Source organism: Chitinophaga sp. W3I9 (genome assembly GCF_050434025.1).
Lineage (GTDB): Bacteria > Bacteroidota > Bacteroidia > Chitinophagales > Chitinophagaceae > Chitinophaga.
This window is the reverse complement of the sequence record NZ_JBNPWC010000001.1, coordinates 3,540,084-3,597,754: the sequence shown is the minus strand read 5'-3', so window position 1 is coordinate 3,597,754 and position 57,671 is coordinate 3,540,084. Positions and strand designations below refer to the sequence as shown.

Genomic DNA, 57,671 nt, shown 5'->3' with positions numbered 1-57,671 from the left:
GTGATTATTTATTTCCCGGAACCTTTCACTTTCAACAGGCTGGCATTAATGGCTACCACCACGGTGCTTACTGTCATCAACACCGCTCCTGCAGCGGGGCTCAGCATAATTCCCTCTTTATAAAGCACGCCGGCGGCCAATGGCAGCGCCACAATATTATAACCCGTTGCCCAGGCGAGGTTCTGGATCATTTTCCCGAAAGTGGCCTTACCAAATAAAATCAGGTTTACTACGTCTTGCGGGTTGCTGTTCACCAGTACGATGCCGGCCGTTTCTGCCGCCACATCGCTTCCGCTGCCGATGGCAATACCCACGTTGGCCTGCGCCAGCGCGGGGGCGTCGTTGATACCGTCGCCGGTCATGGCTACAAACTCGCCCTGTTGCTGCAATGCTTTAATCTTATCCAGTTTCTGGTGCGGCAGCACTTCAGCAATATAGCTGTCCATACCAAGCGTCTTACTTACGCTTTCTGCTACCACTTTGTTATCGCCGGTGAGCAGCACCGTTTTGATCCGGTTTTCCTTCAGCGTGGCAATGGCGCCTGCCGATTCCGGCCGGATCTGGTCCGCCAGCGCAATAAAGCCCGCTACCTTGTTGTCCTTTATCACATATACCAGGGTTTCTCCCGGCTCAATGTTGGCGGTAGCGGCATCCCTGAACTCTTCGGCCACATAACCCGGACTCACCACCTGCACTTCTTTCCCGGCAATATTGCCGGTGATACCTTTCCCGGTGATGGCCGTTACATTTTCCGCCGCCGGCGGGGTAAGCTGCATTTCTTTTGCTTTACTTGTAATCCCCGTAGCAATGGGATGTTCGGAACTGCCTTCCAGCGCAGCCGCCATTTCCAGGATCTCTTCTTTGGAAATACCCTGCTGCAATGAATCAAACCTCACCACTTCAAAACGGCCTACGGTGAGGGTACCTGTCTTATCAAAAACAATAGTGGTAATCTTCCTCGAATTCTCAAAGTCGGTGCGGTTTTTTATGAGCAACCCATGCCTTGCGGATAAAGCGGTGGATTTCGCAATTACCAGCGGCACCGCCAGGCCCAGCGCATGCGGGCAACAGATCACGATCACCGTTACCATGCGCTCTATGGCAAACGACAACTCCCGGCCGCTCAACCACCAGTATAAGAAAGTGGCAATACCGGATAAAATGGCAATTACTGTAAGCCAGCGCGCGGCTTTGTCGGCCAGCAGCTGGGTTTTCGAACGGGATTGCTGCGCATCCTGCACCAGCTTCACTACCTGCGAAAGATAGGAGTCGGCCACACCATGCGTAACAGTGACCCTGATAGCGCCATTGCCGTTGATAGAACCGGCAATTACTTTATCGTTCGCCTGCTTTTCCACCGGTTTGGATTCGCCGGTAAGCATACTTTCATTCAACGACGTGTTGCCTTCCAGGATGGCACCATCTGCAGCCACTTTCTCCCCGGGCTTTACCAGGATAACATCTCCCGCTTTCAGTTCCGCGGTTTTTACATCCATCACATGATTGCCATGTACCAGGTGCGCTTCATCCGGCATCAGCTGCACCAGCAGCTCCAGCTCCCGCGAGGCGCCCATCACCGATTTCATTTCAATCCAGTGTCCCAGCAGCATGATTAGGATCAGGGTGGTAAGCTCCCAGAAAAAATCCATGCCGGGCAAACCGAATACGGTAGCCACGCTGTACACGTAGGCTACCGTAATGGCAAAGCCGATGAGCGTCATCATGCCCGGTTCCCGGCTTTTCATTTCCTCCCACCACCCCTTCAGGAAAGGCCATCCGCCATAAAGAAACACAACAGAAGATAATACCAGCAAAACATATCCATCTCCCGGAAATGTAAAAGAAATGCCCAGCCAGTGCTGAATCATTTCCGATAGTAACATTACCGGTACCGTCAGCACCAGCACTACATAAAAACGTTTCCTGAAATCGGCGATCATCATGGCATGATGATCGTGATGTGCACCGTGATTCATGGATGCATGCGCATGCTCCATTTTCATGGTGTTGTGCTGATGCTGATGTTCCATTGCTGCTTGTTTTAATAGCTTAATGTAATACCTGCGCCGAGTCCCATGTCACTGTCGTAGTGCGTGGAAAATGCAAAGTTCTTTGTAACAATGTACCGGAACCCCGCCATGTATTCTTTATCGGTGTTCACCATAAAACCAAAACGTAACCTTCTTGTAAGTGGCACATCCTCTCTTGTTAACTGCACCCTTATTTTACCATCTGTGTCTACAGAAGCATCTGCCACGATCAGCATGGGTAAAGTGTATTCCACGCCCACATGAAATACCTGCCTGAAATCCTTTGTATTTTTCTGGCCGAAGAGATTTTTCTCCGGTTCATCCATTTTGTGGTAACGCACGTCCCAACCGATGTAAGGGAACAGCCATTGGTTCTTACCGAGATATCTTCCGAAATGGCTTTCACTTTCATAACCATCCCGGTCGTTTAACCCTACACGCCATTCGGTAGACAAACGGTAACGGCTATTCGCAACTACGATTTCACCATCACTACCGGTGCTTTCCAGCCCTACGCGCGCCATCGGGTACAACATGCGGTCGTCTTTCTTCAACATACGGTATGCCCTGGCAGGGTCCGGCACTTCCGGGTTTGGTGGTGAATTTTCGTAACTAAACACCCGTCCCATGCCACTCATCATGTGATACAAAATGTGACAGTGGAAGAACCAGTCACCGCTTTCGGTAGCGGCAAACTCAATCGTATCCACTTCCATTGGCATAATGTCCAGTACGGTTTTCAGCGGCGAGTATTCGCCCTGTCCGTTCAGCACCCGGAAGAAATGCCCGTGCAGGTGCATGGGATGCCGCATCATGGTGTTGTTGTACAACACGATCCGTACAATTTCGCCTTTTTTTATTAAGATCTTGTCTGTTTCAGATACTACTTTGTTGTTGATACTCCATACATAACGGTTCATGTTCCCCGTTAGTTCAAAATGCAGGAGTTTAACGGGGCCGGGCGGCAGCGTTGTTTTTTCCGGCGCCCGCAGCATACCGTAGTTCAGGGTTACGATATCTCCGGCAGTGCTATCCATTTGCATGTTTTGCATATCATGACCTGCGTGTTTCACCCGCTTATCATCACCGGTGATTTCAGGATACATGACCGTGTTCATATCCATTACCTGGTTACTCATTTGCATACCAGTGCTGGTATCGAGGTTGCCATCCATTTTCATCATATCATTCATCATCTTCATGCCTTCGAAATACTTCAGGCGGGGTAAGGGCTTTGCCGGCATCTTCATGCCCTGGCCCAGCCACAGCGAAGTGGAGCGGGTACGGTCTTCCGCAGTGGCAAGGAACTGATACTGCATATTATCCGGGATGGTCACTATTACGTCGTAGGTTTCAGATACGCCCACGAGGAGCCTGTCTACTTCCACGGGTTCCACATCGGCGCCGTCATTGGCCACTACGGTGAGTTTCCCGCCGGCATAGTTCAGCCAGAAATAAGTGGAGGAGCTGCCGTTTATGATGCGTAACCTTACTTTATCACCGGCTTTAAATTGCGGCTGTTCATCTGTTTCTTTACCGTTCGACAGGAAGCGTTCGTAATATACATCGCTCACATCCATTGCATTCATGCGTTTCCATTCATTGGTCACTTTTGTTTTGAAATGCTTATGCTGTATGGCTTCGGCGTAGCTCTGCACCGATCCTTTTTTGATGGCGAACCAGTCGTTGGCGTTGTGCAGGTACCGGTTTACGGTATGCGGATGCATATCGGTCCAGTCGCTCAGCAATAACGTATATTCTTTAGCGGTAGTTTCTTTCCGTTCATGGAAAACAATTGCGCCATACATACCGCTTTGTTCCTGGAACATCGTATGGCTATGGTACCAATAGGTGCCGTGTTGTACCACGGGAAAGCGGTAGAGGTGTGTTTCACCGGCTTTAACAGGCCGCGTGGTCAGATAGGAAACGCCGTCGTACTGATTGGGTAAGATGAGCCCATGCCAGTGTATAGACGTTTCTTCTTTCAATGTGTTGTGTACATAAATCTCTGCAGTGTCTCCTTCTGTAAAGTGCAGGACGGGTCCGGGGATGGTGCCGTTGATAGTAAGTGCATGGCTCATTTTACCGGAGTAGTGTACCATGCTGTCGCCTACGTATAAATCGTAGCGGACTACCTTTGGCGCAGTGTTTAAAGAAGCCTGTGCAGCAACCATACTACACAGGCTCATCAATGTTATATACAGGAATACTGCTTTCATACGAATGATTAAAGACTATTTAATGGTATCGCTTACCTTACCACAGGTAAGCATCTGGTTGCCGTAGTAAGGATTTTTAACAGCATTGCTGCTGCTTAACCAGTAAGCCTTTTTCATAGGGCAGTATTCCTGGTATACCGGCTGTGCGGAAAGCGGTGTAGCTTTTGCGAGCTGATAGAAATTATCAGAGAATGTTTTGAAATGTTCGCGTTGTTTACTGATATCTTTTGCTTCAGCTATTGCTTTTGCATCCGCCGTGAGCTTTGCTGCCAGCGGCATGTAGGCATTGTGAACAGCAGGCGGCATGGATGACATATCAACCTGGGCGGCGGCTTTTACAAACTCATCTGCTTTGGCGGCTGCCACTTCCGCATTGCTGCTCACGAGTGCATCTTTAATATTGTAGTATAAAGAAAGTAAGGGAGATAACTGTGTGGAAACAGTTTTATCCTGTGCCATACCCTGTTGCATAAATGCAGCCACCAATACGATGCCTGCCATTAATATTTTTTTCATGTCTGTTAGTTTTTACTTGTGGATAATATACTCCATGCTGCCTGTTATTACGATAAGGCGTCTGCCTTATAACCGGCTTTTTCTATCGCCACCCTGATTTCGCTTTTATCCAGGTTTTCTTTTGTAACGGTGAGTATTTTGTCGGGGCTGGCCAGGTCTACTTCCCAGTTATCTGCGCCCACCAGTTTATTTAATACAGGCGTTACCGTTGCAATACATCCGGAGCATTTGATGTTGGTTTTGAATTGTGTTGCGTTCATGTTGATTCTTTTATCTGGTGATGAATAATTAATTTGATGATGTAAAATTACGATGCCCGGGAGGCGGGACTGTTATACAATTCATGCTATCTTTTACATAATTCTTATGGCCGTGGCTGGGCCTCTTTTTAGGGGTACATGCGTCATTTTTACCGGCTTCTCCTGAAAAATTATAAAATAATGCCTGTCTTCCTTACATTTATACGCACATGATTCAACAGGGGCGTACCCCACAATACAGACAATACCACAATTATGAAAAAAAACGTTTTATTACTGGCGGCAACCATGATAAGTTCCCTCAGTTTTGCCGATGTCCGTTTACCCAACGTTTTCGGCGACAACATGGTGTTACAGCGCGACAAGCCAATCCCGGTATGGGGCTGGGCCGATAAAAATGAAAAGGTCACTATCCGGTTCAATCAACAGGAAAAAACGGTAAAGGCCGATAAGAACGGTAAATGGAAGGTATTCCTGCAGCCGGAAAAAGCAGGCGGCCCCTATACCCTGTCCGTAAAAGGCAAAAATGATATCAGTTTTCACGACATCCTGATGGGCGACGTATGGATCTGCAGCGGGCAATCGAACATGGAATTCCATGTAAACGGCGTAACCAATGCCAATAAGGAAATTGCCCAATCCGCCAACCCTGCCATCCGGCATTTTTACCTGCCCAAAGCGATGTCGGTGACGCCGCTGGATGATGTGAATAAAAGCGCCTGGTTACCGGCCTCACCGGAAAACACGGCCGATTTCACGGCAGTAGGCTACTTCTTTGCCAAAGCATTGAATGAACAAACACACGTACCTATCGGGTTAATACATACTTCCTGGGGCGGCACCATCGTGGAAACCTGGATCAGCAAAGAGGGGCTGACCAGCAGCGACGAGTTCGGCGACATGATGCAACGCATTCCCACGCTGAACATGGACTCCTCTGCCATCGCCGCCAAAAACAGGCAGCAACAGCTTATCCAGAATTTACAGGGCGGCCTGCCCAATGCCGCCACCGTGGCCACCTGGTCTGCCGCTAATACGGATGACCAGTCCTGGAAAAAAATGAAAGTCCCCGGCCTCTGGGAAGAGCAGCTGCTCCCCGACTTCGACGGTATCGTATGGTTCCGTAAAAGCTTCCAGGTATCTGCAGCAGATGCCGGCAAACCAGCGGAACTCAGCCTGGGCACCATCGACGACAACGATATTACGTACATCAACGGTACACAGGTAGGCAGCACCAAAGGCTATGATGCCGCCCGTACCTACCACATCCCGGCCGGTGTTTTAAAAGCCGGTACTAATGTAATTGCAGTAAGCATAGAAGATAATACCGGCGGAGGTGGTTTTTATGGAGATGCAGAGAATATTTTTCTGCAAACAGCCGGCCAGAAGCAATCCCTTACGGGCGACTGGTCCTTCCGCATCCAAAAGGCGCTGAACCCCGGCACCGCCGTTGGCCCCAACAGCTACCCATCGTTGCTGTTTAACGCCATGATTAACCCGGTACTGCCTTTTGCCATTAAAGGCGCCATCTGGTACCAGGGCGAAAGCAATGCCGACCGCGCCTACCAGTACCGCAAAGCCTTCCCGCTGATGATCAGCGACTGGCGCCGGCTGTGGCACCAGGGCGACTTTCCCTTTTACTTTGTACAGCTGGCCAGCTTCAACTCCAGCAACGGCACCAGCCAGAAAGGCAGCAAGTGGGCGGAGCTGAGAGAAGCCCAAACCCTCACCCTGCAGGTACCTAATACCGGCATGGCCGTTACTACCGACATCGGCGAATCCAAAGATATCCATCCAAAAAACAAACAGGATGTAGGCAAAAGGCTGGCAGCCGTAGCATTACATGACACCTACGGACAAAACAACGTTTTCAGCGGCCCCATATACCAGTCCATACAGGTAAACGGCAACAAGGCAACCCTCAGCTTTACCAGCACCGGCAGCGGCCTTATGGTGAAAGATAAATATGGCTATATCCGCGGATTTGAAGTAGCCGGCGCCGACAAGCAATTCCACTACGCCAAAGCATTCGTTGACGACGATAAAGTAGTAGTGTATGCAGACGAAGTAAGCACGCCGGTAGCAGTACGTTACGGCTGGGCAGATGATAACCTGGAAGACAACCTCTTTAATAAAGAAGGCTTCCCGGCAGCACCTTTCCGCACTGACACCTGGAAAGGCGTGACCGAAGAAGTGAAGTACAGCGTGAAATAATGCAGCGTAGGTTGTCTTACTCAGGATTAAACTTATTTCACTGATTACGCTGATTTGATCACTTTTTGATTTTAATGGATTTTGGGAGATATAAGCGGATATTTTCGCTTATATCTCCCAAAATCTTTTAAAAGATATAATCAGTAAAATCAGCGTAATCAGTGAGAAAGACAAAATCCGCGTTTCCGCTTCTATCTCCCCGAATCTTTTAAAATCAAAAAGTGATCAAATCAGCGTAATCAGTGAAATAAGTTTAATCCTGAGTAAGACAACCTACGCGCCGAACGTGATTCAGAGCAGCGACGGCGCCGGCAGCAGGTCTGTTGCTTTGCCGGTTGCCACATCGGCCAGGGTTTGGATCAGTTTTCGTACCTGCATTTCCGTGGGTAGGTCGGTGATCACGCCCTGGCCGTTGATTTTTGTTCTTACCGAGGAGATAACGAGTTGCGCTGCCTCAGCGATCTTTGACTCGATGATCAGTAAGGTGCCGAGCAGCGACTGGTGCGCTTTATGGCCGGAAGTGCCGGCGGTGATCAGGGCGACGGGCTTTTTGGAGAAGTGCATGGAGGAGACGGTCCAGTCGATGGCATTTTTAAGTGTTCCCGGCACACCAATAGCATATTCCGGGGTGCATATCAGCACGGCATCGGCGGCGGCGAGTTGTGCCCGGAAATGTTGCACTTCCTCCGGTGCGCTGTTGACGTCCATGTCCTGGTCGGGATTAAAATGCGGGATGGTGGTGAGACTTTCCACCAGTTGTACCGTAAAGGTGTCCCTGCCCAGTTCCGTGATCGCTTTTATAAGATGGTGATTGGAAGAAGATTGCCGGGTGCTTCCACAGATAGCCAGCAGTTTTATCGGTTGTGTCATATAAGTATTGTTCATTGGCTTGCAAATTAAGCGGATTCTCCTGATATCGCCTTCGGCGATATTAAATTGTCTTGGAGCAGGATTACACTGATTTTACTGATTACGTTGATTTTACTTTTTGGATTTTATAAATGATTTTGGGAGGTATAAGCGGATATTTTCGCTGATATCTCCCAAAATCATTTATAAAATCCAAATGATCAAATCCGAAAAATCAGCATAATCAGTGTAATCCTGCTCCAAGACAATTTAAAGTCGCCGAAGGCGACGCGGCCATCTCCCCGAGATTTTAAGAATTATTCTCCGGAAAAAAAATATATTTGTCGAACCACGTTCCGGATATCAACTAAGAGAAGAATTCCATGTATAATGAAACTGAATTACTGACCAACATCGCGGCAGGAGATGAAGCTGCCTTCAAACAACTTTTCGAACACCATAGAAAGAAGCTCTATCACTATGTGCTGGCTGTTACCAAATCAAGGGAGGTAGCGGAGGAAATTGTGATTGACGTATTCCTGAAGTTGTGGACGGGCAGGGAGCTGATCACCCATATCCAAAATATGGACGCGTTCCTGTTCAAGGTGGCTTACAATAAAGCGATGGACTTCTTCAAGCTGGCCGCTAAAAATGCCAGGCTGCAGAAACTGGTGAGCGAACAAATGGAGGCCCACCAGGAACAAAGCGCCGACTACAGCCTGTTGAACAACGAATGCCGGGAGATATTGAACAACGCCTATAAACAATTGTCGCCCCAGCGCCGCCTCATGATCACCCTGAGCCGGGAAAAGGGCATGACGCATGAAGAAATAGCCACAGAACTGAATTTATCCCGTAACACCGTTAAAAATACCATCACCGACAGCCTGAAGATCATTAAGCAATACCTGCTGAATAACCATATTACCCCTTTTGTGTACCTCCTGCTGCTGTCAGATTTATTTTCTGACTGATTAGTACTACCCCCTCCTTTTTGTCGTCATTGCAGTTATATAACTGGCATATGTCGTCTAATCCGTTAAGATTAAAACTATTACTGCAAAAATACCTGTCCGGCGACTGTAGTCCGCAGGAGCTGGAAGAGTTCTGGGCATTGATGGCGGAGCTGTCGGAAAACGACCTTGTTTCGCAGGAGCTGGCAGCGCTCTGGGAGCGTACGCCCCGGCCGGCGCAGGAGCCTGCGTGGGAACAATTGTATACAAAGCTGCAGGGAAAGATCCGGGAGGGGGAGGTTGATATGCTCAAGGTAATGACGGTAAGGCGCAATCCCTTCTACAAAAGGATGGCCGTTGCCGCCGCTGTACTACTGGCGGTGCTCAGCGCCTGGTGGCTGCTGCCGGTTACAAAGCCCGTTCCTACACTAACCGCGGCACTTCCCAAAACGCAGCAGTCGTCCAATAAAATAATTACCCTCCCTGATGGCAGCGTGGTGACGCTCAATGAAAACAGCCAGCTGGATTATCCTGCCGCCTTTGATGGAGGTAGCAGGGAAGTATACCTGAGAGGAGAAGCTTTTTTTGAAGTAGCGCACGATAAAAACAAACCGTTCCTGGTGCATACCGGCGCCATAGTGACGCGGGTGCTGGGAACCTCCTTTAATATCAGGGCTGCGGGGGATGCCTCGCCAATAGCCGTTACCGTTACTACCGGCAAAGTACAGGTGCAAAAAGCTAATAACGCCGTGGTAGCAGAACTGCTGCCCGGTGATCAGTTAATACTGGACAAGGCCGCCATTGCCCCTTTGGTGACCAAAGCCAATATGAAAGAAGTGCTGGTCTGGAAAAAAGACGAGCCGGTATTTGAAGATATTTCCTTTGAAGCAGCGATTCCACTTATCAACAAATATTATGGTATTGATATCCGGTTCAGGGATGAATCCCTGCGCGTTAAAAAATTCACCGGTAATTTTATCAACGATCCCATGAAACAGGCGCTGGATGTGATTTGCGAGCTAACACACGCTCAATGGGAAAAAGGACAAGACAGTATAATCTGGCTGGATAAACGATTTTAAAAAAAGGCTATACTAAGGACTAGTTAGTATAGCCGGTTGTCTTAAACATTTCGGTAAACATTTAAAAACTACCCAAAGGTATGAAATTTCTTATCAGGGGAAGGCTACGCCTTTTCCCAAAGCGAACGTTTGCGTATTATATGAAACTAAGTTGCTTACTCGCCTCTGCTTTTCTTTTCGGCATCAATATGCTGATTGCTGCTCCCGGCAAAGCGCAGCGATTGGAAGAAGTAGACGTTACCGTAAACCTGAAACGGCAATCCCTGAAGGAAGGTATTAAGCAAATCCAGCAGCAAAGCGCCTTTAAGTTTGCTTATGTTGCCGCACAGCTCTCTCCCTATGATGATATTACTTTGCCCGCGGAACGAAGATCCGTGCTGCAAACACTCAACCTGCTGCTGGAAAACACCGCCCTTACCTGGTCGCTGAATGCCAATACCATTGTGATCACCGAGAAGCGGGTGGCAGATCCTACGCTATCCTCTGCGCGCGTGATCACCGTTAGTGGAAAAGTGACCGATGAAAAAGGCAGCGGGCTTCCCAATGTTACCATCACCATCAAAAACGGTGGTGGCGGGGCTATTACCGATGTTAACGGGCATTTTACCGTCCGGGTACCGGATGAAAAAACCGTTCTTGTTTTTAGTATGATCGGGTATACTTCCGTGGAAATTGCCGCCGGCAGCGCTACCCCGCTGAACATCATCCTGAAGGAAGAAACCCGCTCGCTCAATAATGTGGTGGTAGTGGGATACGGCACCCAAAAGAAACGGAATGTTACCGCCGCCATCGCCTCCGTGCCTATGGCCGAAATGCGTGACATGCCTATTTCCAATGTGGCCACCGGTATGCAGGGAAAAATTCCCGGCGTGATCGTGCAGCAAACAGGCGGCGCCCCGGGTGCTACCCCCGCCATAAAAGTACGTGGCTTCGGCTCTATCAGCGCAGGTACCAACCCGCTGATTGTAGTGGATGGCAATATTGTGGACGCCAGTGTGTTCAGCAATTTCAACAGCAACGATGTGCAAAGCATTGATGTGCTGAAAGATGCGTCCTCCACTGCGATCTATGGCTCCAAAGGCTCCAACGGTGTGCTGATCGTAACCACCAAACGCGGTAAATCCGGCAAAACAAGGTTTAACGCCGACGTATATACGGGATTCCAGGAGCTCTCTAAAAAGATAGATGTGCTCAACTCGCAGCAGTTTGCAGAGTTCTCCAAAGAAGCCTCCAATAATGCTTACCTCGATAACGTACCCGGCGCCAATATATCAGACCCCAACAGTGCGCGCCCGTCTTCGTATTTGCGTTACCGTTATCCACGCGGCGATCTGTTTGAGTGGTTCAACTTCGACGATCCGCAGAAGGTAGCCGCCATGCCTACGTATGATTACCAGGATATGATTTTTCGCAAGGGAATGATCAACAACTACCAGGTAACCGCCAGCGGCGGCAATGATAACGCGCAATACCTGGTAACCGGTGCCTACCTGAAACAGGATGGCATCATTGAAAAATCCACACTCGACCGGTACTCCATCCGTGCGAACGTAGATATCAACGTGACCGACCGTTTCAAGCTGGGCGCCAATATCAACCCGGTATATAAAATCCAGAACGATGTAAACAGTGATGGTCACTGGGCTAACAACGGTATTATCAATGCGGCCTTATCTGCAGTACCAATGACACCTGTCTGGAACGCCGACCATAGCGCTTACACCTCGCAAACCGCACTGGCCGTGCCTTATGGCTGGCCTGGCATCACCAACGCCGTAGCCAATATCACGGAAAATCCGAATGAGCTGATCACCACCAATTTGCTTACCAACGTGTATGCATCGTACCAGTTCCTGAAAGATTTCAGTTACCGCGCTACCGGTAACTTCAACGTAGGCTCCACCAGGAGAAATGCCTATAAAACATCCCGCATGCCGCTGAACCAGATCTTGCCGCCTACACAGGCCGTGGGTGAAGCGTCTTCTGATCAAACCACCAGTTGGCTGTTTAACCAAACCGTAAACTATACTAAAGCCACCGGCCCGCATAAGATCGATGTGTTGCTGGGTATGGAGGCCTATAAATACCAGTACCAGAAAAGCCAGGCGATTGGTACCTCTTACGCCAACGACGTAGTGCCTACACTGAATGCTGCAGGGTTGCCGAGTACCGTCACTTCTTTCAGAACTGCCAATACTTCCACCTCCTACTTTGGCCGTGCTACCTATAATTACAAAGAAAAGTACATCGCCAATGTATCCCTGCGTGCAGATGGATCTTCCATCTTCGGCAGCCAAAACAGGTGGGGCGTATTCCCCGCGGGTTCCGTGGGATGGGTGTTGACAGAAGAACCATTTATGAAAAACATCCCGGTGATCTCCAACGCCAAACTGCGTGTGAGTTACGGGCTGGCAGGTAATAACCAGTTCTCCGGTGACTATCCTTACCTCGCTACACTGGAAGCAGATAACTACAGTTTCAACAACTCGCTCGTAAATGGTTTGGGCGCAGCCTCGCTTGGCAATCCTGAACTGGGCTGGGAAAAAAGCAAACAGTTCGACGCCGGCATTGACCTCGGCTTCTTCCATGAAAGGATCGGTATTGGCATCGACTACTATAAACGAAATACCAACGACCTGCTGCTGGCAGTAAATGTGCCTACCATCACGGGCTTCAGCACCGCTGTTAAAAATATTGGCGCTATTGAGAATAAAGGCTGGGAGTTTTCCCTCGCCACCCGGAATCTTACCGGCGCCTTTACCTGGAATACCAACGCAACGCTTTCCTTTAACCGCAATACCGTGGTGGCACTGGGTCCTACGGGAGATCCCATCCGCAGTAATTCCGGTGTAAATGAAACCAATATCACGATAATCGGCAAACCGATCGGTAATATTTATGGATACAAACAGATAGGCATCTTCCAGAACCAGGCCGACCTCGACAAATTTCCACACGACATCACTTCCAGACCTGGTGATGTTAAGTATGAAGATGTAAATAAAGATGGAAAGATCACAGCTGACGACCGCACCATCATTGGTAACAGTCAGCCTGATTTTATTTACGGCCTCACCAACACCTTCCGGTATAAAAACTTCGACCTGATGGTGGCCATACAAGGCCAGCAAGGCGGAGAAATCCTGAACCTCAGCCGCCGCTTCTTTGAAAACGTGGAAGGCAGCGCTAACCAGCTCACCACGGTGTTGAACCGTTGGCAGTCGGCCGACAAACCAGGCAACGGCATCATTCCCCGCGCCAATCAGCGCACCACCGGCAACAACAACGCCATCTCCAGCCGCTGGGTGGAAGATGCTACCTACCTGCGTATCCAAAACGTGAGTATCGGTTACCAGCTGCCGGAAAAAATATTACAGCACATCCGCCTGCAACAGGCCAGGATCTATCTCTCGGCTCAAAACCTCTACACGTTTACCGACTACCTGAACTATAACCCGGAAGTAAGTAATTACGAAGGCGCTTTAACCAGCGGCGTAGACTATGGCCGGTATCCGCTGGCCAGAACATTTGTAGTTGGGGTAAATATTGGATTCTGATCTTGCTAAAAAATTAAAGAACATGCGCACAAATTATATATACATATTCCTCGCAGCAGCTGTTTCATTTACGGCCTGCAAAAAGAGCTTCCTGGAGCAGGTCCCGCCCTCCACGGCCACTACGGAAAACTTCTACAAAACAGCAGACGATTTTAAAAATGCACTCAATGCCAACTATGGCTCCTTGCAGTCGGGCGGCGTATTTGGCAACGCTTATATTTATGGTGATATCCCATCCGACAATAACTTCCCGGTGCCTTCCGGCTCTGTAACAGACCAGGATGAATTTGACCGCTTCTATATCAAAACTACCAATCCTTTTGTGGCCGCCCGCTGGAACGACAGCTACAAAGCCATTTCCCGCAGCAACACCATCCTGTCGAGGATTGCGCCGATAGCCATGAGTGATTCATTGAAGAAGCGCTTCTCCGCAGAAGCGCAGTTTCTCCGTGCGCTAGTGTACTTCAACCTGGTGCGTTCCTTTGGTGATGTGCCTTTGGTGGTAACAGAAATCACCAATGCCGACCAGGCATATGAATATACCCGTGATCCAGCAGCCAGCATATACGCACAAATTGAAGCCGACCTGAAAGCCGCTGAAGCCGCATTGCCGGTGAGTTATACCGGCGCCGATATAGGCAGGGCTACCCGTGGCGCGGCTAAAGCCTTGCTGGGAAAGGTATTGCTCACGCAACATAAATACCCCGATGCTGCTGCAAAGCTGAAAGAAGTGATCAACTCCGGCACTTACGCCATATTGGATAAATATGCCGACGTTTTTGATGTAAGCAAGAAAAATAACAAGGAATCTGTTTTTGACGTACAATATAAATCAGGTGGCGTAAAAGAAGGCAATCCGCTGCCTAACTCTTTTGCTCCTGAAAACTCCGGTGATGCGGTAGTGAAGTTTGGCGGCGATGGCAATAACCAGGTTACTCCTGATATGGAAAGCGCCTACGAAACCGGCGACACCAGGAAAGGCTTTTCTATGGCTACTTCTTATGTAAATGCCAGCGGAGCTACCGTAAATTATTATTTTGTAAAGAAGTACTTTGATGTACCTGCCACCAAGAACGATAATGGTAATAACTTCCCGGTGATTCGTTATGCAGATGTATTATTGATGTATGCGGAAGCCCTTAATGAAATAGGCTACCAGGGCGGTGGTGAAGCATTCACTTACCTGAACATGATCCGCAAAAGAGCAGGACTCGCAGAAAAAACGGCCGCCAACGTGCCTGACCAGGCATCGTTCCGGCTGGCAATAGAAAATGAAAGACGGGTGGAATTCGCGTTTGAAGGTCACCGTTGGTACGACCTGGTGCGCACCGGCAGGGCGATTCCGGTACTCAACAGTAAAAAAGCACAGATCAGGTTAGTAGCGGACCTTACCAGCGACAACCTCGTAATACCAGTACCACAAAGCCAGATAGATATTAACAAGGATAAGATCAAACAAAATAAAGGATATTGATGGTACGTAAAACCGTTTGTACTTTTTTATGGTTAACAGCTGGTATGGCAAGTGCTTTGGCACAAACCAGCCAGCTGTTGGCTTATGTAGACCCGTTCACCGGCACTTCCAAAAGCACCACCCTCACCGCCCTGGCGCATGGCGCCGGCACCGAGCAGCTGGCCAATACGATTCCCGCGGTGGGCACACCTTTTGGCATGACGCAGTGGACCCCGCAAACCAGGCTCACCGAACAGAAATGTGTGGCGCCGTATTATTACACGGACTCTCTTTTCAGTGGCTTCCGCGGCACACACTGGCTCAGCGGTTCCTGTACACAGGACTACGGCAGTATGACCGTTATGCCCGTTTGCGGCGAACTCAAAACCACACCTGACGGTTACGCCTCAACGTTTTCAAACACCGGTGAAACAGCCTCGCCCGCCTGCTACAGCACATTACTGGGCAAAGACAAGATACACGCAGCCATCACTGCCACCGCGCGTTGCAGCATGATGCAGTTCAGCTTCACCAAAGAGGACGACTGCTATATAGTGATCAGGCCCAACAGCGACCGGGGCAAAGGCGCCGTGTATATCGACCGCCGGCGGCAGGAGATCTCCGGCTATAACCCCGCGTTCCGCATTTACCAGGGACAGGGACAGCCAGCAGGATTCAGCGGCTACTTCGTGGTGCAGTTTGAAGAAGTATTTAGTGATGCAAAAGTATTCCGCGACAACACCGTTCTGGCGGAAGACAGTATCAAAGACTATGCAGGTATCGGCGCTGCTGTAAAATTCAATGTGCATAAAGGCAGCGTGATAAGGTTACGTGTAGGCACTTCCTTTACCAGTATTGACGCGGCCAGGGAAAATCTTGCATCAGAAATCAGTCACTGGGATTTTACCGCACAAACAAAAACTGGCGCCGATATATGGAATAAAGCGCTGGGGAAAATTGAAGTAACCGGTTCTTCCGAAAAAGATAAAACAATCTTTTATACGGCATTGTATCATACCATGCAGCACCCGCGCCTCTTCAATGATGTAAAAGGCACCTACCCTGCTTTTGCGCAATCTTACCAGGTGAAACAACTGGCTTCCGGCAATTACTACGACGACTTTTCCATGTGGGATATATACCGTGCGCAACTCCCGCTGTATGAAATACTGGACACCACATTGATTAACGACCTGGTACGATCGCTGATCCTGAAAGGGCAACAGGGTGGCTGGCTGCCAATCTTCCCCTGCTGGAATAATTACACTGCCGCTATGGTGGGTGATCATGCCATTCCATTTATTGCATCTGCCTATAACAAAGGCATCCGTAATTATGATGTGGAAGAAGCGTATCGCCTCATGCGGCAAAATGCTTTTGACACCGCTGCCATAGCTGATTATAAAGAAGGCAAGGGCCGCAGGGCTTTATCTTCTTACCTGAAATACGGATATGTACCTTTGGAAGATAACGTGCCGTATGCTTTTCACAGCCGTGAGCAGGTATCGCGCACACTTGAATATGCGTTTGATGACTACGCGCTATCTACCATCGCGAAGGCACTGCATAAGCAAAAAGATTATGCTGCCTTAACAAAAAGGGCCGGCAATTATGCCAATGTATTTGATCCGCAGCTGGGAGATGTAAACGGCCGGTACGCCTCCGGCAAATGGTATGAGCATCCCGACCGGGACAAGAAAATGTTTTTTATTACCGAGGGAACGCCACGGCAGTATGGGTTTTATGTACCGCATGATATTCCCGGTCTTATTAAATTAACCGGTGGAAATAAAAAATTTGAACAGGCGCTGGATAGTCTTTTTTTAAACCAGCAATACTGGCATGGCAATGAACCCGGTCACCAGATCCCTTTCCTGTATAACTACGTAAACGCGCAAACGAAAACCATTGCGCATACCCGTGAAATCAGGGCCATGGAATACGGCGTAGGTCCGGGAGGGTTATGCGGCAATGACGATGCCGGCCAGATCAGTGCCTGGTATGTATTTGCCGCGATGGGATTTTACCCGGTGAACCCCGTGGCGCCGGAATATGCCGTCACCATTCCCACTTTTGAGCGTATTGTCATTCATACCGGTGCGCATACCACTACCACCATCCGTGTGGAGGCTAAAGGCACGCCTGTATCCATTGGCGCCATAAAAAAGGATGGAAAGCCATACAGTACCACGCGCCTGTTGCACACCGACCTGATGAAAGGCGGCGTATTTGATATTTACTCAATCCCCGGCGGGCAATAATCCTTACTCGCAGCGGAAACTACTCCATAGCCCGTCCATCTGCTTCCAGATCGCATGGGACGCCTGCTGCGGGGAAATTTCAAAGAAGAGGGCGGTACGCTGTTGCGATTCGCAATTGCTTACATGTATGGTACAGTGCAGCACAATGGGGCGCTGTACCATATAGTTTAACATCCGGATAGTGCCGCCGTAGGTTTCCACATCTCCTTCCAATGTTTTTACTTTTTTGATATCGACGACCGTAGGAACCTGTTTTTCCGCGGATATCCGGCGGCCGATAACGTTACGTTTTACCAGGCCATTGTAATAAGCGGTGAGATAGGTATTCAGCGTAGCCGCGTTTACCACGGGCTTATCTTTCAGCCACCAGAGGAAAGCATACGACCAGTGTTCCGCGCTGGTGCTGTCGCCCCATCCTGGTGCAAAGCGGATATCTTCCACACCTTTATAGCGGATCTCCGGGGCAAAGTCCACCGGCACCTGGAAATGTTCTGTTCCCCAGCCCTTCGGCTTGTTCAGCTTATAAGGTGGTTTCCAGTTTACCGGGTCAAAAATATCCAGTGTACGTTTGATCCATTGGATACATTCCGTTTCATCTACAATAGAAAATGCCTCTGCGTAACGGGCGCCGTTGATGCGTTTACCGGGTTGCGGTGAAGCGATGAACTCCGCTTCTCCGTTGCCGGCCAGCAGTAGCCTGCTTATCAGTTCGGTGGCATCGGGAATATAGGTATCATACAAGCTGTTGCGGCGTTCCTTCAGCAGCCACGCGATGTCCGTATCATAATACACGCGCACGGGTACACGTTGCAGGTATTGCTCATTGCCGGCAGCCGTGTCTTCCCGGTTGAACGGTGAAAGGGCGCGGTAGCGTTCCGGGCGCGCCGTTGGCGTACCAATTTCGCGGGTCATTTTATCAAGAATATAACCTGCGTCGCCCATTTGTCCGTCGGTTGTTTTTTTCCGGATTACCTGTTGGCACCACTGCCACAATCCATTCAGATCCACCGGGCCGCTGACAGTAAAAACGGCTTTGGGATGTACGGCATAGGCGGCGGGGAACTGCCGGGTTAATTCCGTATAGCGCAGCGCGATGTTGCTGGCATACTCGTATCCGGCCAATACAAATTTCGACGTATCCGCTTTGTATTTATTGGCCACATGCTGTATCACGGTGCTGATGCGGTTTACCACGGCGGTATCGGCAAACAGTTGTTCCTGCATAGAAACAAAAACAGTGAGCAGGTCGTTGGCACAGGCTACATTGTGTAGCTTTGTTTCCGGTACCAGGTTATCCAGCTGGTAGAAGTTAGACAGCACCACCACCACGCCTTTTATCTGATGGGACAGCGGCGGTACCGCGAGATAAAAATTGCCGGTACTGTCTTTTATATCAAAAACTACTTTTTCGATATACTGCGCGTTTGCGGATGATGCTGTAAAAAAAGCAGCCATTACAAGCAACGAAAAAAAACGGTTACGCATGATAGCGGAAATTTAATGGTGAACGGTTATGGCAGGGGATCTCCGGGCGCCGGGTGCTTTGGATCAAATACAGCCATCCCTACCCTGCTGTCGGCGCAGCCGTAGTATAAAAACCATTTCTTCTTAAAATATACCAGCCCTTCTATAAACACGGTGCCTGCGGCATACTGCCCGCTTTTCTCAAATGCTTCCATTGGACGGAGGAACGGAACATCCAGGCGGGCAATGGCTTTTTCGGGCTCCTGTTTATCAAAAAGTACTTGCCCTGCGCTGTAGCTGTTTGCGGTAAAGCGCCGGTCGCCTCTTTCACCCGGCTGATTCTTCCCGTTATACATCAACAGGATGCCTTTATCGGTCATAATAGCCGGCGGACCGCACTCCGTCAGCCCGCTGTCGAAATAGCCCTTCCTGGGCCTTATAAGCGCTTTTAATGCACCGCTGCTATCGGTAACGGGTTGCCAGTCCACCAGGTTATCAGAGGTAGCGGCAAATACGCCGGCTTCGCCCCAATACATCCAGTACTTTCCATTTACTTTTGCAATCACCTGCTTCTTTCCTTTCAGCATGGTAACGATGGACGCCGATTTATGCGGCTGATCCACGAAACGGCTGCCGGCTTTCCGGAAAATGGGCCCGTGCTTGGTCCAGTTGACCAGGTCTTTACTGGTAGCCACTCCCAGGCGGGGTACCTGCCGGTTCCACTGTGTATAGAAAATCACATAGGTGCCATCAACGGTAACAGCTACACGGGGGTCTTCACAGCCACCCGGCCATTCATAGGTTTGCTGATCATCGTTACGCGGATATAATACCGGTATTTTTTTTCTTTTGAAAGAAGCCCCGTTTTTACTTTCTGCATAGCCGATCCTGGATGTACGCGTACCTATCTTGATACCGGATTTATCTTCTGCGCGGTAGAGCACTACTATTTTCCCGGCCTTCACCACAGCAGCAGGGTTAAAGGTGTCGTTCGACTCCCAGTCGACCTCCCTTTGCAGGAGCGAATCATAAAAATGCGCTGTGGAATCTGTGCGGATCACGGGATTTACGCCGGCGGGCCTTACAAAGCCGCCCATTGCCCAATCGGGTAAACGGTTGGTTTGGGCTTTCAACGGGTGCTGCGTGAGTACTATTATTGCAGCGATCAGAGGCAGAATCTTGCTATTCAAGGTAGTTTGTTTAAATTGAGTATGGAAAGGATAAAGATAATCTCCGCTTTTGACTCATTCAAACAAAACTATATGTGCCCTATTACCAAACGCCTATGAAACATCGGGATCAATTTTTAGCTCGTGGTGGAGAAATGGGCAGGCTGATTAAAAGCATGGACTGGTCGGCAACATCCTTAGGACCTATTGAATGCTGGCCCCAAAGTTTGAAAACAACGGTCAGTCTGTGTCTTGCTTCCACATTTCCCGTTTTAATCGCCTGGGGTCCCGATACTATACAGATCTACAATGATAGCTACCGGCTTGTCTGTGGTGATAAACATCCCATGTCTATGGGTCAGAGCTTCCGGGTATGCTGGGAAACAGCACTGCCCGTGGTAGGCGATGCTTTCACCCGCGGACAGTCAGGAGAAGGAACCTATATCAAAGACCAGCGGATGTTCCTGGACCGTAACGGCTACCTCGAAGAAGCGTTCATGACTTTCTCGTTTGCGCCCATACGGAATGAAGCCGGCGAAGTGGGAGGCATTTTTCACACGGTTACCGAAACAACAGATAAAGTGCTGGCTGCGCGCCGGACGCAGGTGTTGCATGATTTGTCGACCCTGATAGGCAAAGCAGAAACTACTGAAAAGATATGCGAAGCAATATTGGGAAAGACGATTGACTTCAGCTGCGATATCCCTTTCCTGCTGTTATACCAGCTGGATAGCAAAGTAAATAACCATTGTGTGATAGCCGCCGCGGGGATTGATGCGGATACTGCAGGAGTTAACTGGTCTTTCGACGAAGCGTTACAATCCCTGCAACCGGGAGTGATAACTGACCTGGGCAGCCACCTTGGCCATATTCCCTTTGGTCCCTACCCGGAAGCGCCACACAGCGCTGTTGTGCTGCCGGTAAATATCGCCGGCGAGCAGCGGCCATGGGGATTTGTTGTTGCCGGCGTGAGTGCCAGACGAACGCTGGACGAAACTTATTTGAATTTTTACGAATTACTGGGTAACGCTTTCAGCATCGCTTTTTCGAATGTACATGCATATGAACAGGCACAACAACGCAACGACGCATTAGCGGCTATTGATAAAGCCCAAACAGCCGCCAACAGCCCTGAACGGGCACACGTGCTCATCGTAGACAATAACGCAGATATGCGTAACCACCTGGCAAGGCTACTCGAAAAATATTATTATATCACGACTGCCAAAAACGGACTGGAAGCACTGGAGCAAGTGGAGCGCAATAAGCCGGATCTCATTCTCAGCGATATCATGATGCCGGTCATGAATGGAAAAGATCTGCTGGAACGTTTACGTGGTAACCTGGCTACAGCGCAGATACCTGTTATCTTCCTTTCTGCACGCACCGGTGGCGAAGCACGTATCGATGGATTGGAAGCCGGTGCAGACGATTACCTGGTGAAACCCTTTTCAGCCGTAGAACTGCTTACGAAAGTAAAATCGCATATTAGAATTTTAAAGTTGCGCAACCATGCAGAACAACAACTGAAAAATTTATTTGAACAGGCGCCGGTAGCCATCTGCTTATTGAAAGGACTGTTAATGAATATCGAGGTAGCCAATGAAATACAATTGCAATACTGGGGCAGAGCGGCCGAAGAAGTAATGCAAAAACCACTACTGGAAGCCTTACCAGAGCTGAAATCACAGGGAATGGAAGGCATGATAGAGAAGGCATACACCAGCGGTAAAAGATATATTACCGGTGAACTGCCATTAAAGATTATCCGCTTTGGCAAACCAGAAGATATTATTGTCAGAATTACATTTGAACCACTGTATGAAGAAAATGGTCATGTTTCCGGCATTATGTGCGTTACTAATGACATTACCTTTTTTGTGGCAGCGCGTGAAGCTGCCAGGAACTATTCAGATAAGCTGGAACAACATGTGGAAGACCGCACCACAGCATTGAAAGTAGCCAATGAAGAATTGAAACGGACAAACAGGGAACTGGAAGATTTTGTATTTATGTCAAGCCATGACCTGCAGGAACCGCTACGCAAAATTCAAACCTTTGGTAACCTTGCTATGAGCGCAGAAGCGGCACGGCAACCGGTAAGAGAATACCTGGAAAAAATGATTGCTTCCGCTTCGCGTATGTCCGGGCTGATCAAAGACCTGCTGACTTACTCCAAACTGAATAAAAATGAAGATCTGTTTATTGAAACAGATCTGAACGTTGTTATGAAAAACGTATTGCGTGATCTTGAACCCGATCTGAAGAAAAGAAAAGCCCATATTGAAATATCACCGCTTCCACGAATAAAAGCTGTTCCGTTACAGATGAATCAGCTCTTTCATAACCTGCTTGATAATTCCCTGAAATTTAATGACCAGGAACCGGTGATCCGGGTAAGTGTGAGCATACTATCACCGGAAAAACAGGCTACCGTTCCAAAGCTGGAAACTGACAAACGTTACTATAAACTGGTATTCCGCGACAACGGTATTGGCTTTGAGCAAAAATACGCGGATCAGGTATTCACTATTTTCAAGCGTTTGGTGAGGGTTTCCGACTATCCCGGTTCAGGTATTGGGTTAACCATTTGCCGGAAAGTGGTATTAAATCACGGAGGATATATTTACCCTGAATCACAGTTGAATGAAGGTTGTACGTTTTATGTATACCTGCCGGTTTTGTAAGTGCCGGATGAAATAAAATAACCATCTTACCAAATCAATTTTTAGGAAATTTTTAATGATTTTTATCATGTCCTGGTAATAAATTATCGGCTAATTTTGCTAAATTAATAGTAGCACCAAAACAAACCGATAGACATATGCAATACTGTAGCAGAATTTTTTACCTGATCTGCTTGTTGATGTGTATCAATGTAGCAGCAGACGCGCAAAAGAAAATTACCGGCATTTATCGCAGCATGGATGATTACCTGTCCGGCGGGTTGAGTTATACCAAGGATAACAGCAACAAAACACCCAGGATTCATCTGCATACACTTGCGCCTAAAAGTTATGTCACCCTGGAGCATAATGGCAAAAATATTCATATCAACAAAAATGAAATATTTGCTTATCAGCTCACCAACGGTGATGTTTACCGGGTAGAGGGCAATCATAGTTACCAGATCCTGAATAAAAACCCGCAATTGTTGCTGTATAAGAGAAAAATACCCACTTCTCCCAAAGCCGGTCCGGAAGATCAGTACAAAATGTACTTCTCCGCTCCTAACGGTAAAATACAAACGCTGACTGCCTGGAATGTAAAACAGGCCTTCCCTGCGCATGAAACCCTGGCCGATCAGATGGATGCCCTGTTTAAACGGGATGCAGAACTGCTGACTTACGACAGGTTCCGCGGGATGTATAAGCTGGAATGGCTGGTAAAATAAACGCATGACAGTTAGCTTTCTGCCTAAAGCGGAAAGCTAACTGTTTAACTACTTTGCCGCTTTTAAAATAAAATCTACAATAGGTGTAGGGTCCGGGAAGCTGTGAGGATGATGGGCGAATCCCGGTTTATGCATCACCGTTATATCTCCTCCGAGCGCTTTTATTTTCTCTTCAAACGGCAGCGTATTTTCTTCAGGCGGTACATCCGTATCCGCATCTGCCAGCACATGCAGCATCGGGTACTTTCCTTTTACTATTTCCCTTATTTTATAGAGCGGGCTTCCCTTAAACAGCATAGCAGCGCTATCGGAAGTAAAACCGTAATCCTTTTTGAAAGCTTCCCACTCGTTAGGTTGCGCGACCTGTTTTTTAAACTGGCTTCCCGGCCAGCTGCACAGGTCTATCACGGGATTATCTACATATACAGCCGCTACTTTATCCGGATTTTCAGCCGCCCAGTTGTACACGTATACCGCTCCCCTGCTCATGCCTTCCATCACTGCTTTATGTGCCAGTCCGGCTTTGCGCAACAACGAATAATACCCGTTCCATAATTGTATAGCCTCCTTATTGCCAAACAATTCAGCCACATCACAGTATACCACATGATAACCCCGTTCCAGCAGGGCGATATCCGTTTGCGGTTCATGCCCCCAGAAACGGGCGCGCCAGATCCACGGATGACCGGCAGCCGCAAACTTAGGCGCCACCACTTTACAGGCGCGGCCCCTGAAATCAAAATCCGTGCAGCGGTAGCCATAAAATGAGGTGATCTTTTTATCGCCGGGTAGCCGGCTAATGGCGTTAAAGGCCGTATCCCGCACCGGGTGCAGTACCTCAAAAAGTGTTTTCGCTATCAAAGTAGTGCCCTCCAGTTCAGGATGAATTCCATCCAGCATGAGTCCAGGTTTACCCATCAGCAGTGCGTTCAGGTTTACCAACTCCAGGTTTTCCTCATAAGCCACCTGTCTTACCTTTGGTAAAATCTGCTTTGTAATCACCGGGTCCCAGATCTGGGTAGTGTCTTTCACAAAAGAAACAATAGGCAGCAGCAACAGGATACGCGGGTGTGAAGGCAATGCCCGGAATGCACGGATCATGTCGTGACAATCCCGCTCGTATTCATCCAGATATACGCGGTTAATCAGCTTGCTGTCGTTGCCGCCGAGGTCGATCAGCACAATATTTGGTTCACTTGCCAATGCAGCTTTATACCCGGAAGTATTCCAATAGGGATGATCGCCCTTTTTCAGTAAAGTGGTACTGCTTACGCCGTAGTTGGTCACCTCAAAGTCCGGCCCCAGGAGCTTTCCCAGCTGCGCGGGATAGGATTCGGTTTCAGGATGCTGCAGCCGGGCGCCGGCACAGATGCTTGCGCCCAAACAGGCAATCTTTACCCGCTGTGCAAATAATGGGACCTGATACAGCAGGATCAATAATAAAATAAAACACCTGGACCTCATGTGTAAAAATTATACGTGGAATAATGGGTTGTTAAGATAATATTTACTTTTATCATTCCACGTATCCCTTACTGCATCTCTTTTACAAGATAGCCTGCTGTTTTCACAAAGCCATTTGCTTCCAGGTAGCCCGGCGCTACGGAAAGCTCTGCCCACATGGCATCCCGGCCCTTATATACCGCCAGGCATTTTTCCAGCAACGAGGCTGCTGCTGTTCCGCCGGCATGCGCCTGCAATATCGCGAAAGCCGACAGGTGTACGATCCGCTTCCCTTCCAGGAATGGAGGCCGCACGCCGCCATCGGTAAGAAAGGCGAAGCCCGCCGGTTCCTCCTCCGCATATACGATGAACCACTGACTTGAAAAACTATTCATACTGTTCACCAGGATTTTTTTGGTGTATTGCCCTTCCATCTTTATTTCGGGATGCTCTGCCAGCCAGGTGCGGGTAAGGTATAACAGCTCATCAATCATCTTGTCTGATGCCACTGCAAACTTTGTAATGATAGTACTCATGTCCGGTTGTTTGAAAAGAATGAACCACGAAAGTAGCAGTCCACCGCTGCGCAGCAGGATACAGGGAGCCGAAATATAACCGGTACAGGAACCCTCAGCTGTGGGCTACCGCGTAGCTTCCCACTTTTCGTATAGCCGCCACCTTTGCCGGTGTATATTTATCGGCAAATACCAGCCGGAAGTAATGGTCATAAGCACCTGTAAAAGAGAAGGCCGATCCCGGTGTAAATCTCACCCCGGTATCTTCACAAAAGCGGTAAAAATCAGTCATATCCAGCATTTCCGGCAACTGCACCCACAGGTGATAACCGCCGCCCGGACGACTTACTTTGGTCCCCGCGGGGAAACATTCCCTGATCAGTTTCAAACTCTGCTCACACTGTGCGGCCAGCTGCTTCCGGAAAACGCGCAGGTGTTTTTCATAAGCACTGCCTTCCAGTATTTTATTCATCGTTTCCTGGTACACAGGCGATACGCTGCTGCCCACGGCAAACCGGATCTGTTCTGCCTGCCGGAAAAAGCGGCCGGCCGACAGCCATCCCAACCGGATACCCGGCGCCAGCGATTTTGCAAAAGAGGAACAGGTCATTACCAATCCACTACTATCGAAGGAGCGGATGGTGGAAGGACGCTGGCCGTTGAACGGCAGCTCACCGTAAATATCGTTTTCTATCAGCGCAATGTTGTGGGCTTGCGCTACTTTCAGCAGTTGCTGCTTTTGATCATCCGTTAGCAGTGTGCCGGTAGGATTATGAAAATTCGGTGTAACGACAATGGCTTTAAAAGCATGTATGGCACAGGCTTCCTTCAGCACATCCAGATCAAATCCTGTTTGCGGACGCACAGGAATTTCCACCACTTTCAGCCGCAGTACGCGGATCACTTCCAATACGGAAAAAATACAGGGACTTTCAATAGCAATTACATCTCCTGGCTCACACACCGCTGCCAGCGCAATATATACTGCCTGTAAAGCGCCGTCTGTGATAAGCAATTCATCAGATTGTAAACGGGTATTGTGATGTGCTGCGCGTTTGGTAATGCTTTCACGCAATGTGGCCAAACCATTGGCAGGATAATATTTTAAGAGCGCCGCTCCTTTTTCGCGGATCACCTGCTGCATGGTTTTCAGCAACAACTGCTGCGGCAGCAACAAATCGCCGGGAGCCGCCACGTTGAATTCAGATAGTGCGCTGCGTTGCCGGTTTTCGGAAGAAATCGCCGCCAGGTTATTCCTGAAAACAGGATCCCTTACTACCATGGTTTCAGTTACTTTACCGGTAGCTGCCGGCCGGGCGCTTACATAGTAGCCGGAACGGGGAACGCTTTCCACCAGGCCCCTTAACAGGAGATCGTCATAGGCGCTCTGGATGGTACTCAAACTGGTGCTGTAATGTGCCTTCAATGTTCTTACTGAAGGTAACCGGTGACCAGGTAAATACTGGCCACCGGTGATCTTACTTTCAATGTTCGCTGCTATTTCTTCGTATTTATATTGTTTCATTTCTTTACCGGCTACGATGACCCGGTAAAGGTAGGCGAATTTCAACAGCTAATTCAACAACAGCTCATCCGCAAATGCCCATCCGCGGTTTCCTTTACCAGGATGCCAGCCCGGTATTTTCAGCAGGGGTTCCATCACTACTTTTACACAGGAAACGTTGGTAACGGGGAAAGCTGCTGCTATTTCCATAGCGGCGGCGGGGTCGTCTTTTTTTCCTGCTGCCGGAATAATCCGTTTCAATAGCTTCAGGTGTTGTGCATCTGCCCCACCCCATATTTCTATTTTGGCGGGTGGAAAAATATACCCGTTAATATTTCGTAAGATGCCTACCGATACTGACTGCAAGGGTATGGCCTGCTTGAAAAGCAGCATGGCAGACATAGGTTCTTTCACATAGCCCAGCCATTTTCCGTTGCCCTGATCCATACCGCCTTTCTGCCCATCGCATAAGGTTTTGGCGCCACTGCCGGCATAGGTTCCATCCGGCTGCGTGAGCAATACCACACTGTCAGGGATATACGTAGATTTATAAAAACTGAACTGCACCGGGTCGCTGGCGTACCAGCCTTTTTTGCAGGCAATGGCACGGATGGTGGTATTGTTTTGCAGCAACAGGCTGTCTTTAAACAGCGGCGAGTTGATGCTGTCTGGTACCGATCCATCAGTAGTGTAGCGGATCTCCACCCCTTTTATGGGATGCTTCAGCAGCAGTTGTGCCGTACTGTGGAAAACAGAAGCGGTATTCAGTAATAAAGGCTGATTCAGTTTTAATAGTTGTTTACCATCGTCTATAAATCCTTTGATGATGGCTACCTGTTTAAATGCAGCAGGGAGCTTGTCCAGTTCAGCAGCAGTGAGTCCCGTATTCCAGAGGTATAACTCCTTCAACGCAGGTGCTGTTTTCAGTACCTGTAGCTGCTGTAAGGTAACGGGGGTGCCGGACAGCGAAAGGCTTTCCAGGTGCGGCAGCTTTGCCAGGGCCGACAGCGTTTGTCCCTTTACGTTAGTAAAGCTCAGGTTCAGCACCCGCAGCTCCGGAAACTGTGCAATGATATTCAGATCGGCATCCTGCACCGGCATCTTCTGCAGGTGCATTTCTATGATCTGCTTTTTCAGCGGGAGCAGTTCTTCGATGGATTTACTGTTGAACTGATCTTTATTATAGCAGTTAACAACAAGTGGGGCTGCATTTAACGCTACCGGGTAAATAACACGGTAATTGTTATTCAGCTTTTGTACCAGCTTTTCATCTGCTGCGGCAAAGTTGTATACCGGGGTTGTTGATGCGGCTGGCTCTAACATGGCTGCGGCCAGCAACCGCAGGCTATCCTTTGCAGGTAATGCGGCTACCTTTGTTTTAAAATCAGCGCCGCCTTTGATCCAGTAATACAACAGGTCCGCTTCTTCTGGTGTAAGCTGCGGCTTTCCTGCCGGCGGCATATGTTTTTTGGCATCCAGTGGCAGGTGTAGTCTTTCCATCAGCAGGCTCATGTCCGGTTTACCGGCAACAAACAGTTTACCGCTCTTTCCACCTTTCAGCAGTTGTTGCGGCAGCTCCATTGCCAGCTCCCCTTTTGCCTTGCCTGTATTATGACAGTTCATACATTTTTCCTGCAACACCGGTTTCACCAGGTGTTCATATACCAGCGCCTGGTCGAAGGGCACCTGTGGCCTTTTACCCGCGGGGTTTACCGGCGCCAGCACAAAGTTTTCGCCGTGCGTGATATCAGCTCCCAGGTGACCGGTGATCACCAGCAATGCCGCGGTGATGAGCACACCGCCCTTCTGTAACAGCGGCCGGCTTTTCTCCGATTGTCCAAACCAGTATAAGAAAGAGGCCAGCCAGCACATTGTCACGCCGCTCCATTTGTGCCACTGTAAAGTGCCACTGCCGTTGTATCCTTCTTCACCTGATAAAAACAGGCCCATGATAACGGTAACGACTGCACTGAGTGCGCCGGTAAGCAGTAACACAGATGCCAGCTGTTGTTTCCACGCTTCAGCAGCAGGCTCACGCAAACGGATAAACGTTAAAATGCCTGCCACAAGAATCAGTACAATTGGAAAATGCAGCAGCAAAGGATGCATGCGCCCCAGCACCTGCAACCAGGGAGGTAACACCACCCTGTTGCCAAAGATCACGAGGAAAAGGATAAAAATATTTCCGGCAAATAACAGGCTGCTGCCTGCGCTTTGCCATCTGGATGGCTGTTTCGCGGTCATTATACCCTCCTGAGTTTATAAGGATACACCTTCCCCGAGGCCCATTGTGCCACATAGAGGTTCCCGTCGTTATCCACACATACGTCATGCGGATGTACAAATATTTTCTCTGCCTGCTGCATGGGCTGCAGTTTTCCATCGGTATATACCGGTGCGGTGCCACCGATATTGGAAACTACCTTGTTGTCTTTATCCAATATCGTTACAAAACCACTGCCTTCCTTATCCATATTAGGCGAGCGTAATACGGCTGCATACAGGTGATCGCCTTTTATAACCGCGCGGCATACGCAGGCGCCGGGCAGCGCAATTACTTCCTGTAGCTGTCCGTCGAGGCTGAAGCGTTTAAAGCAATTCCGTGTTCTGTCGGTAACAATGAGCGTAGGCGTGCCTTTGCGGTGATCTACCACGATACCGTGGGCATTGTCCAGGTGTTCATCTCCCTGACCCCTTCCGCCAAAATAACCCAGCAGTTTACCATTGCGGTCATACCGCATTACATATTGCGCACCATAGCCGTCGGCAATATAAAAGTCGCCGTTGTCTGCCACGGTTGTTTCTGTAGGTACAAATTCCTCTTTCTTCTTATACACGCCTGTTTCAGCGGGATAGTCGATAGTCAGCAGAATTTTACCTTCCATCGTTGTTTTGTATACCTGGTGTTTCTCGGTATCCGTAATGAACAGGTATTCGGTACCATTTTCATTGCTGAGTGTAAGTCCGTGTGCGCCGGGGAATTCATGGCCCCAGTTTTCCAGCAGTTTGCCGGATTTATTATAGATAAGAATATTATTTTTTGTTTCGTTGGTCAGCAGGATGATGCGGCCTTTTTTGTCCTGCACCATTTCATGGCAATCTTTCACCGGGTACCGGCTGCTGTCGAGCGTTCCCCATTTGGTGTCCAGCGCATAGCGCATATTATTGTGGCCGTATACCGGTCCTTTTGGTTTGGCAAAAAGATCGCGGGAAATATAAAAGGAGGCGGTTACTAACGCCGACGTCTGTATGAATTTTCTTCTTTCCATTATAACAGTATTTATCAGGCCATCAATCCGGGGATTACCTTGCCAGCCACATCTGTGAGGCGGTAGCGGCGTCCCTGGTGTTTAAAAGTTAATTTTTCGTGATCCAGTCCCATCAGGTGTAAGATGGTGGCATGGAAGTCGTGCACGTGTACCGGATCCTTTATAATATTATATCCGAATTCATCGGTTTCACCGTATACGATGCCGGGTTTTACGCCACCGCCGGCCATCCAGATGGAGAAGCAACGGGGATGGTGATCGCGGCCATAATTATCGGCAGTCATTTTACCCTGGCAGTAGTTGGTTCTGCCAAATTCACCGCCCCATATTACCAGCGTTTCATCGAGCAGGCCACGTTGTTTCAGATCAGTGATCAATGCCGCGGAAGCACGGTCTACATCTTTTGCCTGTCCGGCCATTTCATTGGGCAGGTTGCCATGCTGATCCCAGCCCTGGTGGTACAGCTGGATGAACCGCACGCCGCTTTCAGAGAGCTTCCTGGACAACAGGCAGTTGGCAGCGAAGGTGCCGGGCACCAGGCAATCCGGTCCATATAGTTTAATGATATCGTCCGATTCTTTGGAGAGGTCCGTCAGCTCCGGTACCGCCGTTTGCATGCGGTAAGCCATTTCGTACTGCTGGATCTTCGTATTGATTTCCGGGTCGCCAAATTCTTTATACGACTGGTCATTCAATGCGGCGAGCTGGTCCAGCATCTGGCGGCGATTAGCCATGTCAATGCCTTCAGGATTATTCAGGTACAGCACAGGACTTTCACCACTGCTGAACTGAACGCCCTGGTGGATGCTGTCTAAAAATCCATTGGACCATAACTTGGAATATACGCCTTGTCCGTTTCCTTTACCTCTCGACAGCAGCACGCAAAATGCGGGGAGGTTTTTATTTTCGCTGCCGAGGCCGTAGCTCATCCAGGAGCCAAAGCTGGCGCGGTTACCTTGTTGTGCCCCGGTCTGGAAAAAGGTAAGGGCCGGATCATGGTTGATCGCTTCCGTAAACATGGAACGGACAATACAGATGTCGTCCACTATTTTGGCGGTATGCGGAAACAGGTCACTGATCCAGGCGCGCGCTTCGCCATACTGGTGAAAATCGTAGTGCGAACCTACCAGCGGAAAAGACGACTGTCCCGATGTCATGCCTGTTAAGCGCTGCCCCATACGGATGGAAGCCGGCAGTTCCTGTCCCATCATTTCCCGCAGCTTCGGTTTGTAATCGAAGCTCTCCAGTTGTGAGGGCGCGCCATTCTGAAACAGGTAAATTACCCTTTTGGCTTTGGGTGCAAAGTGCGGCATGCCGGGAATGAAAGGCGCTTCTTCCCCGCTGTTTTTACCAAAGAGGTCAGGTACCAGTAATGAACCCAGGGCAAGGCTGCCTACGCCAAGGCTCAGGCGCGACAAGAACTTGCGGCGGTTCATATTCAGGTGGTGTTCTATGAATTCGTTTTTCATCGTCCTTTATTATGCGTGACTATACGATCGTTATGTTTTTGAAAGTGTTTCCTCCAGGTTATAGATGGTGGTGATCACCTGCATCATGGCAGCCCATGAGGCATTGTCGAGGTGTTGCGCCATCGGGTATTCTCCATGTTGCAGCAACTTTACTGCGCTGGCCGGCTGTTGTTTATACAGCTGCTGTTGCTGGTCATAATACTTCTCCAGCAAGGTTAGTTCCTGTGGTTGCGGTGTACGGCAAACAATTAAACGGAAGGCCTGCCGGATATTCCTGGAGCTGTTATTATCTTTTTGCAGCAGCCTGGATGCCAGTACCCTGGAAGCTTCCAGCACGGTAGGATCATTGAGCATGATAAGCGCCTGCAAGGGCGTGTTGGTGTTTGCGCGTTTCACTTCGCACTGGTCGCGGTTGCTGGCGTCAAAGATCATCATGGAAGGCGGTGGCACTGTACGTTTGATAAAGGTATACAACCCTCTGCGGTACAGGCTTTCACCATGGTCCTGTTTGTAGCTGGCCAGGATTCCCCTGCCAGATGTAGCCATTTCCCATAAGCCTTTAGGCTGATAAGGTTTTACGCTGGGACCACCGATCACCGGTACCAGTAGCCCGCTGCTTTTCAGCACCAGGTCGCGCACTCCTTCTGCGGGTAAACGGAACCGCGGTCCTCGGGAGAGGTAAATATTTTCGGGATCTGCTTTTAGTTTGTCTTTGGAAATGGCGGTCGATTGCCGGTAGGTGGTGGTCATGACCATTTGTTTCATGAGACGTTTAATATTCCAGCCGTGCTGCATAAAGTCCACCGCGAGCCAATCGAGCAGTTGCGGGTTGGTAGGCAGATCGCCCTGCATACCGAAATCGCCGGTACTTTTAACGATGCCCCTACCGAATATTTCCTGCCATTGCTGGTTCACGAACACTCTTGCAGTGAGTGGGTTTCGCTTATCGAACAGCCAGTTGGCCAGTCCGAGGCGATTGGCCGGATATTGTTTCACATCAAACGGCAGCACCGCATGTGGCGTTTCAGGTTGCACTTCCAGCGTAGGGTTGTCATAGTTACCACGGCCAAGGATATACGTTTTCCGGGTAGTGTCTTTCTCTCCCATTACAGATACGATCAGCCTGTTGCTGTCCTGTTTATTAATAAATTTCAGCACTCCTTTGAGATCTTCTTTCGTGATCTCCATATAGGGCGTTTTGGCGTAGGTTTCCGGGCCGCCCACCGCGGATTCCAGTCCTACTTCCTTCACGTTATTAAAGAAGGCAAAGAGTTCATAATATTCTTTTTGTGAGAACGGATCATATTTGTGATCGTGGCAGTGAGCGCATTCGATGGTGATGCCGAGCATGCTTTTACCAAATGTATTGGTGCGGTCAGAAACATATTCTATGCGGTATTCTTCGTCTATTACTCCTCCTTCTTCCGTAATTTTGTGGTTGCGGTTAAAGCCGGAGGCCAGCAGTTGTTCCCGGGTAGCGCCGGGGATCATGTCTCCTGCGATCTGCCAGGTAATAAAGTCTTTGTAAGACAGGTTTTCATTGAATGCGTGGATCACCCAATCCCGCCAGGGCCACATGCTGCGGTAGTTATCGTCCTGGTAGCCGTGCGAATCAGCATAACGGGCCACATCCATCCAGTGCACTGCCATCTTTTCGCCATAGGCGCTGTCCTGCAGCAGTTCATCTACCATACGTTCGTATCCGGCGTCGCTGGTATCTTTGGCAAAGCGCTCCATTCTTTCGGGTGATGGCGGCAGGCCGGTAAGATCGAGGCAAAGGCGTTTGAGCAATCTCTCATGATCCGCAGCGGGATTGGGTTCCAACCCTTTCTCTTCCATGCGGGCCAATACAAAATGGTCTATTTCATTACGTGCCCATTTCTCTTTGTTTACTTTGGGCAGCGGCGGTGTTACCGGCGCCACAAAGGCCCAGTGTGGTTTATACTTTGCGCCTTGTTTGATCCATTTTTCAATCAGCTTTACTTCATAGTTGCTAAGCGACATATTGGAGGATGGCGGAGGCATGCGCATAGAAGTATCCGTGGTGCTGATGCGCTGGTACAATACAGAAGCCATGGGATTACCGGGTACGAGCGCATGTGCGCCGGGTGTTTCACGGAGCGCTTTATAAGCGCTGTCGGCAATATCCAGGCGCAGACCGGCTTCCCGTTTATTGGCATCCGGACCATGACAGGCATAGCACTTATCCGATAAGATAGGCCGTATATCAAAATTGTAATCTACAATTTCAGGCAATTTTTCCTGCTGTTTACCGGGTGTATCGCCATTATTACACGCGTATAAAAATGCAAGAGAGCAGATGGTGAGTCTGACACAACGTTGGAACATAATTTTCTGCAATTAATTGTACACTGTACTTATACAACGGGGAGGCCCGTGAATTTTTACTATAGCTGTCTGGTTGTTTAATAATGGTAAATATCGGCTATAATAACATGCCATTTTGATGCTATTTTGCTCCATAATGGTGCTTTCTTAGCATTATGTATATACATACCTACAAATTGATCATGGTGAGGGATGGAGACCTAATTTAATGACTGGTTCCGCGTATTGTTTGTTAGGGAGGAGGCCGGGCGTTATCTTGTTACCGGTAGGCTAAAATCCACCTTTAGGATTCCGCAATATTGCCCGTGATGACTTACAGAAACAGGAGAGCGCCTGCCATTTTCACGGTGAAGGATATACGGTATTCCATGATCGTCTTTATAAAAAAACTCCTGCGGGGAAAGTACTTCCTGCATAAAATTCAGATAGTCTTCGCCGGCAACCTGCTTTATAAACACAGCTGCATCCTGCACCGGCCGGGGATTTGTGGCCGCACAGGTATGGATGTAATGATCTGTGATAAAACTCTGGTAATAATAGGTATGCTGTTCATATACCACCGTGCCGGTATAGTTGCCGGCAATCATATCGGATGTAACATCCTGTTCCACCTGGCACATAAATCGCTGTGGAGCGTATCGTCTTTCGCAGGTATTACGGTTCACTATTTTATACGCGGCTTCCTTGCAACTCCACAACAACCAGGTGAGCACTGCCGGTGCGGCAGCATTACGGATCATCCTGATTTCCGCGGGCAGGAACAATTTTTCCAGGAAACCTTTCCGGTGAATACGGCTTTCCATGGCGGCTGCCCGGAGATCTATAATGTCGTTGCCGATCATTTTTCTTTGAGCTTGGCTTCCACGATATCGAGGGCCGCCTGCACGTTCAGCATGCGCTCCATTTCTTCGTTCTGGATCACGATATCGTATTTCTCTTCTACATCCAGTACCACATCTACCAGGTTGGCAGAATTAATTTTGAGATCGTTGATAAAATCGGTGGAAGTGCTGATGGTGGCCAGTGCTTCCTGATTTTTAGCATAGGGCCTTACTATTTCTCTTAACTGCTCAATGAATGTTTCTTTGTCCATGTTATTTCGTTTAAGGTTGCGGGTATTTTTGCAGAATAATACAAGCGTTTACATCTCCAAAACCAAAACTCGCTTTCGCCACTAAATTTATGTCTTTATACAATAGCTGTTCCGGAATTCTTTCCCGGTCTACCAGCGCCTGAATATCGGGGTGCAGGTCTTCGCAGTTGATATTGGGAGATATAAAACCTTCCTTCAGCTGCAGTGCCGCCGCTACCAGTTCAATACTCCCCGAAGCGCTCAGGCAATGTCCCACCATCGATTTCAGTGCATTGATGTAGGGAAAGTTTTTCCCGCTGCGCTGCAGGGCACTACACCAGTTGGCTATTTCTTCCGCGTCTTTTCCGGTGGCGGTAAGGTGACCGTTTATCAGGTCAATATCAGCGCCCTGTACACCGGCCTGTTGAAGCGCCGCGGTAATGCAACGTTGCACCGCAGCAGGATTGGGGGCCGTCATACTGCCACCGTTCCGTTGACCGCCGGAGTTAATATGACCGCCCAGTACTTCCGCATAGATGGTAGCGCCGCGTTCCAGCGCGCTGTCCAGCGACTCCAGTACCAGCGCTCCTGCCCCACTACCGGGAACAATACCACTCGCAGTAGCGCTCATGGGCCTGGAACCGGCTTCCGGGCGTTCGTTATATTTAAAGGTGCTTACTTTCATGGCATCAAAGCCGCCCCAGATATAGGGACCGCTGTCGCTGGTACTGCCGGCCAGTACGCGTTTGGCATGACCGTACTTAATCCGTTCGCAGGCGAGCAATACACTTTCTGCACCGGTAGTACAGGCAGAAGAGTTGGTGGTTACCTGGTTGCCAAGTCCCAGTTTTCCACCGAGGAAAGCGCTGATGCCACTGGCCATGGCTTGCGTAACCGCAGTGCTGCCTAAACGGCGAACCTGTAAATCATCTACCTTATAAACGGCTTCGCGGAATTTTTCCACACCGGAACTACCGGCGCCAAAAATAGTACCGCTGTCCCAGTCAGGCGTTTCCTGTGATATTGGCAAACCCGCATCTGCCCAGGCCTGCATACCGGCTATTACGCCGTAAATAATACCGGAACTGCCCAGCTGCCTTAATTCCAGTTCTTCAAAATATTGTTGCCGCAAGCTTTCGGAAACCTCTGGCTTACCTGCAATCTGGCAGGAAAATTTCAGGGCAGCCAGTTGTTCATCATAACGGATACCGGATATACCTTTTTTGATCGCTTCGCGGAAAGCGGCGATGCCGGTGCCGTTTGGCGCTACCACTCCTAAGCCTGTTATGACAACCCTGTTATTCATTTTTGTTATTGATGATCATGCCTGCCATCGTTCCGTCGCAGACTAATGCGCCTGCAGCATTATACAACGCTACGCGGCATTTCAATTTGTTAAACCTGAAGTATATTTTCGTTGCCTCCGCCCTCACCGTTTCACCGGGTGGCACAGGCAAATAAAAGTCGATGTGAGTGGAGGTCATAGCTACCGTGGGCAATTGCTTATGGATCTCTTCTCTCAAAAGATAAATACCTAAACAAGCCAGCCCCGTTTGTGCCATTACTTCCGTTAGCAATACACCCGGCGTAACAGGCAACCCTTTAAAGTGGCCCTTATAGCAAGGCATATCTGCGTGAAAAGTATATATACCTGTTACCTTTTCTTCATCGATGTATGCCAGTTCATCTACAAACAGGAAAGGCGGTGCATATGGTAAGTGCTGCAGGATCTCTTCTTTTGTCATACGCTAATGAATATGTGTTCCTCCGTCGACCGGTATAATGGCGCCATTGATCCAGGCGGCTTCGTCCCGGCACATCAGGTATACTACATTCGCTACATCCTCCGGTGTGGTGAGCTGCCCGAAAGGGTTTCTCTTCCTGCTGTAATCCAGCAATGCCTCACTGCCCGGAATTTTCCGCAATGATGCGGTGTCAGTCACCCCCGCACGGATGCAGTTGGCCCTGACCCCGTGCGACGCAAATTCCAGCGCTATGCTACGGGTAATGGATTCCAGTGCCGCCTTCGCCGCAGATACCGCCGCATAGTGCGCCATTGCTTTGTAACTACCATCGCTTGTAAAAGAAAGGATACGTGCATCTGCAGCAAACAGTTGCCTGTTCAATATATCTGCCGACCATTCATACAAGCTCACCGCCATATGCCCGATGGTGGTATTGAAATCATCCGCCTGCAGGTCCGGCAACGCTTTGAGGTTGCCCCGTGCGATGCTGTGCAGCAGGCAACGGATACGCCCCGTATCCATAGCTTCCTGCAACTGCTGCAAAATTTCTGCGCGTTTTTCAATGTTGAGCACATCGCTATTAAACGTCAGCAGCTGCACGCCTAACGACCTGATCTCCTCAAACTGCTGCTGGATATCCGTTAATTCCACGCGGGTGTTGCGGTGCACAATGCAGATGTTCATGCCATGTGCCGCCAGCTTACGCGCGGATGCCAGTCCAAGCCCGCTGCTGCCTCCCAATATTAATGCCCAGTAAGATGCAAACTCTGTTACCATTGTAATAATATTCTTTGTGCCGAAAAGCCCGGACCAAAACTCAGCATCAGTCCTTTGTCGCCTGCGGGCAACGACTGCTCCATAAATCTTTCCAATACATATAACACCGTAGCGCTGGACATGTTGCCATACAACCGCAGAATTTCCTTGGTGTCGTCCAGTTTCTTTCCCATACTGCGGAACAATTCTTCCACGAGGGTAATGATCTTCTTCCCGCCGGGATGAAAAATGAGGTGGTCGATATCTTCGATCGTAAGATTATTTTTTGCCAGGAAAGGGTGTACGATATCTCCAAAGTGTGCTTCTATTTTTTCGGGTACTTCTATATCCAGCACCATTTTTAAACCGGTGTTGGAGAGATGGAATCCCATCAGGTATTCCGCGTCATAGAAGTGATACATTTCTTCTGCGATAATTTCCGGACCGGTATCCTGTTCATGAGAAGAAAGGATCGCACAGGCGGCGCCATCGCCGAAGATGGCTGCACTAACGATATTGGCCATCGAATAATCGTCCAGCTGGAACGTGGCGGTAGGCGATTCCACTGCTATTACTGCGGCTCTTTTACCGGGGTTTGCTTCCAGCATTTTCTTTGCGTAGATGATCCCCGACACACCGGCTGCGCAGCCCATTTCAGTAACAGGCAGGCGTATAATATCCTGACGCAGCTGCAGTTCGTTGATCAGGTATGCATCTAAAGAAGGGATCATGATGCCGGTGCAGCTCACGGTGATGATATAGTCGAGGTCAGTTCCCTTCAAACCGGCTTTATCCAGCGCGCTTTGCAGGCAGGTCCGGCCCAGGGTAATCATCTCCCGCTGGTAGATATTATTTTTATCTTCAAAAGAAGTATTGGTAAATACTTCTTCAGGTCCCATAATAGAATAGCGTTTATCCACGCCGGCGCTCTCAAAGATCTTGATCACCTTGCGGATAAATCTTTCTTCCTGGCCCTGGAGCCATAATGATAGGAAGGGAATAATTTCGGCGGTGGTTCTTGAGTAAGGCGGTAGTGCTTTTGTGACAGTCTGAATTTTAACGCTCATAATTTATTGATTATCCATTGATACCGGAACGCCCATTTCCATTTAAGGGAATACTGATCAATATTAAGTTCTGCCGATAAATGTTGTAATTCTCTTTTTTTAAATCCCCGGAGAATGGATACCAGTCCATCTTCCCTGACCATCCTGTTTAAATTGAACACAAAGCATACCAGTTGAAACAGGCGGTATGCCAATGCGCTCCTGTGCAGATCATTGATCACTACTCCTTTCCGGGCCTGCCGGTAAAAGATTTTCATCAGCTCCCTGATTTCAGCCTCTTTAAAGTGATGCAGTGTAAGCGTACATAAAACAATATCATAGTGTTGCTCCCGGAAGGATAACTGTGTAATATCCTGACAATAATACTCAATGTGCGGATAATCTTTTGATAAATTCCGTGCATGCGTTACCGTGGCCTGGTTGGCATCGATGCCGGTTAGTTTTATTTTTCTATGGGAACAAAAGGTATCCGACAGTTGCCGCAGCATATCACCGTTACCACAGCCGATATCCACGATGGTAACTTTCTGGTTGGCAGGAATATCTTTCAGGAGGGCCGCAACGCCTTCAAGGGTGACGCGGTTGCCGCCCAGTAAAGCGTTGATTTGTGCGATTTTATCCAACGTAGCCTTCAGCAGATCGCCTTCCATACTGAAATCGTCCATGATTTCGGTAGCCTGGCTCCGGTGCCGGGTGTTTACACGCATTCCGGTACGGCATTTAACGGTTTCCCATGAGTGCGACGGATGATTCCCGGCAGCAGGCCGGGGAAGAGGATCAGTCCTTTCATCATGGTAGCAGAAAGCTTTTCATTGCGGAACAACCGGGATAGTACACGACCGGTGCGCATACGGCCGCTGAACATTTTGTTCCAGGCTTTCGTATAGTTCTGTTCCATCAATAAACGGTTCCGGGTGGGAGCTGAAAAATATTCCAGCACCTTATCGGATGCTATCTGTGCGCTTTGTATGGCCATAGCCATGCCGTTGCCGCAAAGCGGGTGAATAAGACCAGCGGTATCGCCGATCATCAATATATGATTCAGTACCTTTTCTTTATCTGTGAAAGACACCTGGCTGATGGTTAAAGGTTTGTCGAACAACGCAGTGCTGTTTTCAAAAATATCCTTCAGGTGCTGATTACGGTATAGCACCTGCTCCCGGTGTGATTCTATCTGCTTGAAATTCTTAAAACTCTCGTAACTCACCAGGTAACAGATATTCAGGATATCATCCTCCACTTTTGATACGCCGCAATAGCCGCCGTCGAAATTATGGAGTCCTACAGTATCGGCCGGAAAGCTGCCACGGTAATGGGATTTCACGGCCAGCCAGGGCGATTTCTCATTAAAGAACGGACGGGCAAGCTTACCATCGAGTGCGGCTCTTTTGCCATAAGCGCCCAACACCACCGGCGCGGAAAAAACGCCATAGCTGTTGGTATCAATGAAGAAGCGGTCGTTTTCAAATACCACGTTGGTGACGGTATCTTCAATTAACTCCACCCCGTTTTCGGTCATCTTCTGCATCAGGAACTGGTCGAACGCATACCGGCTTACCCCGAAACCTCCCAATGGAAGCGTCGTTTCCAGCGTTTTACCATAATGATCTGAAATGATTAACCGGTTGATCCGGGAAGGATGTAATACCGAGGGATCTGCCCCGAGTGACTGCAGATATGGTAATACTTCATTGGAAACATATTCCCCGCATACTTTGTGCGAAGGATATTTACTTTTTTCGATTACGGTTACCTGTAATCCTGCTTTCGATAAATGAATAGCACTGGTGAGACCCGATAAGCCCCCACCTATAATAATAACATCTCTTGAACCCATACCCCTATGGTTAAAACAATAACAAGCTCCGACACAAGGAAGGTAGCCTACCCCAATATAATGAATTTATAGCTGATTTCCGTTTCGCTAAGATCAGAATATTCTTTATAAATCACGGCATTATAAAACTTAACATTGCCAATATTATTTAATTGTTAATTTCGAATATAATTGTTTTTGTAAATAAATAATGCTCCATGACTGATTCGAGTAAACCGACCGGCAAGCATCTTAAAAAAGAAGCTGGTGTAAAAGTAGCCGAAGTATTAACCGCATTAAGCGAACTAAAAGAGAAGCTGGGAGAGAAAAAGTTTCTCCGGAACGTAAAAAAGGCCACTAAAGCGATGTTAGCAGGACTGACAGATAAGCCAAAAGGACCTGCCAAGCCGAAGAAGAAAGCTGCTGCCGAAAAAGCTGCTGCACCCAAAGCTCAAGCCAACACTCCCAAAGCCGCCGATAAAAAGGTGACGCCTAAGAAAGCTGCTCCCAAGAAAACTGCCGCTAAAAAAGCTTAATCCTACATCTGTAATTCCTGTGAGTGTCTTTATTGTTCCTGTTTACAGGAACCCGTATTGCTGCGTCCTGAACCGCGGACAATAAAGATGCTTACAGGTCGGGCGCTTTGTAATCCCTTACATAGCGGTTAACATCATATCCTTTGTCGTCCCAGATCATCCCCTTCACCACCAGGGCCTCATGATGGAATCCTGCTTTAGTCAGCACCCTTTCCGAGGCTTCGTTGCCGGGTAATACATCTGCAACGATTTTTTTCAGACCCAGTTTGGAGAAGCAATACTGCACCACGGCCTCAATGGCTTCGGCCATGTAGCCTTTGCCCCAGTATTCCTGTACCAGCGCAAACACCAGCGGAACCGTATCTTCAGTTTCATAATTATTGAAACCGATGAAACCGATCAACGATGTTTTTTCTTCAAGGGCAATACCCCAGCGGATGCCCTGCTTATCGGAAAAGCGCTTTTTAAAGAGATCAATAACCGGGCGAACACTGGCCACTTCACTCAACGGGATTACATGATAATACCGGGTCACCCGTTTATCCGTGAGCAGGTAAAACAGATCCGGCTGATGCGAATGTTCAATTTCAATCAGGTGAAGGCGGGGCGTAGACAGGACGGGGAAAGTATCCGGCAGTAAACTCATATGCTGGCTGGCTCGTTTTAATGACCCCAATATAAAAACAATTGTACCACACAACCAAAAATGTTATTCCCGGAAAACGAAAAAAAGTATCTTGTTTTCAAAATTTATTCCACGACATGTTAGCATTCACTCAGCGTCCGGCAGCAGCATTGCTGGCTGCAGGCATTAGTTTGTGGGCCATGACCGCCCGCTCACAACCACCCTCCTTCACCGGAAAAGGCATTACCCGCCCCGCTCTGGAATATTACCTGGATCATGCGGTTACCATGACTGAATTTCTTTCAGTAGATCCTTACGCCTCCGATGCGCCCTATCCCAACAAGGAAGATGATATCCGCCTGATCAGGAACATCGGCGCAAAGTTCATAGGCAGGGCCATTTACCGCTGGGGCGGGGAATCGGTGCTCAACAACAAAGATTTTCTTCACCAGGCCAAACGGATGGTGCAGGAAGTACAGAAAAATGACCCGGAAGTAATTTTCCAGGCCGCCCTGTTTGAGCAGATCAGTGAACAGGTAAACACCATTCCCGTTCCGGCATGGGCATTCAAAGCGCTGGGATTACCGTCGGAAGACCGGCGTTTCCGTTACGACAGCATGCTGAATACAAAAGGGAAACTGGTCAATCACTGGAGTAAAGGCAACAGCGTACCCGATATTACGCGGGTGGAAACGCAGCTCTGGTTTATGTTCCTGGCCGGCACCTATATGGAAGTGGGCTGCGAAGCGCTGCACCTCGGGCAAATTGCCCTGATAGGCATGGAAGATCCGCAGCTGACAGAATGGGCGGCCTTCCTGGAAAAATTACGGGCCTATGCAAAAGATCACACCCGCCATCACTGGGTATTACTCGATGCACACACGCCATCGGGCGGTATGGTGGTAAATGGCAAAAGCTTACTGGATTTTAACTCGTTTCCGTTGCGTATTAAATCGGTGCCTGCGCATCCGCAGGAAGGTATCCTGGAAATGGGTTTTACAGATGCCCTTTTCGGGAGAAGCAAAGGCGGTATTACACCCAGTGGCTGGAAAGCCGCGTCAATGCCTTACCTGGTGGAGTTGGATAATTTTGGTATCAGCGATCACCCGGGTGTGCCGGATACCACTACCATTTACCCGTGGGGCTTTGATGAAATCAGCTGGTTTTATCAGCAACCGGAACAATACCGGCACAACTGGTTGCAATATGCACATCAATGGGTAGCAGCGCATGATGCCAATGGTCATTTGCAGATGCCGGTTACCCGTGTAGTTACGTTGGGACGCAGGAAGCCAAGATTGAAATACCGCGCCAATACACGCTCCGCGCAGTGTCCGGACGGGATGGATGATGAAGCAACGATCAAATCCATCTGGCAGGCAGCTGATGCCCGCAAAAAATAAGGATCATCACCGGTTATCTTTCTTCCGGAAAATAACCGGTGACTGTTTTATTTTTGTTTTACCAGCTTCATCACTTCAAAACCTGACATAACAGCGGCAGATTGTACCTGGTTAAGATTGATTGTCAGCAACAGCGTATCTCCGCTCCAGGAAATTTTTCCGCCTGCCGCCTGTACTTCTGTAGTGCCGCCTCCATAGGAAGGGGTTTCCATTACACCTGCGCTGAAATAAATGGAATCTGCTCCCACCAGTTTATAAGGGTTAGAAGCATTATAGGGATCCATATCCATCTGGAAAGGCATTTGCATATCGCTTACCAGTACGCCATCCATGTAAAGGACATTCCTGATCACCGCATCAATGGAATAGCTCAGGCCTGTAATTTTGAAAGTACTTCCATCAATCACCATTACCCCTTTATTATTGAAGGTGGTATAGTCGTTGTAGAGCGTGGCTTTAGCGCCGGATTCCGATATGGTGGCGATGCTGTTTACACGGACTCCTGCAAAGTTCCAGGTACCTTCAATTTTATTATTGCCTGTTACAGGTGGTGTGGTAGGCGGTGGTATTACCGGGGTAACGTTATCCGGTCCGGCCATTTCAAGGCTTCCGCAGGCAGCGAGTGTAGTGCTCAGAACTGCCACCAGCAGCAGGGATCTGTAAGTATTCATCTTCATAAGTTTAAACAAGGGATAATGCGCGTAAAGTTACCATCAATTGACGAACGAGTTTCACTAATCTTTCATCAAGTTATCATGAAACAGGTTACCGCATTCTCATTTCTTCAAAAAACGGGGTACGTCTTTCTTCCACGCATTTCGCGGCATACAGGTACAGTGCTGCGCTCCAGGTTTGCCATTCCTGCCCTTTTGCGGTACCATCCTGGGCTTTCAGCCATTCGTTGAAACCATAATCCACCGTGCCGCTGTTGGAAATAGTTATAATCCGGGTGAGCTCCAGCAGTTTTTCTTCCGCCAGCCGGTATTTTTTTGCCGCTACCAGTGCAGCTACATAAAAGCCACAGATAAAAGGCCAGATGCCGCCGTTATGATATTCCCCTGGAAGATTAAAAGAAGCATACCGTTCGTGCCAGTCGTTGTCTCCCGGTTTCGTATAGGGGAAGAAGTTAGGCGGCAGTTTTACGGCCAGCTGGTTATTTTTTATCAGTTCCGCGCACTCGTCTTCGATCCACGATACCATTTCCGCTGCCCTGGTGGGAGCAGCAATGCCGGAGAGGATGGCCAGGCTGTTGCCCAGCAGGTCGAACCGTTCGCTGCTCAATACCTTATAAGACCACATGGCGTAATAGGGTTTGTGTTTTACGACCAGTCCTTCGTGTACATGCCGGTGCTGCACCCCACCGGTGATGGTAAATCTGCCCATTGCCTGCCGTACTTTCTCTGCGCGTTCATGATGCCCGAGGATGCGGAGATAACTATACACGAGCGTGTTTACAAAGAGGCCGTAACCAAGCACCCATTGTTCATCGCGCCAGTCGCTGGTAGGCTGTTGGGCCACCAGGTAACGATCTGAAGGACTTTGGTATTCCATCCACTGCAATGAACTGTTCACCGCTTCTTCGAGGAACTGCTCATTACCCGACAGCTTGCGATACATGCCTGCTGCCAGCAGGAAGAGCGGCGTGGTGTCGCTCGCGCCCAGGTCTTGTTTGTCGTGTACGAGAGAAGGGATATGTCCGTGTGGCGTTTGATTTTTCGCCAGTGTTTCAAGCACCTTCCGGATGCTGTTGATCAGCACGGGGTTGCCGGTAACGCCTACGCCTAAAAAGGACAGCAGCAGATCCCTTGTATATGGCTCAGGATATCCCCATCCCGCGGTGCGGGGGAGGCCGTGAAACGGTCCGTTTACATTATGCAGCAATACCTTCAGGGCGGCATCCCTGGCTGCGTTGATGGTTAACCAGGAAGAAGCTTCCATGTTCAGCGGATATTAAGTTTTTCATGCATCAGCTGCACAAACTGCCTTGCTATCAACCGGTAATCAAAATTTGCTACTACTCTTTTCCTTGCAGCTTTTCCTAACTGTTCCCTGTAGGCGGCATCTGTCATTAACCGTTGCAAATGCTGCCTGATATCGTTGATATCTGCCCGGTAGTCCACTGTACGGGGCGTAGAAAATACGACCTTCTTTTCCGTCTCGAAACCCGACTCTTTACCAACCATCACTTCATTCAGCACAATTTCTTCTGCCACACCGGCCAGCAGTGCGGTTTCGCCATCTACCAGCGTATCCAGCATGCCCATTGCGCGGATGCCGATCACCGGCTTTTCGCAGGCGCCAGCTTCTACCTGTGGCATCCCGAAGCCTTCCAGCCGCGATGGGGCCACATAAATATCGCAGGCGTTGATGAGATAAGGCATCTCCTCCCTTGAAACAATGCTGGTAATATATTGCACCTTGCCGCCCAGCCCCAGTTCTTCCGCCAGTGCCAGGTCGGCTTTATTTTGTATGCTGGTGCGCGGCTGCGGCCATACTTTACAGATATACTTCCAGTTGCCCGGCACTTCACTGCTGAGTTGCGACAGCGCCTGCATGACTTCCCTGGCTCCTTTTGAACAGGCATCGCCGCCTACGGTGAGCAGCATCAGCTCATCCGGCGCCACGCCCATTGATTCCCGCACGGCTTTCACCCGCGGATGATCTTTAGGCAGCGGCGCGAACCTGTTGGTATTGCAACCAACCGGCAGTACGGCTATTTTATCGCCGTTGATGCCGTCGCGTATATACATTTCCTTTACCCACTGCGAGGTAACGAGGATCAGCGGCAGTTTATTCAGCACCTCCTGGTAGTTGGCGATATATCCATCGGCCACCAGCCATGGAACCGGCTGCACACCAAATTGCTGCGGATGCAGGATCAACTGCGGGCAATATCCCCAGTAACCTACGCCCACCACCACATCCGGCTTAAACGAGTTGTAGTACCATTCCTTTTCCAGTGGTGAGTCGTAGTGCACCGCCAGCGCAGTTACACCTATTTCCAGCAGGCCATGGTACAATAAATTTCCTTGTGTTGCCAGTCCCCCGGGAGCCGGCGGATAATCAAATAACAAAAGTGCTTTCATAATTCAAACGGTAAACTGTTGAGCCACTGATGGGCTTCCATGCTGTTATTAAAACACCAGAATGATTCCGCCAGTGGCGTGGTGGCTGCTTCCCAGCTATCGACCTTAAATCCGTACGTTTGAGTGATCACCTCGTATTTCCGTTGCCAGAGATCTTTATCCAGCACATGATAAATAGTTGCTTCAGGAATAGCTTCCGGGAAATAGGACTTTAATCCGTCTTCATAAGCAAACGCCCAGAGCTCATCTGCTGTGATCCTGCCTTGTTGCCACAGCCGGATCACGGCGCTGCTTACTTCTTCATGGCGGAGGTGCCGCGTATATTCCCCGCGCGGATGATGGGTGATGACCAGGTCGTAATGCTGCACCGGTAATAATGCCAGCACCTGGTTTTCCACCACCTCTTCCGGCAATGGCGTTTGTTCGGGACCATCGTCCATATCTCCCATAACACCTTGTGCTCCGTACAATTGTAATGCCTTAAAAAATTTAGGGGCTCTGTCTGTATCACTGGCGCGGCACAGGCTGATGATGGTCCAGTTCCACTGCGGATGAAACAGGATGGTACCTCCGGCCCACAGCGTTTCATCATCGGGATGGGCTACAATAATGGCAACGGACTTTCTTTTTGTTACTTGAGGGTTTTCTTCGCGCATATTCATAACATTTAACAGGCGGGTTAAAGAGGGTTCTTAAAGTTAACAAATCCGGAGCAGCTACCCATTACTAAAAATTACCCATTCCGGAGAATATTTATCATCTTACAGAAAATTTTTACGGAAACATCATGAAAAAACTGGTAGCATTATCCGCTTTCATAGCGATGAGTATGGGACTAAAAGCACAAACAATGCAATGGTATAACACTCCTCAGAAATGGTCAGCAGACCACAACAAGATAAACGTGACCGTTGACCCCGGTACCGACTACTGGCAGGTAACCCACTACGGCTTCATCCGCGATAACGGCCCTTTTTATTTCCAGGAACAGGAAGGCGATTTTACCGCCACGGTAAAAATTACCGGACACTATAAAGAGTTGTTCCACCAGGCCGGCCTGATGATCCGCAAGGACGCCAAAAACTGGATTAAAACCGGTATCGAATATGTAGACGGCGTACAGAACGTAAGCGCCGTGGTAACCCGTGAAGTATCCGACTGGTCGGTAGTTCCGCGTCACGACAGCCCCAAAAGCATGTGGCTGAAGTTACTGCGTAAAGGCGACTATGTACAGATTGAATATTCCTTTGATAATAAGAAATTTGATATGCTGCGACTGGCCTATTTTCCTCCCGGTGGTAAAGTGCAGATAGGCCCTGTGGCCGCTGCACCGGGGAAGTTGCCGTTTGATGTGGTGTTTGAGGAGTTTAAGGTGGTGGCGGAGAAATGATTTTTTTGAGATGCGGTCGCCGGAGGGTGGCCGCTAAAATATCTTTGATAAAACCACGGAACATAACCCGTCAAAAGATAAAACTTTGAACATGAAATTCTTCTCCGCAAACTATCTTAAAAAAACCTGGGGATTATTACTCCTCTTCACTGCCAGCAGCTATGCGCAGCAACAACACCCTAATATTATTTTCATTTTCTCCGATGACCATGCCTACCAGGCTATCAGCGCCTATGGCAGCAAACTGGTACAAACGCCTAACATCGACCGGATTGCCAGCCAGGGGGCCATTTTCAAAAATGCCCTGGTCACCAATTCCATTTGCGGCCCCAGCAGGGCTACCCTGCTTACCGGTAAGTATAGTCACATCAACGGCTACACGCTCAATGAGAAAAGGTTTAATGTAGAACAGCAACTATTCCCTGCCCTGCTGCAGGAAAACGGCTACCAGACTGCCTGGATAGGTAAATGGCATTTAGGCAGTTTGCCAAAGGGGTTCGACTACTGGCGTATCCTCAACAGCCAGGGCCAATACTACAACCCTGATATCATCGGTCCAAACGACACCACCCGCATGGAAGGCTATGTAACCAATATTATTACCAACCTTTCTGTTAACTGGCTCAACAAACGCGATACTTCCAAACCCTTCTTCCTGGTAGTAGGCGAAAAAGCCACCCACCGCGAATGGCTGCCGGATGTCCAGGACCTCGGTGCATACGACGATAAAACATTTCCCCTCCCGGCCACTTTCAAAGATGATTACAAAAACCGCCTGGCAGCACAAAACCAGGACATGACCATCGATAAAACCATGCGCCTGAAAGAAGACCTGAAAGTGCATGCCAATTACGAAAAAGGGATCTACGGCCGCTTTACGCCGGAACAAAAAAAGGCATTTATTGATTACTATGAAAATAAGATCAGCAAAGAATTTGATGAACAAAAACTAACAGGTGATGCCCTCGTAGAATGGAAATACCAGCGCTACCTGAAAGATTACCTGGCCACGGCAAAATCGCTCGACAGGAACATCGGCCAGCTGCTGGACTATCTCGATAAATCAGGTCTCTCAAAAAATACAGTCGTTGTGTATGCCTCCGATCAGGGCTTCTATATGGGAGAACATGGCTGGTTTGATAAACGCTTTATTTATGAAGAATCATTACGTACACCTTTTGTGATCAGATACCCCGGCGTAATAAAGCCTGGTACCTCCATCAATCAGCTGATGCTGAACATCGACTGGGCCCCCACTTTCCTGAACATCGCCGGCGTAAAAGTACCCGCTGATATACAAGGCACCTCCTTTTTACCGCTGCTGAAAGCAAATGCCGGAAATGTTCCCTGGAGAAAAGAAGCCTATTACCACTATTACGAATTTCCGGAGCCCCACCATGTATACCCGCACTTCGGTATCCGCACGGAGCAATACACGCTGGTACGCTTTTACGGGGAGTCCAACAGCTGGGAACTGTATGATCTGAAGCAGGACCCGCACGAAGTAAACAATCTTTACGGCCGGAAAGGCACGGAGAAACTCACCGCCACCTTAAAAGAGCACCTGAAACAACTGATGGTTCAATATAAAGACACCGGGGCGCTAAAAATCCTCACGCAGCCATAACTGCCGCCAGCCGATGGCGATCAAATCTTTTGACAATTAAGCCAAAAGGGCTATTTTTGAGCCCTGATTGCAGTTTTTACTGGTGATCTGCTGGCTTGAATGTGCGACTGAAAAATATTCTTTAAGTTATTGATAAAAGGAAATTAAAAACTTAAGGAACCGCATCAGCAACGATGCGGTTTTTTTTATGCACCGTCTTAATCATTATACGATTATTATTAAAATATGAAGACATACTTCCGATTATTATCATTTGCTAAACCTATTAATAAATTTGCGATCCCCTATATCATCTGTGTACTGTTGTCTGTAATATTCAGCACGCTGAACCTTGCATTGCTGGCGCCTTTGCTGGAAACGTTGTTCAACAAGGACCTCAATCAGAAAATTGTTCCCATGCCGGACAATTATTTTGATATTTTCAAAGTATTTAAACATTACACCACCACTATTGCCAGTGAATATGGTAAAATCAAAAGCCTGGAATTTGTTTGCGCCTGTATTGCCGCCTCAGTATTAGTAGGCAACCTGTTCCGCTATTTCGCAGATCGTACCATGGAAAGCCTGCGCATACAAACCTTGCTGAACCTGCGTAAATCAGTATTCAACAATGTAATGAACCTTCACCTGGGTTATTTTAGCAATGAAAGAAAGGGAGATATCATTTCTAAGATTGCATCAGATGTCCAGGTAGTACAGTATACGGTAACCGGTACCCTGCAGGTGTTATTTAAAGAACCGGCCCAATTGATCTCTTTCCTGGTCATCCTGTTCCTTATCTCGTATAAATTAACGCTGGTATCGATGCTGGTGATTCCGGTAGCCGGTCTGATTATATCCCGGATCGTAAAACGACTGAAAGAACAGGCTACCGCTTCCCATCAAACTTACGGCATGATGATCAGCTACCTCGATGAGGCGCTGAACGGCATCAGGATCGTAAAGGCATTTAATGCCGTTGGATTTATTACCAACCGCTTTGATGAACAAAACCGCAAGTATTCCAAGATATCCCGCTCAATGGCTAAAAGACAGCAACTGGCGTCGCCCGTTTCTGAAACTTTAGGGGTCTTAATGGTGGCCGGTATCGTGTTTTATGGCGGTTCGCTTATTATCAATAACCAGGGGGATATGGACGGATCTACCTTTGTGGTATATATTGCCCTCTTCTCCCAGATTATGCGCCCGGCAAAAGCTATTTCCACTGCGTTCAGCAATATCCATTCAGGCGTTGCGGCGGGCGACAGGGTGCTGGAGCTGATCGATCAGCAATCGGCTATCACCAACGCACCCGATGCTGTTACCTTAAACGGCTTTACCAATGAGATCCGTTTTGATGGCGTTTCTTTCGCCTACGGCGAGAAGAAAGTACTGAATAACATTCACCTCAGCATACCCAAAGGCTCCACGGTGGCGCTGGTGGGCCCTTCCGGCGGCGGAAAATCCACCTTGATGGACCTGATCCCCCGTTTCATGGACCCGCAGTCAGGCAGCGTCCTGATAGACGGCAAAAACCTGAAGTCTGTTACAATGGAATCTTTACGGGCACTCATGGGCGTTGTAAACCAGGAGTCCATCCTCTTTAATGACACCATCTTTAACAATATTGCTTTTGCCAAACCTGACGCCACCATGGAAGAGGTAGAGGCCGCAGCCAGGATTGCCAACGCACACGATTTTATCAGCAAAACCGAAGACGGCTACAACACCAATATCGGGGATAAAGGGTCCAAGCTCTCCGGCGGACAACGGCAGCGTATCTGCATTGCACGCGCCGTGCTCTCCAATCCACCGCTGATGCTGCTGGACGAGGCCACTTCCGCCCTGGATACCGAATCCGAGAAAATGGTGCAGGATGCGCTGAATAACCTGATGAAGAACCGCACATCCCTGGTGATTGCCCACCGCCTGAGCACTATTCAGAACGCGGACCTGATCATTGTACTGGATAACGGCCAGGTGGCCGAGCAAGGCACCCACCAGGAACTACTCAGCAACAACGGTATTTATAAACGGCTCATTGAAATGCAAACGTTTAGTAACTAAATAAAAAAAGGCCACCGATCGGTGGCCTTTTTTATGAAATATCTTTTTTGATTATTTACTCCGTCGTTAAATGGTGCCTGTAGCCGTTGGAACAATAGGCAATCCCGTGGTTTAAGGTATCCAGGTAAACCCTGTAGTTGATGTTTTCGTGTACACGGGAATTAAAAGGATGATGCAGGTGATAACATACCGCTTTTAATTTTACCTTTTTCTGGTATAAACCTGAGTTGATGAAACGTGCTGCCAGTTCAATATCCTCGTGCCCCCACCCTTTCAATTCGTTATTATAACCATTCACTTTCAGAAAATCTTCTCTCCAGAAAGCACAGTTACAACCGATCCAGTTACGGGAACGCTGACTCTTTTTAATCAGCAATGGAGCCAGGAAAGGAATGCGAAGTGAATTAATCCGGTTTCTCACGTCTCTGCTGAAAGAAGATACCCGCTCAAATTGACCATTGTTCAGGTATTTCCTGGTAATCTCTTCCTGTAACAACACCCTGCTGCCACGGATAAAATATCCTTTTTCCGCTTCACTGATATGGTCCCTGATGAAAAGCTCATGCATTACAATATCGCCATCAATCTGGATAATATAGTCGGAAGAAGTACCGGTAATTGCCTGGTTAATGATGATAGTTTTACGGAAACCTTCGTCCGGATGCCAGAAATGCTTCACCGGAATATTGGTTTTTCGTCTGAATGCCTCTACAACATCCCTGGTAGCCTCTCCGGAGCCATCATCAGCTATAATGACTTCGTCGGGGAGAACGGTTTGCACCAGTACACTATCCAGCACAAGCTTTAATGCTTCCGGCCAGTTGTATGTAGTAACAAGTAAGGCCACCGACACTCTTTCACCCATATTAGTTAGATATAAAATTAATGTTTAAAAAGCTCATATTGTTAAGCTTCTCTAGTATAACGCCATTTTACCCCTAATTATTTTACGCCATTTCTTTCGTTGTGTACACAGTATTTGTCTTGTTATATGTACATATAATCAAGAAAAGTGTAGGTTTATTTCCATTAATAATCGGCCAGTTATACTTTAAGTTAGCTTCTAATTATAATAACGATCTAAGGCTTCAATAAGTTACATGTAGCTACAGTACTTTCAATAAAATTATGCCAATCTGGTTTTTATAGGAACTTATCATGATTTATTTTTTGGATATTAGTTTACAAACTACAAAAACATAATAATTTTATGCAATTTATAATTTAATTATCAGAACAACATAATATTTTTTTTAACGATACATTCTCTCCTGTCCTGCATCTATTTTCTTTACTAATTCCTGTCTTACCACCGGCGGTACCTTGTCAAGCAACTTATACCTGGTAGCCTTTTCTATCTCGTCAATAGATGTCAGGTAAGCGCTCCACCTCGCATTTACATCGTTTTTATTTGGTGTGTTCACTGCAATAATACGGGTGTTCTTATTGATTCGCTGCAAATCATTGTTTCCTTCCGGTAAAATTACGAGGACCTTCCAGATATGGTCCGGCACGGTAACCTTACGCCCGTCTATTGTTTTGGCCAGTCCCTTGCTGCCGGCTCCCCCGCTGCCATAGCTGCCCATGATCACATATACTTCGTTCCCTTTCATCACCAGCTCCCGGGTATATTCTTCCAGGTTCTTCCATAAATGCTGGTTGTGGTTAGGCGCCTGCGGGATCATATTGGTCATCAGGAAAGTGGATTCATTGGCGGCACGGGTGGCGGTCCGGTCGCCCGACGGACAATTATGCCCCCTGTCGAATCCGCTGCCCATATAACTAGTTTGGGATACCTGGTACCAGTTCCCAGGAATATCGGCGTCCGGCCTGAAATCATTGGCCCTCGACATTTTGCCCAGGTCCTTCCGCGATACATGCCAGGCCACCCAATTGGGCGTTCCCCTGTCACGGTTATACGACAGCTTGTAATATTCCTTATCCATCAGGTAATTATTCGCCATCACCAACGATCCACTGGCATCGCTGGGATTGCCCAGTAACAGGTTGTCGTCGTCGCTCCCTGCCGGTTTCTCCACCGGCTTAACCGGTGTGTCCTTTCCGCCGGCAGTGACCCGGAACCGATCAAAATTGATCCTGCTGCTGCCGGGATCTGTTTTCCGGATATCAAAACGGATAGTGCCCGTACTTTTCGCGGTAAAAGTGGCCGTTTTCAGCACACCGGACGTAACACTAACGGGATCCCCCACACGAAAATAGCTTTGCCCGCGGTTCACTGATGCCCACAACTCCCATGTGCCCATTTTATCGTCCCCGTACCCGGCAAATTTTAGTGTAACCGTTACCGTTCCTTTTACAAGGATATCGAATTTCATTCCGGCCATACCATTGTCCCGGATACGCAACGCCTGTGTACCTGTTTTATGATCTTCCTCCAGGTTGCCGGTGACGGCATCCTTAAACTTCCAGGCACCACTGGATAATGCCACGTCCCCGCTGTTATAATTTGTTTTGGATCCCGTTTCAAAATCTTCTGCCAGTAAAAATATACTGGTGCCGGAAGTAGTATTTTTTTTGTGAGATGATTTCTTTGGAGGAGATTTTTCATTGTCCCCGGTAATTTTCCGGGAACAGGTAGTCACCGTAAATGCAGCGATGATCAATATAACGATAACGGCTAAACTGCTGCTTCCCTGGTGCTTCTTCTTTTTTCTTCTCTTCTTCTTTGACATAGAATGGTAACGAACGCCCCGCGAAGATAAAGAATAAAAAACAGGAGGACAAAGTTCATCGTTTACACGAGACCGTTAGCCAGTTCCTTATTAATTCCGGGTAGCCCCGCTGATCATATATTTCCACACGGCTATGAAGTCTGTTCCCAGCGTAGATCCGTGTTTATCTTTACGATCCACATCCGTAACAAGGATACTATTCCTGGAGTGAACGGGCATTCCCGGCTGCACCATCGTGGTATCGGTTATCGCCTGGTGGCTCACCGCGCTTACATCCTGCACCTGGTACTGGTAATTAAACGGGTCAGCAACATGCAGAAACGCATAATACCTGTTCACCGGCGTGCGGCCACGCTCCTGCTGCCAATGCGCCGGCGCATTAAAATATTGCAGGTAATCCTGCGGGCCCGAAAACATCAGCACTCCACGCAAACGGAACTGCTTCCCAAAATATGCTGCATGCCCCGCTCCCTGCGAATGACCTGCAGCAATAACTTTATCCCAGCGCACTTGTCCATTACGTACAAACTCACTCCAGCCACGATCCTGCGCAGCCAGGTACACCACCAGTTTTGTAAAACGGTTCACCAGGCTGTTGGCAGAATCTACATCTACCTTATCACTCACCGGCGTACCAAACATAATTTCCTGGCGGAAATGATCAAAACAGGTACTGTCTTCACTTTTGGAACACGCCGTGGTGATCACCGTGTTCATATAATCCGGGGTGATCACATAATAGCCCATGGCCGCGAAAGAGCTGTCGAATGTACGGAAATCAGTGGCCGTGCCGCCGGTACCAGGAATCATCACTATCAGCTGATGGCGGTTGTTTCCCGCAGCGGGTTCTGCGGCAAGATGCGGCGAATGCACTGTCTTTAATCCCGGCTGGGTGACGTTGGGTGCTATTGTCCGGAACTTTACCTGCGCCCGGGTTGTAACGGAAAAAAGAAGCGCAGTGGCAATGAGTAAACGTAGTTTGATTGGAAGCATGCGAAAAATATAAATGAATTGATGTCAAGATACAAATTTTGAGCTTCTTTAAAAGCCCGGCTATATCGGAATAATCACCGTAATCAGGCAGAAGACAACCTCCGCAGGATGAAAGAAAATTTATTGCGTAAATTAGTAGTATGATACCCTGGATGGAAATATTGATAAGATTATCGCTGGCAGCGGTTTTTGGCGGTATAATAGGTTTGGAAAGAGAACGGAAGGACTGGGCTGCCGGTCTTAGAACCCACATGATGGTGTCTGTAGGTGCGGCGTTAACCATGATGGTTTCCGCTTACGGATTTTCCGATATCCTGGGGCAGCCTAACATTGTACTGGACCCCTCCAGGGTGGCCGCACAGGTGATCAGCGGTATTGGATTTATCGGCGCCGGCACCATTCTTTTTCTGAAAGAAGGCGTGGTTCGCGGGCTCACTACCGCCGCGGGATTATGGACGGTAGCAGCTATCGGGCTCGCCACCGGCGGCGGCATGTATTTCGCCGCATTTATTGCCACCGCTATTGCAATCATCATCCTGTGGCTGCTGCAGCCGGTAGAAAAAAGATTCCTCAGCCGCTTTGAACAAAAAACTATCCGCATCATCACTTTTGAACGGAGCAAATCCATTGAGGTAGCAGATAAATTATTTCAAAACACCGCGCTCAATATTACTTCCTGCAACATCGAGCAAACAGACAGTTTCTTCTTTATCACGGTACGTTTCAGAAGCATGGATAAAACCATTGTAGGCAAGCTGATCGCAGATATACAGGCAGATACCGGCGTAAAGGAAGTATCATGGAACAGTTGATCTACAGCATAGGAAAGCCGGCCGTTAACACGGCCGGCCCGATCCATCAACCTATATCAATTAATACCGGAACGACTCCCAGCCGGAAATAGTGGTACGGTTGCAGGTCATAGCCTGCGTGCCGTTTTCGCACGACACATATCGCCCATTATTTCCGCGGAGGGCGATGCTGCCGTCTGTATTTACTATCCAGTCAAATTTTTCCCAGTCGCCCACACTGGTACGGTTACACGTAATGGGATTAACGCCGTTTTCTGAAGAAACATACTTACCCTGGCTTTTCAATGCCACCTTACCACCGCCGGCATCTTCCACGGTAAACTGTTCCCATCCCTGTGCAGTAGTGCGGTTGCAGGTCATGGCCTGTGTGCCGTTTTCACTGCTCACAAAAGCATTATTAAATCCTTTGAGCGTAATGGTGCTGCCAATAGGCGCATTGCCACCGCTGTTGGAAATGGAGTATACCCGCACGTAATCCACGTACATATTGGCAGGCAGTTTACTTTCATCAATCGTTTGTCCGGGGAAATCGCCTCCCACAGCCATGTTCATGATGATAAAAAACTGGTTGTGGAATTCTTCGGTGCTGTTGATACTGTTCTGTATATTGGCCGTTGCAAACTGGTTACCATCCAGGTACCAGCGGATTGCATTGGCATCCCACTCCACCGCATATACGTGGTAATCAGTAATAGTGGTACTGGAAGTGCCGCCATAGGAAACATGACCGTTGGCATCCCAGTGAATAGTGCCATAAACAGTGTTGCTGGTATTTACCTGCTCCATGATATCTATTTCACCGCATTTCGGCCAACCCACGGAGCCAATGTTATTGCCCAGCATCCAGAAGGCAGGCCATAGCCCCTGCCCGGAGGCCAGTTTAATCCGCGCTTCAATGCGGCCGTACTGCGTGGTAAAATGCCCGGCGGTGTTCATTCGCGCAGAGGTATAGGGCCAGCCGTTCACGGACTGCTTCTTCGCGGTAATCACCAGGTTGCCGTTGCTCACACTGGCATTGGACGACTGGTAATACTGCTTTTCATTATTCACACCCGGACCGGTTTCAAAAGACCATTTGGAAGTGTTGACACTGGTGCCGTCAAATTCGTCAGACCAGATCAGCGTGTACGCTGCGGCTGCCGCCTGCACTGCCACTGCAGCAGGCCGGGCATCCAAAGGCTGCAGATTATTGGTTGTTTTCGCCTCTTTTTTGCAGGCGCTCATCATTACCACTAACAGGAAGGAACCTACGCTAATGGAGATCAGTTTTTCTTTCATGGAATTTACAATTAAAGAAAAGGTGAACAAATAAGGCTAATGGATCAAACGTGGAGTTAATTTTATGCGTTCTTACTTTCTTTCAAAGGTCATCCCGGTAAACACACCGCCACCCTGCACAAAGGCTATCCGGATCCGGTGTTCCCCTTTTGTGAGGCGGATATTTTTCACCACCACCTGCTGCCCCGCAGATGGCACGGCAATATCAGCCGCCAGCACGTTGTCATCGCTGCTGATCTTAAACCTGGGGGCAACACTATCGGTATCTGCTTTTATTTTTACGGTAAGGGTGTAGTTCCCGGCAACGGCAACCCGGGTAGTGTACTGCAGCCATTCGCCGCTTTCAATATGAAATACCACAAACTCATCCTCCTCCTTTTTTATATCCACGCCATCGTTGCGGTAAGCGTGTCCGCGGTTCCCCTGTGTATTAACACCCGGCGTATAATGGTAGCTCGCGGTATCCAGGTCGTTATACGCTGAAAGGTTTCGTCCCAGATCATAGTCCACCGCGCGGATCACAGCCTTGTCTTTGATGATATGTTCCCGGAAAGGAATGGCCTTACCGGAAGCCACCTGGCGGAACATAGCATCTGTCACATCTTTATGGTAAATATTATTTTCGATCCCGGTATTGCCTGCAAATTCCATGAGCGCGCGATAGGCTTCATCCGCCGCAGGTGCGGGCCCTTTGCCGTTCCAGTAATCCAGGAGCGCCTGGTAACCGGACGTGAGCTTTATTTCCAGGGGATTGTT

At 48.7% G+C, this 57,671-nt stretch carries 46 protein-coding genes (1 of these 46 only partly in view); 14 read left to right on the top strand and 32 right to left on the bottom strand.

What is annotated here, in order from left to right; all coding sequences use genetic code 11:
• Positions 1 to 8: 8 nt before the first annotated feature.
• From QFZ51_RS14975 to QFZ51_RS14960, 4 genes are read right to left on the bottom strand one after another with little or no spacing between them, the layout of a single operon-like run.
• Positions 9 to 2,030 (bottom strand): copper-translocating P-type ATPase, encoded by a 2,022-nt coding sequence (locus QFZ51_RS14975; protein ID WP_429046849.1) that lies wholly within the window; start codon positions 2,028 to 2,030, stop codon positions 9 to 11.
• Between the two features lie 11 nt (positions 2,031 to 2,041).
• Positions 2,042 to 4,249: a multicopper oxidase domain-containing protein gene (locus QFZ51_RS14970; protein ID WP_429046848.1), complete on the bottom strand. Its 2,208-nt coding sequence runs from the start codon at positions 4,247 to 4,249 to the stop codon at positions 2,042 to 2,044.
• Positions 4,250 to 4,264: 15 nt separating this feature from the next.
• Positions 4,265 to 4,765, bottom strand: coding sequence for a DUF3347 domain-containing protein (locus tag QFZ51_RS14965; protein WP_429046847.1), 501 nt, complete (start codon positions 4,763 to 4,765; stop codon positions 4,265 to 4,267).
• 47 nt (positions 4,766 to 4,812) lie between these two features.
• Entirely contained in the window at positions 4,813 to 5,025 is a 213-nt protein-coding gene (locus QFZ51_RS14960; RefSeq protein WP_370911476.1) for a heavy-metal-associated domain-containing protein, read from the bottom strand.
• Between the two features lie 255 nt (positions 5,026 to 5,280).
• On the opposite strand from QFZ51_RS14960, the gene QFZ51_RS14955 reads away from it, so the two are divergent.
• Complete coding sequence (locus tag QFZ51_RS14955) at positions 5,281 to 7,239, top strand: sialate O-acetylesterase (RefSeq protein WP_429046846.1); 1,959 nt, start codon at positions 5,281 to 5,283, stop codon at positions 7,237 to 7,239.
• A gap of 291 nt (positions 7,240 to 7,530) precedes the next feature.
• Here QFZ51_RS14955 and QFZ51_RS14950 read toward each other — a convergent pair whose 3' ends face one another.
• A complete protein-coding gene (locus QFZ51_RS14950; RefSeq protein ID WP_429046845.1) occupies positions 7,531 to 8,124 on the bottom strand; it encodes an NADPH-dependent FMN reductase in 594 nt (197 codons plus the stop codon).
• 347 nt (positions 8,125 to 8,471) lie between these two features.
• Between QFZ51_RS14950 and QFZ51_RS14945 the strand changes: the two genes are divergently transcribed.
• The 5 genes from QFZ51_RS14945 to QFZ51_RS14925 all read left to right on the top strand — a co-directional run bounded on the left by QFZ51_RS14945 (position 8,472) and on the right by QFZ51_RS14925 (position 17,394).
• The gene (locus QFZ51_RS14945) at positions 8,472 to 9,062 is read left to right on the top strand and encodes an RNA polymerase sigma factor (RefSeq protein WP_429046844.1); all 591 of its coding nucleotides are present in this window, start codon (positions 8,472 to 8,474) and stop codon (positions 9,060 to 9,062) included.
• A 50-nt stretch (positions 9,063 to 9,112) separates the two neighbouring features.
• Positions 9,113 to 10,123 (top strand): FecR family protein, encoded by a 1,011-nt coding sequence (locus QFZ51_RS14940; RefSeq protein WP_429046843.1) that lies wholly within the window; start codon positions 9,113 to 9,115, stop codon positions 10,121 to 10,123.
• 140 nt (positions 10,124 to 10,263) lie between these two features.
• Positions 10,264 to 13,680 (top strand): SusC/RagA family TonB-linked outer membrane protein, encoded by a 3,417-nt coding sequence (locus tag QFZ51_RS14935; RefSeq protein WP_429046841.1) that lies wholly within the window; start codon positions 10,264 to 10,266, stop codon positions 13,678 to 13,680.
• 22 nt (positions 13,681 to 13,702) lie between these two features.
• On the top strand, positions 13,703 to 15,154 hold the full coding sequence (locus QFZ51_RS14930) for a RagB/SusD family nutrient uptake outer membrane protein (protein ID WP_429046839.1): 1,452 nt from the start codon (positions 13,703 to 13,705) through the stop codon (positions 15,152 to 15,154).
• A 44-nt stretch (positions 15,155 to 15,198) separates the two neighbouring features.
• Entirely contained in the window at positions 15,199 to 17,394 is a 2,196-nt protein-coding gene (locus tag QFZ51_RS14925; protein WP_429046837.1) for a GH92 family glycosyl hydrolase, read from the top strand.
• 3 nt (positions 17,395 to 17,397) lie between these two features.
• On the opposite strand, the gene QFZ51_RS14920 is transcribed toward QFZ51_RS14925, so the two are convergent.
• Together QFZ51_RS14920 and QFZ51_RS14915 are read right to left on the bottom strand one after the other, a co-directional pair.
• A complete protein-coding gene (locus QFZ51_RS14920) occupies positions 17,398 to 18,879 on the bottom strand; it encodes a hypothetical protein (protein WP_429046836.1) in 1,482 nt (493 codons plus the stop codon).
• A 26-nt stretch (positions 18,880 to 18,905) separates the two neighbouring features.
• Positions 18,906 to 20,048 carry a glycoside hydrolase family 130 protein gene (locus QFZ51_RS14915; protein ID WP_429046835.1) on the bottom strand — a complete coding sequence of 381 codons (1,143 nt, stop codon included), beginning with the start codon at positions 20,046 to 20,048 and terminating at the stop codon, positions 18,906 to 18,908.
• Positions 20,049 to 20,143: 95 nt separating this feature from the next.
• Here QFZ51_RS14915 and QFZ51_RS14910 point away from each other — a divergent pair, with 95 nt between their 5' ends.
• Together QFZ51_RS14910 and QFZ51_RS14905 are read left to right on the top strand one after the other, a co-directional pair.
• Positions 20,144 to 22,714, top strand: coding sequence for a sensor histidine kinase (locus QFZ51_RS14910; protein ID WP_429046834.1), 2,571 nt, complete (start codon positions 20,144 to 20,146; stop codon positions 22,712 to 22,714).
• Between the two features lie 137 nt (positions 22,715 to 22,851).
• On the top strand, positions 22,852 to 23,421 hold the full coding sequence (locus QFZ51_RS14905) for a hypothetical protein (protein WP_429046833.1): 570 nt from the start codon (positions 22,852 to 22,854) through the stop codon (positions 23,419 to 23,421).
• Positions 23,422 to 23,469: 48 nt separating this feature from the next.
• Here QFZ51_RS14905 and QFZ51_RS14900 read toward each other — a convergent pair whose 3' ends face one another.
• From QFZ51_RS14900 to QFZ51_RS14830, 15 genes are all read right to left on the bottom strand, one after another.
• Entirely contained in the window at positions 23,470 to 24,885 is a 1,416-nt protein-coding gene (locus QFZ51_RS14900; RefSeq protein WP_429046831.1) for a GDSL-type esterase/lipase family protein, read from the bottom strand.
• A gap of 68 nt (positions 24,886 to 24,953) precedes the next feature.
• A complete protein-coding gene (locus tag QFZ51_RS14895) occupies positions 24,954 to 25,400 on the bottom strand; it encodes a GNAT family N-acetyltransferase (protein WP_429046829.1) in 447 nt (148 codons plus the stop codon).
• 94 nt (positions 25,401 to 25,494) lie between these two features.
• On the bottom strand, positions 25,495 to 26,904 hold the full coding sequence (locus tag QFZ51_RS14890) for a PLP-dependent aminotransferase family protein (RefSeq protein ID WP_429046827.1): 1,410 nt from the start codon (positions 26,902 to 26,904) through the stop codon (positions 25,495 to 25,497).
• 48 nt (positions 26,905 to 26,952) lie between these two features.
• Complete coding sequence (locus QFZ51_RS14885; RefSeq protein WP_429046825.1) at positions 26,953 to 29,127, bottom strand: FN3 associated domain-containing protein; 2,175 nt, start codon at positions 29,125 to 29,127, stop codon at positions 26,953 to 26,955.
• Positions 29,127 to 30,152, bottom strand: a complete 1,026-nt coding sequence (locus QFZ51_RS14880; RefSeq protein WP_370911460.1) for a 6-bladed beta-propeller — start codon at positions 30,150 to 30,152, stop codon at positions 29,127 to 29,129. Before QFZ51_RS14880 ends, QFZ51_RS14885 begins: the two co-directional genes overlap by 1 nt.
• 14 nt (positions 30,153 to 30,166) lie before the next feature.
• A complete protein-coding gene (locus QFZ51_RS14875; RefSeq protein WP_370911459.1) occupies positions 30,167 to 31,621 on the bottom strand; it encodes a DUF1501 domain-containing protein in 1,455 nt (484 codons plus the stop codon).
• Positions 31,622 to 31,651: 30 nt separating this feature from the next.
• Positions 31,652 to 33,970, bottom strand: coding sequence for a PSD1 and planctomycete cytochrome C domain-containing protein (locus tag QFZ51_RS14870; protein ID WP_429046822.1), 2,319 nt, complete (start codon positions 33,968 to 33,970; stop codon positions 31,652 to 31,654).
• A gap of 251 nt (positions 33,971 to 34,221) precedes the next feature.
• A complete protein-coding gene (locus QFZ51_RS14865) occupies positions 34,222 to 34,812 on the bottom strand; it encodes a 4'-phosphopantetheinyl transferase family protein (RefSeq protein ID WP_429046820.1) in 591 nt (196 codons plus the stop codon).
• A complete protein-coding gene (locus tag QFZ51_RS14860; RefSeq protein WP_370911454.1) occupies positions 34,809 to 35,063 on the bottom strand; it encodes an acyl carrier protein in 255 nt (84 codons plus the stop codon). Before QFZ51_RS14860 ends, QFZ51_RS14865 begins: the two co-directional genes overlap by 4 nt.
• Positions 35,064 to 35,073: 10 nt before the next feature.
• Positions 35,074 to 36,348 carry a beta-ketoacyl-[acyl-carrier-protein] synthase family protein gene (locus QFZ51_RS14855; RefSeq protein WP_429046817.1) on the bottom strand — a complete coding sequence of 425 codons (1,275 nt, stop codon included), beginning with the start codon at positions 36,346 to 36,348 and terminating at the stop codon, positions 35,074 to 35,076.
• A complete protein-coding gene (locus QFZ51_RS14850) occupies positions 36,341 to 36,787 on the bottom strand; it encodes a 3-hydroxyacyl-ACP dehydratase FabZ family protein (protein WP_429046815.1) in 447 nt (148 codons plus the stop codon). Before QFZ51_RS14850 ends, QFZ51_RS14855 begins: the two co-directional genes overlap by 8 nt.
• A 3-nt stretch (positions 36,788 to 36,790) precedes the next feature.
• On the bottom strand, positions 36,791 to 37,564 hold the full coding sequence (locus QFZ51_RS14845; protein ID WP_429046813.1) for an SDR family oxidoreductase: 774 nt from the start codon (positions 37,562 to 37,564) through the stop codon (positions 36,791 to 36,793).
• On the bottom strand, positions 37,558 to 38,610 hold the full coding sequence (locus tag QFZ51_RS14840; RefSeq protein WP_429046811.1) for a type III polyketide synthase: 1,053 nt from the start codon (positions 38,608 to 38,610) through the stop codon (positions 37,558 to 37,560). The genes QFZ51_RS14845 and QFZ51_RS14840 overlap by 7 nt, the downstream gene beginning before the upstream one ends.
• Complete coding sequence (locus QFZ51_RS14835) at positions 38,607 to 39,317, bottom strand: methyltransferase domain-containing protein (RefSeq protein ID WP_429046809.1); 711 nt, start codon at positions 39,315 to 39,317, stop codon at positions 38,607 to 38,609. The genes QFZ51_RS14840 and QFZ51_RS14835 overlap by 4 nt, the downstream gene beginning before the upstream one ends.
• On the bottom strand, positions 39,308 to 40,447 hold the full coding sequence (locus QFZ51_RS14830) for an NAD(P)/FAD-dependent oxidoreductase (protein WP_429046807.1): 1,140 nt from the start codon (positions 40,445 to 40,447) through the stop codon (positions 39,308 to 39,310). Before QFZ51_RS14830 ends, QFZ51_RS14835 begins: the two co-directional genes overlap by 10 nt.
• A 197-nt stretch (positions 40,448 to 40,644) precedes the next feature.
• Here QFZ51_RS14830 and QFZ51_RS14825 point away from each other — a divergent pair, with 197 nt between their 5' ends.
• Complete coding sequence (locus QFZ51_RS14825; RefSeq protein WP_370911447.1) at positions 40,645 to 40,962, top strand: hypothetical protein; 318 nt, start codon at positions 40,645 to 40,647, stop codon at positions 40,960 to 40,962.
• Between the two features lie 91 nt (positions 40,963 to 41,053).
• Here QFZ51_RS14825 and QFZ51_RS14820 read toward each other — a convergent pair whose 3' ends face one another.
• Positions 41,054 to 41,608 carry a GNAT family N-acetyltransferase gene (locus QFZ51_RS14820; protein WP_429046805.1) on the bottom strand — a complete coding sequence of 185 codons (555 nt, stop codon included), beginning with the start codon at positions 41,606 to 41,608 and terminating at the stop codon, positions 41,054 to 41,056.
• A gap of 116 nt (positions 41,609 to 41,724) precedes the next feature.
• Here QFZ51_RS14820 and QFZ51_RS14815 point away from each other — a divergent pair, with 116 nt between their 5' ends.
• On the top strand, positions 41,725 to 42,990 hold the full coding sequence (locus tag QFZ51_RS14815; RefSeq protein ID WP_429046803.1) for a hypothetical protein: 1,266 nt from the start codon (positions 41,725 to 41,727) through the stop codon (positions 42,988 to 42,990).
• A 47-nt stretch (positions 42,991 to 43,037) separates the two neighbouring features.
• On the opposite strand, the gene QFZ51_RS14810 is transcribed toward QFZ51_RS14815, so the two are convergent.
• The 4 genes from QFZ51_RS14810 to QFZ51_RS14795 form a co-directional block, all read right to left on the bottom strand.
• Positions 43,038 to 43,661: a hypothetical protein gene (locus QFZ51_RS14810; RefSeq protein WP_370911444.1), complete on the bottom strand. Its 624-nt coding sequence runs from the start codon at positions 43,659 to 43,661 to the stop codon at positions 43,038 to 43,040.
• 94 nt (positions 43,662 to 43,755) lie between these two features.
• Positions 43,756 to 44,928, bottom strand: a complete 1,173-nt coding sequence (locus tag QFZ51_RS14805) for a glycoside hydrolase 100 family protein (protein WP_429046801.1) — start codon at positions 44,926 to 44,928, stop codon at positions 43,756 to 43,758.
• Positions 44,929 to 44,930: 2 nt separating this feature from the next.
• Positions 44,931 to 46,076 (bottom strand): glycosyltransferase family 4 protein, encoded by a 1,146-nt coding sequence (locus QFZ51_RS14800; protein ID WP_429046799.1) that lies wholly within the window; start codon positions 46,074 to 46,076, stop codon positions 44,931 to 44,933.
• Entirely contained in the window at positions 46,073 to 46,732 is a 660-nt protein-coding gene (locus QFZ51_RS14795) for a hypothetical protein (RefSeq protein ID WP_429046797.1), read from the bottom strand. The genes QFZ51_RS14800 and QFZ51_RS14795 overlap by 4 nt, the downstream gene beginning before the upstream one ends.
• Positions 46,733 to 46,863: 131 nt before the next feature.
• Between QFZ51_RS14795 and QFZ51_RS14790 the strand changes: the two genes are divergently transcribed.
• The 3 genes from QFZ51_RS14790 (at position 46,864) to QFZ51_RS14780 (ending at position 51,139) form a co-directional block, all read left to right on the top strand.
• Complete coding sequence (locus QFZ51_RS14790) at positions 46,864 to 47,466, top strand: DUF1349 domain-containing protein (protein ID WP_227024582.1); 603 nt, start codon at positions 46,864 to 46,866, stop codon at positions 47,464 to 47,466.
• Between the two features lie 91 nt (positions 47,467 to 47,557).
• Positions 47,558 to 49,093, top strand: coding sequence for a sulfatase family protein (locus tag QFZ51_RS14785; protein WP_429046794.1), 1,536 nt, complete (start codon positions 47,558 to 47,560; stop codon positions 49,091 to 49,093).
• Positions 49,094 to 49,318: 225 nt separating this feature from the next.
• Entirely contained in the window at positions 49,319 to 51,139 is a 1,821-nt protein-coding gene (locus QFZ51_RS14780; protein WP_429046792.1) for an ABC transporter ATP-binding protein, read from the top strand.
• Positions 51,140 to 51,194: 55 nt separating this feature from the next.
• Here the strand turns inward: QFZ51_RS14780 and QFZ51_RS14775 are convergent, their stop codons facing one another.
• The 3 genes from QFZ51_RS14775 to QFZ51_RS14765 form a co-directional block, all read right to left on the bottom strand.
• On the bottom strand, positions 51,195 to 52,004 hold the full coding sequence (locus QFZ51_RS14775; protein ID WP_429046790.1) for a glycosyltransferase family 2 protein: 810 nt from the start codon (positions 52,002 to 52,004) through the stop codon (positions 51,195 to 51,197).
• A gap of 388 nt (positions 52,005 to 52,392) precedes the next feature.
• Positions 52,393 to 53,832, bottom strand: coding sequence for a DNA/RNA non-specific endonuclease (locus QFZ51_RS14770; RefSeq protein ID WP_429046788.1), 1,440 nt, complete (start codon positions 53,830 to 53,832; stop codon positions 52,393 to 52,395).
• Positions 53,833 to 53,922: 90 nt separating this feature from the next.
• Positions 53,923 to 54,825: a BPSS1187 family protein gene (locus tag QFZ51_RS14765; protein ID WP_429046786.1), complete on the bottom strand. Its 903-nt coding sequence runs from the start codon at positions 54,823 to 54,825 to the stop codon at positions 53,923 to 53,925.
• A gap of 140 nt (positions 54,826 to 54,965) precedes the next feature.
• Here QFZ51_RS14765 and QFZ51_RS14760 point away from each other — a divergent pair, with 140 nt between their 5' ends.
• Positions 54,966 to 55,637, top strand: a complete 672-nt coding sequence (locus tag QFZ51_RS14760; protein ID WP_429046784.1) for an MgtC/SapB family protein — start codon at positions 54,966 to 54,968, stop codon at positions 55,635 to 55,637.
• 60 nt (positions 55,638 to 55,697) lie between these two features.
• Here the strand turns inward: QFZ51_RS14760 and QFZ51_RS14755 are convergent, their stop codons facing one another.
• Both QFZ51_RS14755 and QFZ51_RS14750 read right to left on the bottom strand, forming a co-directional pair.
• Positions 55,698 to 56,915, bottom strand: coding sequence for a family 16 glycosylhydrolase (locus tag QFZ51_RS14755; protein WP_429046782.1), 1,218 nt, complete (start codon positions 56,913 to 56,915; stop codon positions 55,698 to 55,700).
• Positions 56,916 to 56,987: 72 nt separating this feature from the next.
• Positions 56,988 to 57,671: the 3' portion of a cellulase family glycosylhydrolase gene (locus QFZ51_RS14750; protein WP_429046781.1), read on the bottom strand. It continues 1,047 nt past the right edge of the window; 684 of the gene's 1,731 nt are visible here — the last part of the coding sequence; its start codon lies beyond the right edge, outside the window; it ends in the stop codon at positions 56,988 to 56,990.

Coding starts and splice junctions, on each gene's coding strand:
- QFZ51_RS14975 (WP_429046849.1), bottom strand. CDS start 2,030: ATGGAACATCAGCATCAGCACAACACCATGAAAATGGAGCATGCGCAT.
- QFZ51_RS14970 (WP_429046848.1), bottom strand. CDS start 4,249: ATGAAAGCAGTATTCCTGTATATAACATTGATGAGCCTGTGTAGTATG.
- QFZ51_RS14965 (WP_429046847.1), bottom strand. CDS start 4,765: ATGAAAAAAATATTAATGGCAGGCATCGTATTGGTGGCTGCATTTATG.
- QFZ51_RS14960 (WP_370911476.1), bottom strand. CDS start 5,025: ATGAACGCAACACAATTCAAAACCAACATCAAATGCTCCGGATGTATT.
- QFZ51_RS14955 (WP_429046846.1), top strand. CDS start 5,281: ATGAAAAAAAACGTTTTATTACTGGCGGCAACCATGATAAGTTCCCTC.
- QFZ51_RS14950 (WP_429046845.1), bottom strand. CDS start 8,124: ATGAACAATACTTATATGACACAACCGATAAAACTGCTGGCTATCTGT.
- QFZ51_RS14945 (WP_429046844.1), top strand. CDS start 8,472: ATGTATAATGAAACTGAATTACTGACCAACATCGCGGCAGGAGATGAA.
- QFZ51_RS14940 (WP_429046843.1), top strand. CDS start 9,113: ATGTCGTCTAATCCGTTAAGATTAAAACTATTACTGCAAAAATACCTG.
- QFZ51_RS14935 (WP_429046841.1), top strand. CDS start 10,264: ATGAAACTAAGTTGCTTACTCGCCTCTGCTTTTCTTTTCGGCATCAAT.
- QFZ51_RS14930 (WP_429046839.1), top strand. CDS start 13,703: ATGCGCACAAATTATATATACATATTCCTCGCAGCAGCTGTTTCATTT.
- QFZ51_RS14925 (WP_429046837.1), top strand. CDS start 15,199: ATGGCAAGTGCTTTGGCACAAACCAGCCAGCTGTTGGCTTATGTAGAC.
- QFZ51_RS14920 (WP_429046836.1), bottom strand. CDS start 18,879: ATGCGTAACCGTTTTTTTTCGTTGCTTGTAATGGCTGCTTTTTTTACA.
- QFZ51_RS14910 (WP_429046834.1), top strand. CDS start 20,144: ATGAAACATCGGGATCAATTTTTAGCTCGTGGTGGAGAAATGGGCAGG.
- QFZ51_RS14905 (WP_429046833.1), top strand. CDS start 22,852: ATGCAATACTGTAGCAGAATTTTTTACCTGATCTGCTTGTTGATGTGT.
- QFZ51_RS14900 (WP_429046831.1), bottom strand. CDS start 24,885: ATGAGGTCCAGGTGTTTTATTTTATTATTGATCCTGCTGTATCAGGTC.
- QFZ51_RS14895 (WP_429046829.1), bottom strand. CDS start 25,400: ATGAGTACTATCATTACAAAGTTTGCAGTGGCATCAGACAAGATGATT.
- QFZ51_RS14890 (WP_429046827.1), bottom strand. CDS start 26,904: ATGAAACAATATAAATACGAAGAAATAGCAGCGAACATTGAAAGTAAG.
- QFZ51_RS14885 (WP_429046825.1), bottom strand. CDS start 29,127: ATGACCGCGAAACAGCCATCCAGATGGCAAAGCGCAGGCAGCAGCCTG.
- QFZ51_RS14880 (WP_370911460.1), bottom strand. CDS start 30,152: ATGGAAAGAAGAAAATTCATACAGACGTCGGCGTTAGTAACCGCCTCC.
- QFZ51_RS14875 (WP_370911459.1), bottom strand. CDS start 31,621: ATGAAAAACGAATTCATAGAACACCACCTGAATATGAACCGCCGCAAG.
- QFZ51_RS14870 (WP_429046822.1), bottom strand. CDS start 33,970: ATGTTCCAACGTTGTGTCAGACTCACCATCTGCTCTCTTGCATTTTTA.
- QFZ51_RS14865 (WP_429046820.1), bottom strand. CDS start 34,812: ATGATCGGCAACGACATTATAGATCTCCGGGCAGCCGCCATGGAAAGC.
- QFZ51_RS14860 (WP_370911454.1), bottom strand. CDS start 35,063: ATGGACAAAGAAACATTCATTGAGCAGTTAAGAGAAATAGTAAGGCCC.
- QFZ51_RS14855 (WP_429046817.1), bottom strand. CDS start 36,348: ATGAATAACAGGGTTGTCATAACAGGCTTAGGAGTGGTAGCGCCAAAC.
- QFZ51_RS14850 (WP_429046815.1), bottom strand. CDS start 36,787: ATGACAAAAGAAGAGATCCTGCAGCACTTACCATATGCACCGCCTTTC.
- QFZ51_RS14845 (WP_429046813.1), bottom strand. CDS start 37,564: ATGGTAACAGAGTTTGCATCTTACTGGGCATTAATATTGGGAGGCAGC.
- QFZ51_RS14840 (WP_429046811.1), bottom strand. CDS start 38,610: ATGAGCGTTAAAATTCAGACTGTCACAAAAGCACTACCGCCTTACTCA.
- QFZ51_RS14835 (WP_429046809.1), bottom strand. CDS start 39,317: ATGCGTGTAAACACCCGGCACCGGAGCCAGGCTACCGAAATCATGGAC.
- QFZ51_RS14830 (WP_429046807.1), bottom strand. CDS start 40,447: ATGGGTTCAAGAGATGTTATTATTATAGGTGGGGGCTTATCGGGTCTC.
- QFZ51_RS14825 (WP_370911447.1), top strand. CDS start 40,645: ATGACTGATTCGAGTAAACCGACCGGCAAGCATCTTAAAAAAGAAGCT.
- QFZ51_RS14820 (WP_429046805.1), bottom strand. CDS start 41,608: ATGAGTTTACTGCCGGATACTTTCCCCGTCCTGTCTACGCCCCGCCTT.
- QFZ51_RS14815 (WP_429046803.1), top strand. CDS start 41,725: ATGTTAGCATTCACTCAGCGTCCGGCAGCAGCATTGCTGGCTGCAGGC.
- QFZ51_RS14810 (WP_370911444.1), bottom strand. CDS start 43,661: ATGAATACTTACAGATCCCTGCTGCTGGTGGCAGTTCTGAGCACTACA.
- QFZ51_RS14805 (WP_429046801.1), bottom strand. CDS start 44,928: ATGGAAGCTTCTTCCTGGTTAACCATCAACGCAGCCAGGGATGCCGCC.
- QFZ51_RS14800 (WP_429046799.1), bottom strand. CDS start 46,076: ATGAAAGCACTTTTGTTATTTGATTATCCGCCGGCTCCCGGGGGACTG.
- QFZ51_RS14795 (WP_429046797.1), bottom strand. CDS start 46,732: ATGCGCGAAGAAAACCCTCAAGTAACAAAAAGAAAGTCCGTTGCCATT.
- QFZ51_RS14790 (WP_227024582.1), top strand. CDS start 46,864: ATGAAAAAACTGGTAGCATTATCCGCTTTCATAGCGATGAGTATGGGA.
- QFZ51_RS14785 (WP_429046794.1), top strand. CDS start 47,558: ATGAAATTCTTCTCCGCAAACTATCTTAAAAAAACCTGGGGATTATTA.
- QFZ51_RS14780 (WP_429046792.1), top strand. CDS start 49,319: ATGAAGACATACTTCCGATTATTATCATTTGCTAAACCTATTAATAAA.
- QFZ51_RS14775 (WP_429046790.1), bottom strand. CDS start 52,004: ATGGGTGAAAGAGTGTCGGTGGCCTTACTTGTTACTACATACAACTGG.
- QFZ51_RS14770 (WP_429046788.1), bottom strand. CDS start 53,832: ATGTCAAAGAAGAAGAGAAGAAAAAAGAAGAAGCACCAGGGAAGCAGC.
- QFZ51_RS14765 (WP_429046786.1), bottom strand. CDS start 54,825: ATGCTTCCAATCAAACTACGTTTACTCATTGCCACTGCGCTTCTTTTT.
- QFZ51_RS14760 (WP_429046784.1), top strand. CDS start 54,966: ATGATACCCTGGATGGAAATATTGATAAGATTATCGCTGGCAGCGGTT.
- QFZ51_RS14755 (WP_429046782.1), bottom strand. CDS start 56,915: ATGAAAGAAAAACTGATCTCCATTAGCGTAGGTTCCTTCCTGTTAGTG.